This window comes from Streptomyces sp. NPDC001068 (assembly GCF_042897315.1).
GTDB lineage: Bacteria > Actinomycetota > Actinomycetes > Streptomycetales > Streptomycetaceae > Streptomyces.
The window spans coordinates 137,738-195,408 of record NZ_JBIAYD010000005.1; the positions used below are offsets into that span (position 1 = coordinate 137,738).

43 protein-coding genes (2 of these 43 running past the window's edge) are annotated in these 57,671 nt (G+C 72.8%); 22 read left to right on the forward strand and 21 right to left on the reverse strand.

Annotated features, from left to right (window positions below; translation table 11 throughout):
• The 5 genes in view from ACFY3I_RS15745 to ACFY3I_RS15765 are tightly spaced (at most 36 nt apart) and all read left to right on the forward strand, a layout consistent with a single transcriptional unit that may run on beyond the window.
• Positions 1-75, forward strand: partial view of a baseplate J/gp47 family protein gene (locus tag ACFY3I_RS15745; protein WP_390861011.1) — the final stretch only. Its footprint begins 1,488 nt before the window's first position; the window shows 75 of its 1,563 coding nt (coding positions 1,489-1,563); its start codon lies beyond the left edge, outside the window; its stop codon occupies positions 73-75.
• A 2-nt stretch (positions 76-77) separates the two neighbouring features.
• The gene (locus ACFY3I_RS15750; RefSeq protein ID WP_390861012.1) at positions 78-2,156 is read left to right on the forward strand and encodes a hypothetical protein; all 2,079 of its coding nucleotides are present in this window, start codon (positions 78-80) and stop codon (positions 2,154-2,156) included.
• Positions 2,149-4,386 (forward strand): DUF6519 domain-containing protein, encoded by a 2,238-nt coding sequence (locus tag ACFY3I_RS15755; RefSeq protein ID WP_390861013.1) that lies wholly within the window; start codon positions 2,149-2,151, stop codon positions 4,384-4,386. The genes ACFY3I_RS15750 and ACFY3I_RS15755 overlap by 8 nt, the downstream gene beginning before the upstream one ends.
• A 12-nt stretch (positions 4,387-4,398) precedes the next feature.
• Positions 4,399-6,999, forward strand: coding sequence for a VWA domain-containing protein (locus tag ACFY3I_RS15760; protein ID WP_390861014.1), 2,601 nt, complete (start codon positions 4,399-4,401; stop codon positions 6,997-6,999).
• 36 nt (positions 7,000-7,035) lie between these two features.
• The gene (locus ACFY3I_RS15765; RefSeq protein ID WP_390861015.1) at positions 7,036-9,981 is read left to right on the forward strand and encodes a DUF4157 domain-containing protein; all 2,946 of its coding nucleotides are present in this window, start codon (positions 7,036-7,038) and stop codon (positions 9,979-9,981) included.
• 15 nt (positions 9,982-9,996) lie between these two features.
• On the opposite strand, the gene ACFY3I_RS15770 is transcribed toward ACFY3I_RS15765, so the two are convergent.
• Entirely contained in the window at positions 9,997-12,900 is a 2,904-nt protein-coding gene (locus ACFY3I_RS15770) for a BTAD domain-containing putative transcriptional regulator (protein ID WP_390861016.1), read from the reverse strand.
• Between the two features lie 265 nt (positions 12,901-13,165).
• On the opposite strand from ACFY3I_RS15770, the gene ACFY3I_RS15775 reads away from it, so the two are divergent.
• Positions 13,166-13,972, forward strand: coding sequence for an IclR family transcriptional regulator (locus ACFY3I_RS15775; RefSeq protein WP_390861017.1), 807 nt, complete (start codon positions 13,166-13,168; stop codon positions 13,970-13,972).
• Positions 13,973-14,255: 283 nt separating this feature from the next.
• Here ACFY3I_RS15775 and ACFY3I_RS15780 read toward each other — a convergent pair whose 3' ends face one another.
• Positions 14,256-15,224, reverse strand: a complete 969-nt coding sequence (locus ACFY3I_RS15780) for a GlxA family transcriptional regulator (protein ID WP_390861018.1) — start codon at positions 15,222-15,224, stop codon at positions 14,256-14,258.
• 133 nt (positions 15,225-15,357) lie between these two features.
• Here ACFY3I_RS15780 and ACFY3I_RS15785 point away from each other — a divergent pair, with 133 nt between their 5' ends.
• From ACFY3I_RS15785 to ACFY3I_RS15825, 9 genes are all read left to right on the forward strand, one after another.
• Positions 15,358-15,996 carry an HD domain-containing protein gene (locus ACFY3I_RS15785; RefSeq protein WP_390861019.1) on the forward strand — a complete coding sequence of 213 codons (639 nt, stop codon included), beginning with the start codon at positions 15,358-15,360 and terminating at the stop codon, positions 15,994-15,996.
• A gap of 66 nt (positions 15,997-16,062) precedes the next feature.
• Positions 16,063-16,983 (forward strand): NADP-dependent oxidoreductase, encoded by a 921-nt coding sequence (locus tag ACFY3I_RS15790; RefSeq protein WP_390861020.1) that lies wholly within the window; start codon positions 16,063-16,065, stop codon positions 16,981-16,983.
• A 273-nt stretch (positions 16,984-17,256) separates the two neighbouring features.
• Complete coding sequence (locus ACFY3I_RS15795; RefSeq protein WP_390861021.1) at positions 17,257-18,024, forward strand: DUF4142 domain-containing protein; 768 nt, start codon at positions 17,257-17,259, stop codon at positions 18,022-18,024.
• A 171-nt stretch (positions 18,025-18,195) separates the two neighbouring features.
• Positions 18,196-18,600 (forward strand): MarR family winged helix-turn-helix transcriptional regulator, encoded by a 405-nt coding sequence (locus ACFY3I_RS15800; RefSeq protein ID WP_390861358.1) that lies wholly within the window; start codon positions 18,196-18,198, stop codon positions 18,598-18,600.
• Positions 18,601-18,758: 158 nt separating this feature from the next.
• Complete coding sequence (locus ACFY3I_RS15805; protein ID WP_390861022.1) at positions 18,759-20,882, forward strand: MMPL family transporter; 2,124 nt, start codon at positions 18,759-18,761, stop codon at positions 20,880-20,882.
• Between the two features lie 194 nt (positions 20,883-21,076).
• Positions 21,077-21,865: a hypothetical protein gene (locus ACFY3I_RS15810; protein WP_390861023.1), complete on the forward strand. Its 789-nt coding sequence runs from the start codon at positions 21,077-21,079 to the stop codon at positions 21,863-21,865.
• A 285-nt stretch (positions 21,866-22,150) separates the two neighbouring features.
• A complete protein-coding gene (locus tag ACFY3I_RS15815) occupies positions 22,151-24,547 on the forward strand; it encodes a glycoside hydrolase family 65 protein (RefSeq protein ID WP_390861024.1) in 2,397 nt (798 codons plus the stop codon).
• A gap of 155 nt (positions 24,548-24,702) precedes the next feature.
• On the forward strand, positions 24,703-25,650 hold the full coding sequence (locus ACFY3I_RS15820) for an ATP-binding cassette domain-containing protein (protein ID WP_390861359.1): 948 nt from the start codon (positions 24,703-24,705) through the stop codon (positions 25,648-25,650).
• The gene (locus tag ACFY3I_RS15825; RefSeq protein ID WP_390861025.1) at positions 25,647-26,486 is read left to right on the forward strand and encodes an ABC transporter permease; all 840 of its coding nucleotides are present in this window, start codon (positions 25,647-25,649) and stop codon (positions 26,484-26,486) included. The genes ACFY3I_RS15820 and ACFY3I_RS15825 overlap by 4 nt, the downstream gene beginning before the upstream one ends.
• A gap of 64 nt (positions 26,487-26,550) precedes the next feature.
• Here the strand turns inward: ACFY3I_RS15825 and ACFY3I_RS15830 are convergent, their stop codons facing one another.
• On the reverse strand, positions 26,551-27,540 hold the full coding sequence (locus ACFY3I_RS15830; RefSeq protein ID WP_390861026.1) for an alpha/beta fold hydrolase: 990 nt from the start codon (positions 27,538-27,540) through the stop codon (positions 26,551-26,553).
• Between the two features lie 151 nt (positions 27,541-27,691).
• Positions 27,692-28,912, reverse strand: a complete 1,221-nt coding sequence (locus tag ACFY3I_RS15835; RefSeq protein ID WP_390861027.1) for a hypothetical protein — start codon at positions 28,910-28,912, stop codon at positions 27,692-27,694.
• A 460-nt stretch (positions 28,913-29,372) separates the two neighbouring features.
• Here ACFY3I_RS15835 and ACFY3I_RS15840 point away from each other — a divergent pair, with 460 nt between their 5' ends.
• A complete protein-coding gene (locus ACFY3I_RS15840; protein WP_390861028.1) occupies positions 29,373-29,978 on the forward strand; it encodes a CGNR zinc finger domain-containing protein in 606 nt (201 codons plus the stop codon).
• A gap of 79 nt (positions 29,979-30,057) precedes the next feature.
• Here the strand turns inward: ACFY3I_RS15840 and ACFY3I_RS15845 are convergent, their stop codons facing one another.
• The 4 genes from ACFY3I_RS15845 to ACFY3I_RS15860 form a co-directional block, all read right to left on the reverse strand.
• Positions 30,058-30,570, reverse strand: coding sequence for a DUF302 domain-containing protein (locus ACFY3I_RS15845; protein WP_390861029.1), 513 nt, complete (start codon positions 30,568-30,570; stop codon positions 30,058-30,060).
• Positions 30,571-30,670: 100 nt separating this feature from the next.
• Entirely contained in the window at positions 30,671-31,393 is a 723-nt protein-coding gene (locus tag ACFY3I_RS15850) for a hypothetical protein (RefSeq protein ID WP_390861030.1), read from the reverse strand.
• Positions 31,394-31,620: 227 nt separating this feature from the next.
• The gene (locus ACFY3I_RS15855) at positions 31,621-31,947 is read right to left on the reverse strand and encodes a hypothetical protein (protein WP_390861031.1); all 327 of its coding nucleotides are present in this window, start codon (positions 31,945-31,947) and stop codon (positions 31,621-31,623) included.
• A 223-nt stretch (positions 31,948-32,170) separates the two neighbouring features.
• Complete coding sequence (locus ACFY3I_RS15860; RefSeq protein WP_390861032.1) at positions 32,171-32,446, reverse strand: hypothetical protein; 276 nt, start codon at positions 32,444-32,446, stop codon at positions 32,171-32,173.
• 298 nt (positions 32,447-32,744) lie between these two features.
• Here ACFY3I_RS15860 and ACFY3I_RS15865 point away from each other — a divergent pair, with 298 nt between their 5' ends.
• Positions 32,745-32,999: a Smr/MutS family protein gene (locus ACFY3I_RS15865; RefSeq protein ID WP_390861033.1), complete on the forward strand. Its 255-nt coding sequence runs from the start codon at positions 32,745-32,747 to the stop codon at positions 32,997-32,999.
• A gap of 52 nt (positions 33,000-33,051) precedes the next feature.
• Here the strand turns inward: ACFY3I_RS15865 and ACFY3I_RS15870 are convergent, their stop codons facing one another.
• Both ACFY3I_RS15870 and ACFY3I_RS15875 read right to left on the reverse strand, forming a co-directional pair.
• Positions 33,052-34,125, reverse strand: coding sequence for a fatty acid desaturase family protein (locus ACFY3I_RS15870; RefSeq protein WP_390861034.1), 1,074 nt, complete (start codon positions 34,123-34,125; stop codon positions 33,052-33,054).
• A 224-nt stretch (positions 34,126-34,349) separates the two neighbouring features.
• A complete protein-coding gene (locus ACFY3I_RS15875) occupies positions 34,350-34,913 on the reverse strand; it encodes an HD domain-containing protein (RefSeq protein ID WP_390861360.1) in 564 nt (187 codons plus the stop codon).
• Between the two features lie 377 nt (positions 34,914-35,290).
• Between ACFY3I_RS15875 and ACFY3I_RS15880 the strand changes: the two genes are divergently transcribed.
• Both ACFY3I_RS15880 and ACFY3I_RS15885 read left to right on the forward strand, forming a co-directional pair.
• On the forward strand, positions 35,291-36,133 hold the full coding sequence (locus ACFY3I_RS15880; RefSeq protein ID WP_390861035.1) for a hypothetical protein: 843 nt from the start codon (positions 35,291-35,293) through the stop codon (positions 36,131-36,133).
• 103 nt (positions 36,134-36,236) lie between these two features.
• On the forward strand, positions 36,237-37,136 hold the full coding sequence (locus ACFY3I_RS15885) for a phosphotransferase family protein (RefSeq protein WP_390861036.1): 900 nt from the start codon (positions 36,237-36,239) through the stop codon (positions 37,134-37,136).
• 27 nt (positions 37,137-37,163) lie between these two features.
• On the opposite strand, the gene ACFY3I_RS15890 is transcribed toward ACFY3I_RS15885, so the two are convergent.
• The 4 genes from ACFY3I_RS15890 to ACFY3I_RS15905 form a co-directional block, all read right to left on the reverse strand.
• Positions 37,164-39,362 (reverse strand): FUSC family protein, encoded by a 2,199-nt coding sequence (locus ACFY3I_RS15890; RefSeq protein WP_390861037.1) that lies wholly within the window; start codon positions 39,360-39,362, stop codon positions 37,164-37,166.
• 250 nt (positions 39,363-39,612) lie between these two features.
• On the reverse strand, positions 39,613-41,094 hold the full coding sequence (locus ACFY3I_RS15895; protein WP_390861038.1) for a CoA transferase: 1,482 nt from the start codon (positions 41,092-41,094) through the stop codon (positions 39,613-39,615).
• 250 nt (positions 41,095-41,344) lie between these two features.
• Positions 41,345-42,607, reverse strand: coding sequence for an acetamidase/formamidase family protein (locus ACFY3I_RS15900; protein ID WP_390861039.1), 1,263 nt, complete (start codon positions 42,605-42,607; stop codon positions 41,345-41,347).
• Positions 42,608-42,915: 308 nt separating this feature from the next.
• Positions 42,916-45,354 carry an RICIN domain-containing protein gene (locus ACFY3I_RS15905; protein ID WP_390861040.1) on the reverse strand — a complete coding sequence of 813 codons (2,439 nt, stop codon included), beginning with the start codon at positions 45,352-45,354 and terminating at the stop codon, positions 42,916-42,918.
• Between the two features lie 452 nt (positions 45,355-45,806).
• On the opposite strand from ACFY3I_RS15905, the gene ACFY3I_RS15910 reads away from it, so the two are divergent.
• Positions 45,807-46,640 carry an alpha/beta hydrolase gene (locus ACFY3I_RS15910; RefSeq protein WP_390861041.1) on the forward strand — a complete coding sequence of 278 codons (834 nt, stop codon included), beginning with the start codon at positions 45,807-45,809 and terminating at the stop codon, positions 46,638-46,640.
• Between the two features lie 18 nt (positions 46,641-46,658).
• Here ACFY3I_RS15910 and ACFY3I_RS15915 read toward each other — a convergent pair whose 3' ends face one another.
• From ACFY3I_RS15915 to ACFY3I_RS15935, 5 genes are all read right to left on the reverse strand, one after another.
• The gene (locus ACFY3I_RS15915) at positions 46,659-47,672 is read right to left on the reverse strand and encodes a cytochrome d ubiquinol oxidase subunit II (RefSeq protein WP_390861361.1); all 1,014 of its coding nucleotides are present in this window, start codon (positions 47,670-47,672) and stop codon (positions 46,659-46,661) included.
• Positions 47,672-49,090 (reverse strand): cytochrome ubiquinol oxidase subunit I, encoded by a 1,419-nt coding sequence (locus ACFY3I_RS15920; protein WP_390861042.1) that lies wholly within the window; start codon positions 49,088-49,090, stop codon positions 47,672-47,674. The genes ACFY3I_RS15915 and ACFY3I_RS15920 overlap by 1 nt, the downstream gene beginning before the upstream one ends.
• A 259-nt stretch (positions 49,091-49,349) precedes the next feature.
• Entirely contained in the window at positions 49,350-49,928 is a 579-nt protein-coding gene (locus tag ACFY3I_RS15925; RefSeq protein ID WP_390861043.1) for a hypothetical protein, read from the reverse strand.
• A complete protein-coding gene (locus tag ACFY3I_RS15930) occupies positions 49,925-51,469 on the reverse strand; it encodes a sensor histidine kinase (RefSeq protein WP_390861045.1) in 1,545 nt (514 codons plus the stop codon). The genes ACFY3I_RS15925 and ACFY3I_RS15930 overlap by 4 nt, the downstream gene beginning before the upstream one ends.
• Entirely contained in the window at positions 51,466-52,155 is a 690-nt protein-coding gene (locus ACFY3I_RS15935; RefSeq protein WP_390861046.1) for a response regulator, read from the reverse strand. Before ACFY3I_RS15935 ends, ACFY3I_RS15930 begins: the two co-directional genes overlap by 4 nt.
• A gap of 153 nt (positions 52,156-52,308) precedes the next feature.
• Between ACFY3I_RS15935 and ACFY3I_RS15940 the strand changes: the two genes are divergently transcribed.
• A complete protein-coding gene (locus ACFY3I_RS15940) occupies positions 52,309-53,217 on the forward strand; it encodes a DUF3152 domain-containing protein (protein ID WP_390861047.1) in 909 nt (302 codons plus the stop codon).
• Between the two features lie 35 nt (positions 53,218-53,252).
• On the opposite strand, the gene ACFY3I_RS15945 is transcribed toward ACFY3I_RS15940, so the two are convergent.
• Positions 53,253-53,795, reverse strand: coding sequence for a hypothetical protein (locus tag ACFY3I_RS15945; RefSeq protein ID WP_390861048.1), 543 nt, complete (start codon positions 53,793-53,795; stop codon positions 53,253-53,255).
• 233 nt (positions 53,796-54,028) lie between these two features.
• On the opposite strand from ACFY3I_RS15945, the gene ACFY3I_RS15950 reads away from it, so the two are divergent.
• Positions 54,029-55,183 (forward strand): alpha/beta hydrolase, encoded by a 1,155-nt coding sequence (locus ACFY3I_RS15950; RefSeq protein ID WP_390861049.1) that lies wholly within the window; start codon positions 54,029-54,031, stop codon positions 55,181-55,183.
• 137 nt (positions 55,184-55,320) lie between these two features.
• Here the strand turns inward: ACFY3I_RS15950 and ACFY3I_RS15955 are convergent, their stop codons facing one another.
• A protein-coding gene (locus tag ACFY3I_RS15955; RefSeq protein ID WP_390861050.1) for a PA14 domain-containing protein crosses the window boundary here: on the reverse strand, positions 55,321-57,671 show its 3' portion. Its footprint extends 253 nt past the window's final position; the window shows 2,351 of its 2,604 coding nt (coding positions 254-2,604); its start codon lies off the right edge, out of view; its stop codon occupies positions 55,321-55,323.

Sequence of the window (57,671 nt, forward strand, 5' to 3'; positions counted from 1 at the left end):
GTACCGGTGGTGCCGACCGACGCCGACTACGCGAGCGGCCTCAAGGTCGTCCTGATCGAACAGGCGGGTGGCTGACCGTGCGCCTGCTCGACATCTCCGCCACCGGCCACTCCGACGGCAACCGCATCGACCTCACCTGGGCCTACCCGGACGGGGCGGCCCCGGCAGGCGTACGCGTGGTGCGCCGCGAGGGCACCCACCCGGCGGACCCGGACGACGGCACCACCGTCGCCGAGGGCACCGCACTCACCACCGCGACCGACGACGGCCTGCGCGGCGAACACGTCTACTACTACGCGCTGTTCCCCTACACCGGGAACCCGCGGGCGTACGACCCCGACCCGCACAACGTGGCCTCGGCGACGGCCGTGACACCGTACGGATTCGCCGACCGCCTCTACGGCCTGCTGCCCGCGCTGTACCGCCGCTACGACGCCGACCGGCCCCCCGCCCGCAGGGGGCCGGGACCCGCCCTGGACACCGACCCCGGCCAGCTGCGCGGGTTCCTCGACCTGCCCGGCGCCGAACTCGACCGGCTCTACAGCCTGGGCCGGGCCGCCCTCCGCCTCGCCGACCTGGAGCGGGTGGACGGCCGACTGCTGCCGCTGCTCGCCCAGTGGATCGGCTGGCACACCGACCACGGCCTGCCGGTCGCCGCCCAGCGGGGCGAGATCCGCCACGCGCCCCGCCTCTACCGCACCACGGGCAGCGTCCCCGCGCTGGACGCCACCGTCGCCCGGGTCACCGGCTGGACCAACCGCACCAAGGAGTTCGTCCACAACGTCGCCCGCAGCAACCGCCCGGAACGCCTGAACCTCTGGTCGGCCCTGCGCGACTCCACCGGCACCTGGAGCACACCGGCCCTCGCCTCGCTCGACTTCGCCCACGACGGCCGCCCGGCCGCCGTCCAGGAGACCGACGGTTCGACGCTGGTCCTCTACCACACACGCCGTCAGCACGGCTGGGACATCTGGTCCAAGCGGTTCGCCGACGGGGCCTGGCAGCCGAGCCTGCCGGTCACCGACGGACCCACCGCCGACAAGAACCCGGCCGCGGCCCGCCAGGGCGACACGCTGTGGCTGTTCTGGCAGACCTACGACCCGGCGCAACCGCCCGGGGAGCGGCACTGGCGGATCTCCTTCGCCACCCGCACCGGCACCCGGTGGAGCGCGCCGGCCGTGTTCGGCGACCCGGCGGCCGAGCGCCGGCTGCCGGCCGCGGTGGCCGACGGCAGCGGCGGCCTGTGGCTGTTCTGGCTGGAACGGCTCTGCGGGGTCTGGCAGTTGCGCTACAACCGGCACGACGGCACGGCCTGGCAGCTGACCACGCCCGCCGCCTTCCCGCTCGACGGCGGCCAGGACCCGCGGGTCGAGGACGACCTGTGCGTGGTCCTGCACCCCACCGCCGACGCCGGACGGCTCTGGCTGTTCTGGGCCCGGCACGACCCGGCCGGCGCGGACGGCCGGCGCCGGTGGAGCGTCCTGTACCGCGTCAAGCAGGGACTCGACCCGGCCGCGGCCGACTGGTCACCGGTGCGGCCGCTGCCCAGAACCACCGACGACTTCCACGACCGCCAGCCCGCGCCCCTCGTCGCTCCGGACGGCACCGTCGAGGTGTTCTGGTCCTCCACCCGGCAGGGCGGCTGGTCGATCCTGCGGGCGGGCCTGACACCGGCCACCCTCGCCTGGGACACCCCCCGGCAGGTGATCGGCGATCCCTACGCGCGCCGCGGCCCGCTGGCCGTGCACACCGGCACCGCCACCCTGCTGACGTACCGGTCCAACGAGTCCGTCCCGTACGTCAGCGAGGAGTTCGGCGCCACCCGCACCCTCGACCACCGCTACGCGGGGACCACCAGCGTCGACACCAGGGACACCGCGAAACGCGAACGCCGCGGCACCTACGAGGACTTCCAGACCTACACCTACGACACCGGGTCCGGCGGCACCCGTACCGACGCGGACCGGATCGCCCGGGACACGGTCGGGCTCTTCCTCACCCCCGACACCGCCGATCCCGCCCGGATCGCCGCCGCGGCCACCCGGCTCGCCGGCACCCTCGCGGACTTCGTCCCGGTCAGCACCCGACCGGTCCTCATCACACCACCGTCCAGCGGCCCCGGCCGCACAGCCCGGGGAGGGGGTCACCGTGGGTGACTTTTCGCGCAGCACCTTCGACCGCGTCAAGCACTACGTGGGCGTCCGGCTCCAGCAGGGCGTCCCCCTCGTGGACGCCGACTGGAACGAACTGGAGGACATCCGGCGCTTCGAGGTCGAGGCGTTCCTCAAGTGGTTCGTCGGCGACGGCGTACCGGCCGGGAACGACGGGTTCCGCATCCAGGCCGCCGCGGGCGGCGGAGTAGGCACCGTCCGGCTCTCCCCGGCGGCCACCGGCACCCTCGACTCCTCGGTCGCCGTCGACCTGGGCGCCTCCACCGCCGCCGCGGCCCTCGGTTTCACCGCCGTCAACCGGCAGGCGTCCCGGGGCCTGGCCCCCGCGCGCCTGACCGGAGACGCCGCCCAGCCGTTCGCGCTGACGCCCGGCATGACCCTGGTGATCTCGGCGAACGGGGCGGCGCCCCAGACGGTGACGTTCACCGCGAGCGGCTTCGCCAACCTCGCCGCCGCCACCGCCGCCGAGGTGGCCGCGGTCGTCAACGCCGCCGCGAACCGGGTGTCCGCCTCGGCCGGCACCGGCGACGACTTCTTCGTCACCGGCGGCGACGGCACCCCCGAGGGAGCCGGGCGCTGCCTCGCCGACGGGCGGGACGCCGTCCACGAGGGCCGGACCGCCTACAGCTCCCAGCCGCTGTACGCCAACACCGCGCTGGCCGCGGCCTGGGGCGTCCCGGTCGTCCCCGAAATCGCCGCCCCCACCTCGGGCACCCGCTCCGACCTGGTCTACCTGGACCTGTGGGACCGGGAGGTCACGGCCGCCGAGGACGACACCCTCGTAGACCCGCTGGTCGGGGTCGAGACCTGCGTACGGGTGCGGCGGGAATGGACGGTACGGGTCCGGCCCGGCGCCACCCAGGCACCGGCGGCCGGGGACACCGACCACCTCACAGGCCACGCCTACCTGCCCCTGGCGCGCCTCACCCGGCAGGCCGCGACCCCCGCCGTCCGGCCGGCCGCCCTCACCGACCTGCGCCCGCGCAACCTCCAGATGCCACCGTCCACCCTGGTCGACGACGTCCTCGGCACCACCGCCGACGACTACCGCAAGGGCCTCGACCGGCCCCGCGTCAGCCTGCGCGACGCGATCAACGCGCTGCTGGCCGGCCGGCTCCCGCCCAGCCCCGAGATCTCGGTGTCACCGGGGGACAAGTCCGACCTCCTGAACAAGGCCAGCGTGGTCGACGCGGCCGGCGGACTGGTCGCCGTCTGGCAGTCCCCGAGATCCGGCACCAACCAGATCCTCGTCGCCCGCCTCGACCCCTCCCACCCCGAACTCGGCTTCTCCCTCGCCCCGCCCGTCACCACCGACGGCCAGAACATCGAGCCCGCGGCGGTGGCCCTGCCCGGCGGCGACCTCGTCGTCGCCTACCAGAACGGGCTCCTGGACGGACCCGGCACGGACGTGCTCATGAAACGCGGCCCGCTGGCCGGCCTCGGCGCGGCCACCGCCCAGCAGGTGGCCGCCACCGCGAGCCCCGTGTCGGACCAGCGGGTGCGCGCGGCGCTCGCCGGGGACCAGGTCGTGTTCTTCACCCACCAGAGCAGCTCCACCCTCAAGCAGTGGTTCTACCGGCGCTACCGGCACACCGACAACGTCTTCCTCGACGTCGCGCCGGTGGCCCTGTCGGCGACCGGCCTGACCCAGCGCGACCTGCACGCCGCCTCGGCCGACGGCAAGGTGTGGGTGGCCTACGCGGACGGCGCCAATCTCCAGATCCTGCGCTTCAACCCGGTGCCGACGACCACCAACCCGCAGGACCCGCCCGTCATCGACCTCAAGACGACCGTCGCCGCCGCCGGTGAACTCTCCGTCTTCGTCCTGGCGCTGAGCGGCACCGAGGTCCTGGTCCTCTACGACGACGGCACCGGTCTGACCGTCGTCTCGGGCAACAACGGCACCTGGAGCTCGACCAGGGTGCCCGACTCCGACGCCGCCGACGCCACACCCGCCGCCGTACGCGACGCGGACGGCACGGTCTACCTGGTCAGCAACAGGCCGGCCGCCGGCGGCGGCAGCGACCTCGTGCTGCGCCGCCGGACCGTCATCGGCGGCACCTGGACCGCCGCCCAGCGCCTGGTCACGGGCGCACAGGCCAACCTCAGTCCGCATCCCTTCCTCGTGCCCGACCTGGGCCTGTGGCTGCTGTGGGTCAGTACCCGCACCGGGGACGCCGACGTCTACGCCAAACAGATCATCACCGCCATCTAGGGGGAATCCCGTATGTCCGTACCGTCCGTCAGTCCGATCACGGCGAACCAGCCGAACTACACCATCTCCGACTCCTCCGCCTTCGTCGCCGTGTTCGAGGCGGACATCAACGCACTGGACGAGCAGGGCTTCACCCTCACCTACCCGGACGGCCTGCCGGGACTGTCCCTGTCCCTGGTCCACATGACCCAGACGCCCGAGCCCGCGAGCACCTACATCGGACGCACCGCGCCCGTGCCCCTCCCGGCGGGCGGGAACGTCTCCCACTACTCCGTCCCCATCAGCCAGCCCTCCGTCTCGGGCGGCACCGCCACCCTCTCCGTCAACATCGACGAGAGCAGCGGCAACGGCAGCGCCCCGCAGGAGCGCTGGGAACTGCGTGCCTCCGCGGACGTCCCCGCGACCTGGACACTGAGCCTGTCGAGCGGGAACGTCGAGGTGAACTGGCTGGCCGTCGACCCGGTGGCCGCGCTGACCGTGCCGGCCCACGCGCTGGAACTGCAGCCGGTCGACCTCAACGCCGGCGGCGCCGTGTCCACCCACACCGTCGCCGGTGCCCTCCCCTCCGGGATCACCCTGGCCGCCGAATACCAGTGGTCGTACACCGGTGCCGCGCCCGTCCTGGAGATCACCACCGACACGAAGACCACCACCCCGGCGCTGACGATCCACACCCCGGGTGTCTACGAGCCCGTGCCGCTGGACTTCACCGTCGCCACCTCGCTCACCGACTCGGCGGGCTTCTACACCGACCTCCTGCGCAGTACGAGTGCCCCCGCGAGGACGACCGTGGCCCAGCGCGTCCAGGACATCGTCCTCGTCCTCGACCGCTCCGGCAGCATGGCGTCGGAGAACCGCTTCGAGAACGCCAAGACCGCCTGCCGGGTCCTCATCCACCTCTTCGACGGGCTGCGCGAGAACCTGAACACCGACGACCGCGTGGCCGTCATCGCCTTCGAGGACGAGGTCGCCGGATTCCGCGGCGGTGCCCCCTCGAGCCGGATCCAGACCCTGCTCCCGCTGACACCGCTGCCCGCCGCGGTGGCCGCCATCGACGACCCCGCCTTCGACTTCGGCGTCCCCGGCACCAACACGCCGATCGGCGACGGCCTGATCGCCGCCATCGACCTGCTGGCCGCGTCCGGGACCATCACCGACCAGCGGTTCACCATCATCATGTGCACCGACGGCCTGGAGAACAGCGGCACCACCGCCCTGGTGCCGTCCTCGGCGGTCAACGGCGCGATCTCCTTCCAGGACGCCGTCAACTCCCGGCCCGCGCGCCGGGCCGTGCTCGACTCCGGCCGCTGCAAGCTCTCCACCATCGCGCTCGGACCCACCGCCGACCAGAACGTCCTGAACCAGCTCGCGAACTTCGGCGCCGGCCGGTTCGCGCTCGTCTCCAACCCGAGCGAACTGGCCCAGTCCTTCGGGGAGATGCTGGCCAACGCCCAGACCGTCAACCTGCCGGTCAAGCAGACCACCCCGACCACCGGCGTGCCGGACCCCGACGGCGCGGTGCCCGCCGTCTACCTGTCCACCGAGCCGGACGCCGACCGCCTGGTGCTGGCGGTGACCCCGCCGGACGGCGAGACCCTCTTCACCGGCACGATCCAACTCGCCCGCTGGGACGGCTCGTCCTACCTCCCCGAGCCCATCACGATCCTTTCCACCGCCTCGGACCGCGCGACGTCCGTGGCCAAACTCCCCGCCCTCGCGCAGGGCGAGCCCATCCACTGGCGGGTCATCCACGGCTCCGGCCCCTCCACCGCCGAACCGCTCACCCCCGGCCAGGTCCTCGCCTACGTCGACCTGCACCTGCTGGCCGACATACAGCTCGACCGGTCCGCGTACCTCACCGGTGACCGGATGAACCTGACCGTGCGGATCCGGCAGGACGACAAGCCGATCACCGGCGCGACCGTCAAGGCCGTGCTCGACGCGCCCGCCGTCGGTCTCGGCGAACAGCTCACCGCCCTCGGCGCCGTGCCGACGGACGCCGCGCACGACGACCGGGACGAGCCGACCTGGATGGAGGCACGCATCGGCACCCTGCTGGCCCACAGGAAGTGGCACCAGCTGCCGCGCAACTGCCCCACCGGCGGCCTGTTCGTCGACGGCACCGACGAACTCTCCGACCCGGACGGCAACGGCAACTACACCAACACCTTCGCCCAGGTCCTCAAGGAGGGCACCTACACCTGGCACCTGTCCGTGACCGGGCAGGACACCAACGGCAACACGTTCACCCGGCAGTTGAGCACCTCGACGTTCGCCGGGGTGAAGGTCGACCGCAAGGCCACCAAGATCAAGGTGACCCGGCTGCACAACGACCCGAGCGGACTGCTCGCCGCCCTCGTCGTCATCACCCCGCAGGACGCCCGCGGCGAGGACCTCGGCCCCGGCAAGGACGACTCCGTCATCTGGTCGCTGAGCGACGGCACCTTCCAGCACGTCCTCCAGCACCAGCCCGCGCCGGTCCAGACCGACGGCACCTACCAGCGGGTCGTCCTCTACACGAACCGCCAGTCGCCGGCGCTCGTGGTCCGCGCCGCCAAGGTGGTGCTGCCGACGATCGACGTCCGCAAGCGCCTCCAGGGCTTCACGGACTGACCGACCACAGGGCACGACCAGGGACGGAGGCCGACCGTGTTCGAGCAGCAGAACGCACCCAAGCCCGCGCACGCCAGGGCGGGCGATCCCGCCCACCGGCCTCCGGCCCCGGCCCCGGCCCCACCCGGCCTACGGCGCGCCGTGGGCAACGGCGCGCTGGCGGCCGCCGCGGAGGCCGTCCGCGCGCTGGACGGCCCGGGGACCCCGCTCGGCGCCGGCCCCCGGGCCGCCGCCGAGCGGGCCGTCGGCCCCGTCCCCATCGACATCCGGGTGCACACCGGGCCCGGGGTCCGGGTCGCGGCCCGGGCGGCGGGCGCCGCCGGCTTCACCTTCGGCCGCGACATCGGCATCGCCACCGGGCCCGGCCAGGACATCCCCCAGGAGCTGCTGGTCCACGAGGCGGTGCACGCCGCCCAGCAGAGCGCGGGCGGCACCGCCGACCCCGGCGAAGCCGAACGGCAGGCCGCCGCGGCCGGCCGCGGCGCCCCTGCGACGGCCCTGGCAGGCACGGGGGCGTCCTACGTCGCCTGGGCCCCCGAGGACTGGCTGACCACCACCCCGGACGTCCGCCGTTACGGGCTGTCCGACCTCGTCGACGAGGCACGCGCCGTCGATGAATGGCTGAGCCGGCAGATCGCCTCGACCCCCGACGTCGACCGGATACTGGAAGCCAGAGCCGCCATCCAGGCCGAACTCGCCGCCCGGGCATCCGCCCTGACCCCGGCCGGCCCACGGGCCCGCCCCGCGCCGGCACGCCGCGGCCGCCGCGGCACCCCGGCTCCCGCCCCCGAACCGGCACTCCCCGAGACCGAGATCCCGCACGCGCTGCGGGACCGGGCCAGCACCCCGCTCACCGATCCCGCGGAGATCCGCGCCGAGGCCGACCGCATCGCGGCCTGGCTGCGCGGACCCGACGTCAGCCGCGCCGACCGCGCCACCCTCCTGCGGGAACTCGCGCTCCTCGCCCCCGCCGTCGCCGCCGACCTGGACCGTGCCGGCGCACAGCGCCAACAGGCCCGCCTCGCCCGGGCCCTGGCACCCGCCGGCACCCAGGACCGGGCCGGTGTCCTCGCCAACCTGCGCATCGTCGAGTCGATCAGGCCCTACGACGCCGTCCCCGGTTCCGCCTACGTCGCCCACGAGGGCGAGCTGCTCGTCTTCCCCCTGGAGACCGCCCAGCGGGTACGCGCGGAGGTGCTGGCCTCGCTCGCGGAGGCCGCCCGCCGCGCCCGGGGCATCAACGACTCCACCGAGTTCCGCATGAACGAGCACCTGCGCCTCAACTACGAGGAACAACCGGTGGTCGGCTTCCTGGTCAGCGTCGTCAGCCGCGAGGAGCCGGTGCAGCTCCAGGCGCGCGTACTGGGCCCGCTGGCCGCGTCCAACGCGGCGCTCGGCCGCTTCCGGGCGGCGGCGCGCGGCGGATCCCTCGTGGACATGGCGGACGCCGTCCTCACCGCCGTGGAACAGGCCGACCAGGCCCAGCAGACCGTGCTCGACGGCATCGACCGCGCCGTGTCGGCGGCGGGCTCGATCGTGCGCGGTCTGGAGATCACCCGCAATCTGGCCTTCACCGTCGCCCTGTCCGTGGGCGCGATCCTGGCGGCCCCGGTGGTCGCCGCCGGGGCCGCGGGCCTCGGCGCCACCGGCCTCACCGCGACCGTCCTCACGGCCGCCGGCACCGGCACCGTCGTGGGCGGCGAGGGACTGGTCCTCGGCTTCACCGCGGGCGCCGGCGGTGAACTGGCCGCCGGACACGGAGCCCGCGCCGCGCTCTCGGCCGGCCTGGACGAGGGAGCGCGGGTCGGACTGCAGGGCGTCTCCATCGGCGTCGGCGGCGGCGCCAGCCTCGGTCTGGCCCGCACCCTCGGCGTCGGCGCCACAGGCCTGACCAGGCTCCAGTCGATCGGCCGCGGCGCGCTGGCCCAGGGCGGCGGCAACGCCCTCGGCGGGGTCACCGGCGCCCTGCTCACCCCGCCCGAGGGCACCGGCCGCGCGGACGCGGCACTGCGGGCCGGTCTCACCGGCTTCGGCCTCGGCGCGCTCGGCGGCGTCGCGGGCAGCTACGCGCAGGGCCTGTCCTCACCGACCGCCCGCCTGGCCGTCGGCGTCGGCCTGCCCGGCCTGGCCGGCGGCGGCGCCACCTACCTGGAGACCGGCGACCTGGAACAGTCCGTGCTGGCGGGCGGCACCGCGCTCGCGGTCGGCGCCCTGACGACCGGGCGGCCCACCGGAATCCGGGAAGGCGCCCAGCAACGTGCCTTCCGCGCCGGGCAGTCCGTGCGCCGTGGCATCGACTTCGCGGGCCGGCAGACCCGTTCGGCCGTGGCCGGTGCCCTGATCGGCTTCGCCGACCCGGTGCCCGCCCTGCGCCTGGAGGACACCCCGACGGCGGTCGCGCCGTCGGGCGGCCGGCGGTCCGGCGCCGCGCAGGCGCCCCCGCCCCCCGCTCCCACCCGGCGGGCGCCCGCGACCTCCGCCCGGCTGATCTCGCGCGGCGCGTTCATCGTCAACCCGGCCCGGCAGGTGACCGACCCGTTCTCCGGCGAGGTGCTCGGCCAGCGGTCGGCGTCGGCGCAGACCGCCGCCTCGGTGATCACAGGACCCCGCGCCGACGTGGCCGAGGCGGCCACCTGGCGGGCGGCCCTGGACCGCGGCGAGATCGGCATCCAGGCCCCGCTGGGCGCCAACGTGTCGGGCCCCGACTTCATCACCGCCTCGGTCGACCCGTCGGGCGACATCACGATCTACGTCAACGACACCAAGCTCTCCACGACGGGCCGCTTCCCCACCCCCGCGACCGCGATCCCCGTCACCTGGGGAGCGGAGGTCGCCGCCGCCATCGCCCCCGGCCGCCTCGGCCTCGGGGATCCCGTCCTGGAGGCGGCCGTACGGCAGGCCTTCGCGGCCGGCCGGGTCCAGATCCGCCAGATCAACGCCGACTACAGCCCGAACGGAGGCGGCCGTGTCACCGGCTTCTGAGCCTGCGGTCCGGCCTCAGCCCGGTGCCGGGCCCCGCCGCGCGGTCTCGGCGCCGGTCCGCGTGGGACCGAGCCGCTCCAGGAGCCGGGCGCGCAGCGGATCCGTGTCCGGCAGGCCGAGTTCGGCGGTGATGGCCAGGGCCTGGGTCCACGCGGCACGGGCCGGGTACGGACGGCCGATGGTGTCGTGGATGTCACCGAGACAGAGCAGTCCGCCGGCCTCGCCGTGCCGGTCGCCCGTCCGCTGGAACAGGTCCAGGGCCTGCTGGTAGCGGTCGACGGCCTCGGCGTGCTCGCCGAGCCGGTGGTGGATGTAGCCGAGGCTGTCCTGGATGTGGGCCTGCCCGTTGAGGTCACCGGTCTCCAGCGCCAGCTCGAGGGCCTGCCGGCAGTGTGTCAGGGCCTGCGGGTGGTCGCCGCGCTGGGCGAGGATCCAGCCGATGTGGTTCAGGGCGGCGGACTGCCCGGCGCGGTCACCGGCGGCCCGGTGGTGGGCGAGGCTGTCGTGCGCGTGGCCGAGCGCCTCGTGGTGCCGGCCCTGCGCCTGCGACATGCGGGACAAATGCTGGTGGATGCGGGCCCGCCCGGCATGGCTGCCGGCCTTCCCGAACAGCTCCAGAGCGCGCAGATAGTGACGGCGGGCCTCGTCGGGACGGTCCAGCCGGTCCTCGGCGAGCCCGGCGCCCCGGTGGGCCTCGGCCTGCCCGGCCTCGTCGCCCGCGCGCCGGGCGGCGGACAGCGCCGTGGAGTGCGCGGCGATCAGCGCCCGCCAGTAGCCGTGCCGGTCCAGATACGTGGTGAGTGCTGAGGCCAGCCGCCAGGTGTGGCCGGGGAAGCCGTCGGCGGACGCCCGCTCCACGGCGGCGAGGAGCACCGGGTGCTCGGTCGCGAACCAGGCCTGTGCCTGCCGGTGGTCGGTCAACTCCTCGGCCGGGCTGCCCGGTTGGGCGGGAGGCAGGGGGGTCGGGCTCGGCCGGGGGGTCAACAGGGCGTCCGCCCGGTGGGCGGTGTGCAGATAATGGTCGAGCAGGCGGTGCGCCGCCGCGCGGCGGTCGTCGTGACCGTCGTGGGCGCGGACCAGTTCGGCGGCGTAGGCGCGCAGCAGGTCGTGGAAGGTGAAGCGGCCGGGGGGCTCCTCGGCCAGCAGGTGTCCGCGGACCAGTTCGGCCAGCAGCACCCGGGTGCGGGCGGCCGGCAGACCGGCCAGCGCGGCCACGGCCGGCAGCGCGACGTCGGGGCCGGCGTGCAGCCCCAGTAATCGGAAGAGCCGGGCCGAGTCGGCGCCGAGCGCCTGGTACGACCACGAGAACACCGCCCGTACCTCGCTGCTGGCCTCCCCGCCGTCCAGGGCGTCCAGGCGCCCGTCGGCCCGGCGCAACTCCTCGGCGAGCGCGGCGAGCGGCAGACCGGGCTGGGCGGCGGCCCGGGCGGCGACGATCGCCAGCGCGAGCGGCAGGCCCGCGCACCGGCCGACGATCTCGCGGACGGCGCGCGGATCCGCGTCCACCCGGGCCGCGCCCAGCCGGCGGATCAGCAACTCCCGCGCCTCACCGCGGGTGAGCATGCCGACGGTCAGCAACTGCGCCCCCTCGGTGGCGGCGAGGCCGGTCAGGGACCGTCGGCTGGTGATGAGCGCCAGGCAACCGGGCGCCCCGGGCAGCAGGGGACGTACCTGTTCGGCGTCACGGGCGTTGTCCAGCACCACCAGCACGCGGCGTCCCGCCAGCAGGCTGCGGTACAGGCCGACCTGTGCCTCGAGTCCGGCCGGGATACGGGCCGGCGGCACGTCCAGGGCGTCCAGGAATCCCCGTACCGCCTCCGCCGGGCTCATCACCGATCCGCCGGGCGCGAACCCGCGCAGGTTCACGTACAACTGGCCGTCGGGGAAAGCCTGCTGGGAGCGGCGCGCCCAGTGCACGGCGAGCGCGGTCTTGCCCACCCCGGCCGTGCCCGACACCGCTGTGATCACCACGGCGGACGGCTGGTCCGCCGCCGACCGGAGGATGTCCTCCAGCCGGGCGAGTTCCTCACCCCGTCCGGTGAACCCGCTCACCCCCATGGGGAGTTGGCCGGGCACCGCGCCGGGCCAGGGCGCCGGCCCCGACCGGTGTGTCGGCCGGGCCTCGGCGGCGGTGCCGACCCGGGTCCGCACCGCCGGTGCCGCGGCGGACCCGGCCCGGCCGCCCCGCAGGACCGCCTGGTGGACCTCGCGCAGCTCGGCACCCGGATCGGTGCCCAGTTCCTCTGCCAGCCGCTTGCGGAGTGCGGCGTAGCAGTCCAGCGCCTCCGCGCTGCGGCCGACGGCGTGCAGTGCCCGCATGAGCGCCCCGGTCAGCGGCTCCACCAGCGGGTAGGCGTCGAGGAGTTCGGTCAGCGGGCCGATCACGACGAGCGGGTCGCCGACACGTGATTCCACCCGGGCCCAGGCGACCGCGGCGTCCACGTGCTGCCGCCGCCAGGCCTCCCGCACCTGTGCCGCCCACTGCCCGCCGAGTCCGGCCAGCGGTTCACCGTGCCACAGGCCGAGCGCCTCGCGCAGCAGCGCCGCCCGCGAATCGTCGGGCAGTCCCGCATCGCGGGCCCGGCCCGACAGGTGCCGGAACCGGTGGATGTCGACCTGGTCCGGGCGGGCCTCCAGGAGGTAGCCGGCCGAGCGGCGCACCAGCCGCAGCCGGGACTCCTCGGTCTCCCCGGTCTGTTCGCACAGCCGGCGGAGCCTGGCGACATGGGCGTGCAGCGCGCGCCGCGCCCCGTCCGGCGGGTCGGCGTCCCAGACCCGCCGGATCAGCACGTCGGCCGGAACCGGCCGTCCGGCGTCAACCGCCAGCGCGGCCAGTACCGTTCGGCGCTGCGGCGGGCCGGCCTCGACGGTCCGGCCCCGCGCCGAGAGCTCCACGGGACCGAGAAGGTGCAGTTCCACCACGGCATCCACACTCCCCGCACGGGCGTTCTTCACTCGGAGCACACAATCTCGTGCCGCACGACAACCTATCGACAACGTTCTCAGCCACACTCGAACTTCAGTCTGATGGCGCGGAGTTCAGTCTGCTGGGGCGGAGAGTGTCCGCGCACGGCGGCACACCGCACGCGGGGAGCGGTGGTACGGGGAGCCGGTCCGGCGGTAGCCGGGGGAGAGGAACGTGGACGGAGAACGGGGAGCGACAGCGACGAGACCGGCGGAACCGGTGGCGCGACGGGCGGACCACCCGGCGGAACCGGCGGCGCGACGGGCGGACCACTCGTACGAGCCGCAGGCCCGGGACCGGCCGCCGCAGCCGCCGCCCCGGCCGCAGCTGCCGGACGGCGCCGGGCGGAGTGTGCTGGAGGGCGCCTTCGCCCTGCTGGGAGCGGTGGAGCGGATCGAGGAGGCGGGACTGACCCGGCTCGCGGCGGAATGCGGGCTGCCCAAGACGACCGCGCACCGGCTCCTGGAGCAGCTGGTCGAACTGGGCGCGGTCGAGAGAAGCCGCGGGGGCTACCGCATGGGACCGCGGATCTTCCGGCTGGGACATGGCTGGCAGCCTTACCCGGGTCTGCGCGCGGCCGCCCGCGCGCCGGCCCGTCGCCTCGCGCACCTGACGGGCGCGTCGGTGGGGCTCGGCGTGCTGCGGGAGGGACAGACGCTCGTCCTGGACTGGACGCCCGGCCCCAACGCCGGAGCGCTCGGCCGGACCCTCGACGGCGGGGTCTGGCCGTGGTTCACCGCGGCGGGCAAGGTGCTGGTGGCCGGGGCGTATCCGCGGCTCCCGCTGGGCCCGATGCCCGGTTCCTGGCACCGGGAGGCCGAGGCGATCCGGCAGCGGGGCGCCGCCTTCGACCGGGAGGACGTGGCGGCCGGGATCTGCTGTGTGGCCGTGCCGGTCCACGGCCCGCACGGCGCGCCGGCGGCGGCCCTGAGCGTCGTGACCGGTCCCGCGCAGAACCTGGAGCGGCTCGTCGGCGTCGCGCAGCAGGCGGGAAGGACCATCAGCGCGGCCCTGCGGGGGCGCTGAGCGGCCGTCACGACCGCGTCCCCGGCCCGGTCGGCGGCCCGACCCGCTCCGGGAGCAGCACCCCGACGGGCCCGCGACGGGGCGATGAGCGCGCCGGCTCCGTTCCGGTCGCCGCTGCCGCTGCCGCTGCTGGTGCCGCCGGTGCCGGTGCCTTCCGCCACGACGGCCGGCTCCGGCGAAACGGCACACGGCGACGAGGCCACGACGTCGAAGTCACGGGGACGAGGTCGCGGCGTAGAGGTCCGAGGTCACGGCGTCGAGGCCACGGCGTCGAGGGCCGAGGTCACGGCGTGCGGCCGGCGGTGCCCGAGCGGCGCCGGTACGCGGCCGGAGTGGTCGACAACTCCCGTGCGAAGACCCGCCGGAGACTCTCGTAGCCGGGAAAGCCGGCCAGTGCCGCGGCCTGCGTCGCGGTGTGCCCCTGGTCGAGCAGGGCCTTGGCGAGATCGAACCGGATCGACTCGACGTAACGCGCCGGAGTGGTGGCCAGCTCCTCCCGGAACAGCCGCGTCAGATGACGGGGGCTGAGGGACAGACGTCCGGCGAGCGCCCCGAGGGAGTGGTCGCCGTCGGGGTCCGCGGTCACCATGTCCACGACCCTGCGCAGGGCCGGGGAGCGCGGCGGCGGCGTCCGCAGGGGCACGGAGAACTGCGACTGTCCGCCCGCGCGCTGCAGGTGGACGACCAGGGCCCGGGCGACGTCACGGCTCAGGTCGGGACCGTGGTCCTCCTCGACGAGAGCCAGTGCCAGATCGATCCCGGCGGTGACGCCCGCAGAGGTGTACGTGGTGCCGTCCCGTACGTGGAGGGCATCGGGCTCCACACGGACGGCCGGATGACGGTCGGCGAGTTCACGGGCGATCTTCCAGTGGGTGGTCGCGCGCTTCCCGTCCAGCAGGCCCGCGGCGGCCAGGACGAACGCCCCCGAGCAGACGGACGCCACTCGGCCGGACCGGCCAGCCAGCCCACTCGCCGCCTCGATCAGGTCCCGTGCGACGGGGGTCCGGGGATACACGGCTCCGCCCGGCACCACCAGCGTGTCGGGGTCCGGCTCACGGGCGGGACCGCCGTCGACGGCTGTCCGGATCCCGTTCGACGAGACGACGTCGGCACCGGTCGTGGAGAGCAGGGCGATCCGGTAGTCCGTGCCCAGCCGGTTCGCCTCGCCGAACACCTCGGCCGGTCCGGCGACGTCCAGCAGTGCCACCCCGTCGTAGACGAGGATCGCGACGCGATGGGTCTTGGAGCTCACAGTCCCGTTCCTCAGGTGTCTCGATTCGAGGGGTTCCTGGCCGGACGAAGGCGGCGGCGGGGCGGCCCGTTCGCCATCGTGGTCAACGAGGGAATCGCCTGCTCCTTGCGGGCGCGTCGAAAGGAAGAACATCATGTCCGACACCATCGCGGGTGTGGAAATTCCCGGGACGGCGGCAGTGACCGAGGCCACGGATTTCCTCCGGGAAACGGCCGGCCCGCTCATCTTCGACCACTCCCGGCGGGTTTTCCTCCTCGGTTCCCTGCAGGCCCGCGCACTCGGACTGCGGCCCGATCCCGAGCTGCTCTACATTTCAGCGATGTTCCACGACACCGGGCTCGCGACGCCGTTCTCCGGCACGGAGCAGCGTTTCGAGCTCGACGGCGCCGACCACGCGCGCGCATTCCTGCTCGACCGCGGATTCTCGTCGAGCGCGGCCGACGTCGTATGGACCGCGATCGCCCTGCACACGACACCCGGGATCCCCGGCCGGATGGGGCCCGAGGTGGCCGCCACGAACTACGGTGTGCTCACCGACGCGCTCGGCTGGGGACTGGAACGGCTGAGCCCCGACCGGGTGGACGAGATCGTCACCGCGCATCCTCGCGGGGAATTCAAGAAAGGATTCCTGAAGGCATTCGTCGACGGCCTGAAGAACCGGCCCGACACCACCTACGGAACCATCAACGCGGACGTCCTGGAACACTTCGTTCCCGGATTCCGCCGCTCGACCATGGTGGAGCGCGTCATGGACGCGCCCTGGCCGAGCTGACACCGGGAGCACTCCTTCCACGACTCCCGCCGTCCCCCTTTCGCCGAGCAGACAGGAAGAACGCGCATGCGAGCCGTCACCGCCCGGGACCGCGACGCCGGAATCAGCGGGCTGACCCTGACCGATCAGCCGTATCCGCATGCCGCGGAGAACGACGTCGTCGTGCGGGTGCACGCCGCGGGATTCACCCGGGGTGAGCTCACCTGGCCCGCGACCTGGACCGACCGCTCCGGCCGCGACCGCACGCCGAGCGTGCCCGGGCACGAGGTCTCGGGTGTCGTCGCGGAACTCGGCTACGGCACCACCGGACTCACGGTCGGCCAGCGTGTCTTCGGCCTGACCGACTGGGCCCGCGACGGCTCGCTGGCCGAATACGTGGCCGTGGAGGCCCGCAACCTCGCCCCGCTGCCCGCGGACGTCGACCACACGGTGGCGGCCGTGCTGCCGGTCGCCGGTCTGACCGCCTGGCAGGGCCTGTTCGACCACGCGCGGATCGTGGCCGGCCAGACCGTCCTGGTCCACGGCGCCGCGGGGAGCGTGGGCTCGCTCGCGGTGCAGCTCGCGCGGGAGGCGGGGACCCGCGTGGTCGGCACCGGCCGCACCGCGGACCGGGACACCGTGCTCGCGCTCGGCGCGCACGCCTTCGTGGATCTCGACACCGGCCGCCCGGCCGACGCGGGCGAGGTCGACGTGGTCTTCGACGTGATCGGCGGCGAGGTGCTCGACCGTTCGGCAGCACTCGTACGGGCCGGCGGCACCCTGGTCTCCATCGCCCGGCCGCCCACGGTCCGCCCGGTGGACGGGCGGGCGGTGTTCTTCGTGGTGGAACCCGACCGCGCACGCCTGGCGGACCTGGCGCAGCGCGTCCGGGACGGACGGCTCGAGGTCCGGGTCGGCGCGGTCCGCCCGCTGACCGAAGCGGTCGCGGCCTTCGCCGAAGGACGGCGCGTCCCCGGCAGGACCGTCATCCGGGTCGCCGGGGACTGACGGCGACGAGGCCGCCCGCGCGGCTCCCCCGACCGCGGTCGCGGAGCAACTTCCGTTTCCTGCAAGGGCGTTGAGTGCCACCACGGGGGCGAGCGCCCGGCGCCCCGCGACCGCTTCACCGCCGGGCGCGGTGAGGTCGTACCCGATCCCGCCGACCCCCTCCCGCGCACGGGAGCTCAAATCTTTCCGCGAGCTGTGAGTCACGTGTGACCCGCGTCCGTACTGCTGGGCAGCCCCGTCCCCCCCGACGGATCTACGACTGCAGGAGGTCCAGTGCGCTTCTCGTGGCATGTGACGGGAGCCTTCGTCATCGGCGGCGCCGTGAGCCTCGCGCTCGCGGCGCTTCTCGGCCCGGGTGTGTGGGGAGCAGGCGCGGCCCCCGCCGCGTCCAACCCCGTCATCGCCCAGACCCCATGGGGTCCGCTGACCGAGTCGGACCGGGACTTCGTCGTGAAGGTGCGCGCCGCCGGGCTGTGGGAGTACCCGGTCGGCCAGCTCGGGTTGCAGAAGGGCACGTCCAAGGCCGTCGTCACCGCGAGCCGGCACCTGGTCGACGGGCACTCCGCGCTGGACGTCACCTGCCGCAAGATCGCGCCGATGCTGAACATCACACTGCCCAACAAGGCGAGCCCGCAGCAGCAGGGCTTCGTGTTCACCCTGACGGCCGACAACGGCGAGCAGTTCGACACGGACTTCGCCAACATCCTGCGGATGACCCACGGGTCGATCTTCAACACGGTGGCGAAGATCCGCTCCACCACCAAGAACACCCTCGTACGCGCCCTCGCCGACCAGGCCAACGACACCGTGCTCGATCACATCACGGTCATGGAGAGGACCGGTCTGGTCGACTTCGAACAGACCCTCGCGAAGCAGACCGCCGCGCCGACGCTGCCCTCGTCCGACCTGACCCCGCCCCCGCCGCCGTTCGGCGAGCCGGTGATCGTCCTCACCCCGCCGCCGGACGCCACGTCCACCCCGGTGGACGTCGACGGGATCGGCGCGCCGGCGGGCGGCGCGGTACCCGGAACCGGCAGGTGACCCGGCGGGCGGACACCCGCCGCCCCTGACCGTCGGGCCGCGGGCGTGGCCCCGGCCCGCCGGCCGGCGGGCCGGAGCGGATCGCGGCTCCGGCGGCTTCTATAGGCTGGCCCGGTGAGCACAGCAGACGACCGGGCGGACCTTCGGACGCTGGCCGTCCTGTTGCGCCGGATGAACGGCGAGATCAACCGTCTGGTCCACGGGTTCGCGGGCGACCAGGGCCTGCATGCCACGGACGTCCAGGCGCTCGCCGCGATCCTGGACGCCGACGAGCCGATGACCCCGGGGCGGCTGCGCGAGCATCTCGGGCTGACCTCGGGCGCCGTCACCGCCTGCGTGGACCGTCTCGAACGCGCCGGGCACATCCGCCGGGTGCGGGAGAGCGCCGACCGCCGGGTGGTGCACCTCCACTACGTGGCCGACGCCAGGGTCGCGGCGCGCACGTACTTCCGGCCGCTGGCCCGGGCGGCTCAGGCGGCGCGGGCCGGCTTCACCGACGACGAACTGGCCGTCGTCGAGCGCTTCCTGGCCGCCATAAACGAGGAACTCGCCGCCGTCAGGGCCCCCGAGGTCTGACCGCCGGGAGAAAGGACGTCCCCGTCCGGTGCATCCGGCGGGGGCTTCCGCGCGGAAGAGACGGCGCCACCCGCGATCCATCGGCCTCGATATATCTCAATCATCAAGATTGTTTATCATCGAGATTCAATGCCCGCCTTCGTGCTGTCAGGAGTCCCATGCCCCGCACCCCGCGCCGAGCCCGCCTGCTCGCGCCCCTCCTGCTCCTGGTCGTCTGGCTCGGCGTCGGCGGGACCCTCGGCCCGTACGCCGGACGGCTCGGCGAAGTGGCCACCAACGACCAGGCCGCGTTCCTGCCGCGCAGCGCCGAGTCCACCGAGGTCGCGGGCGCCCAGCGGAACTTCAGGCAGGAGGAGACCCTGCCCGCGATCGTCCTCTGGACCGCCGAGGGCGGCGGACCGGTACGGGACCGGCAGGCGGCCGCCACCCGCGCGCTCGCCTCCCTCAGCGGCGCGCCCGGCCTCGTCGGGCGGGCGTCGCCCGCCCTGCTCTCCAGGGACGGCGCGGCCCTCGAAGGGGTGGTGCAACTCCGGCCGGACCTCGGCGACCGGCTGCCGGACGCCCTCGACAGGGTCCGCGCGGCGGCGCAGCGCGTCCCCGGCGCCACGGTCCGGCTGGCCGGGCCCGCCGCCTCCCAGGAAGACCTGGCCGACGCCTTCGCCGGCATCGACGGACTGCTGCTCGCCGTCGCCCTCGCGACGGTCCTGGTGATCCTGCTTCTCGTCTACCGCAGCGTCCTGCTGCCGTTCGTCATCATCCTCGGCGCCGTGTTCGCCCTGGGGCTGGCCTCCGCGATCGTGTACGTGCTCGCGGACCACGGCCTGGTCCGGGTGGACGGACAGGTCCAGGGCATCCTCTCGATCCTCGTCATCGGCGCGGCCACCGACTACGCCCTGCTGATCACGGCCCGGTTCCGGGAGGAACTCGGCGGCCACGGCGACCGGTTCGCCGCCGCCCGGGCCGCACTGCGCCGCTCCTGGGCGGCGGTCGTCGCCAGCGCGGCGACGGTCGCGCTCGGTCTCCTGGCCCTGCTCCTCAGCGACCTCACCAACAACCGGGCGCTCGGACCCGTCGCCGCCATCGGCATCGTCTGCGCCGCCGTCTCCGCGCTCACCTTCCTGCCCGCCGTACTCGTCCTGCTGGGCCGGGCCGCCTACTGGCCGGCCGCGCCGCGCCCCACCACCACCGACAAGCCGGGCGGCCACGGCGTGTGGCCGCGCGTCGCCGCGCTCGTGGACCGGGCTCCCCGCAAGGTGTGGGCGGTCTCGCTGGCCGGACTGCTGCTGTGTGCCGCGTTCGCCCCGACCCTGGCCTCCAAGGGGGTCGCCCTGGACGAGACCTTCGTCGACGACGCGCCGTCGGTCGCCGCCCAGCGGACCCTGACCCGGCACTTCCCGGGCGGCTCCGGCAACCCGACCGTCGTGATCGCCGCGGCCGACCGGCTCGACCGGGTACTGGCCACCGTCCGCGCCACGGACGGTGTGGCCTCGGCGGCCGCGGTCGGCGAGGGCGGACGCCCCGGCGGCGAGCCGCTGGTCGTCGGCGGCCGGGCCCGCATCGACGTCACCCTCGACGCCGCCGCCGACAGCGACGCCGCCGAGAACGGCGTCGCCCGGTTGCGTACCGCCCTGCACGCGCTGCCCGGCGCGGACGCGCGGGTCGGCGGCTACACCGCACAGCGCTACGACACCGAGCGCACCGCCGTGCACGACCGCGCGGTGATCGTGCCGGTCGTACTGGCGATCATCTTCGTGATCCTGACCGTGCTGCTGCGCTCGCTGCTGACCCCCGCGCTGCTGGTGGCCAGCGTGGGCCTCAACTTCCTGGCCACACTGGGGGTCTCGTCGCTCGTCTTCCGGCACGTCCTCGGCTTCACCGGCACCGATCCCTCGGTGCCGCTGTACGGCTTCGTGTTCCTGGTGGCGCTCGGCGTCGACTACAACATCTTCCTCATGTCGCGCGTCCGGGAGGAGTCCCTGCGGCACGGCGTGCGCGCGGGCGTGCTGCGCGGGTTGGTCGGCACCGGCGGTGTGATCACGTCGGCCGGCGTGGTGCTGGCGGCGACCTTCGCCGCGCTCGCGGTGATTCCGCTGACCTTCCTGGTGCAGATCGCGTTCATCGTCGCCTTCGGAGTCCTCCTGGACACCCTGGTGGTGCGGTCGCTGCTGGTGCCCGCGCTCGTCCGGGACCTCGGGGAGGTGGCCTGGTGGCCGGGCCGGCTCGGGGCCGGCCGCGCGACGGCGCCCGGCGCACCGGAACGGAGCGCGTCCCGCGTGGCCTGACGGCCACCGGCCACCGTTCGCCGGCTGCCCGGGGCACGAAGAGACCAATGCTGCTCCACCATAGGGATTAAGCGTCCAATAACACAGTTGCGTCGCGGGCGATTCCGCCCGGGTGAATCCTTAGCGTGGCGGCGTTGTGCACGGGGCGGCTCCCTGGCCGTCCCGCGCTCGTACCGACCACGAGAGGAGCGAGCGTGAACGCTCGTTTCGGCATGAAGCGGAAAGTGGCGCTCGGAGTGACGGCACTGGTGGCGGTGGCCGCCTCCGCCGTCCCCGGATCGGCGTCCACCCCTTCTGCTGAGAAGCCGGGGTTCTCCGACCACTGGGGCGTCATCACCCGCAACACCATCGGCTCCCCCGTCATCGCCCTGCGGAGCGGTCCGTTCGCCTCCTTCGGAGTCCAGGGCTCGGAAGCGAACCCGCCCTTCGGAGCGGGAAGCCTCGGGATCGAGGTGGCGGACAACTCCACCTCCCTCACGCCACCCGCCGAGAGAGCGGCCTTCGGGAACGAGCTCGACTTCTACGGGGAGCCGGTACTGGGGCTGGACCGGGTCGGGTTCCACGTCTTCCAGACCGGCGAGAACGTCTCGTACGGCGGTCCGGAGAACCTGCCGAACATCACGTTCGAGATCAACCCCAACCTCGCCGCCGCTCCCGCCACCACCTACTCGTCCCTGGTGTGGGCGCCGGACGCCGCCCCCGCCGTGAACCAGTGGAGCCCCTACCTGGACGCCACCGCGACCGGCAGGTGGTACCTCACCGGGAGCGCGGGCGGCGTGACGGGGTGCAACCTGGCCACCCGGTGCACCTTCGAGCACCTGAAGAGGGTCCTGGACGACGGCGGTGCCCGGCCGACCGTGTACACCGCCGCGGTGACCAAGGGCCGCGACCACATGTGGGTCGGCGCCGTCGACGGCCTGCGGATCAACCGCGCCGTCTACGACTTCGAGGCCGACGGGGTCAGGATCCGCCGGGCCGGCTGAGCGGGGCACCCGCCGGGGCGGCCGGACGCCGTGCCGCCCGCCTCCACCGAGCGGGTGCCTTCTGGCGTGCCGGGCCGTGCGTGCGGGCCGCCGACGGGGGGCACCGCCTAGCCTCGACGCCGTACTCACCCGGAGCGGGAGTGCCACGCATGTCTCCGCGGACACGTGACAGGCGAGGCGACTGACGTTGTGCCCTTCGAGGTGGTGGACGACCACGACGCCTGCATGCCTGAGCGGACCGGGTGCGCGCAGGAGCCGCGGTCCGACCGAGATTGCGGAGTCGCGGTGATCACTCATCCCAGTTTCACGGTGGAACCCTGGTGCCTGCGGGAGAGCGAGCTCGACCTGGACCTGCTGGCCCAGAGCGAGTCGGTGTTCGCGCTGTCCAACGGACACATCGGATGGCGCGGAAACCTGGACGAGGGCGAACCCCACGGACTGCCCGGCGCCTACCTCAACGGCGTGTTCGAGCGGCATCCGCTGCCCTACGCGGAGGCCGGCTACGGGTATCCCGAGTCCGGCCAGACGATGATCAACGTCACCGACGGCAAGATCGTCCGGCTGCTGGTCGACGATCACCCGTACGACCTGCGCTACGGCCGGCTGGTGGAGCACGAGCGGGTGCTGGACTTCCGCACCGGTGTGCTCAGCCGTACGGCGAAGTGGACCTCGCCCGGCGGCCGCACGGTCCGGATCACCTCCCGGCGGCTGGTCTCCTTCACCCAGCGGGCGGTCGCCGCCATCGTGTACGAGGTCGAACCCGTCGACGGACCCGCCACCGTGGCCGTGCAGTCCGAGCTGGTCGCGAACGAGCAACTGCCCAGTCTGGTGGGCGATCCGCGCGTCGCGGCGGCCATCGAGTCCCCGCTCACGTCGGAGGACAGCTTCGCGGAGGGCACCCGGCTGAGACTGGTGCACTGCACCGACCGCAGCGCGCTGCGGGTGGGAGCGGCCGCCGACCATCTGGTCGAGGGGCCGGAGAGCACCTGCTGGACGGCGCAGAGCGAGCCCGACGTCAGCCGTCTGACGGTGACGGCGGACCTGGTGCCCGGGCAGCCGCTGCGGCTGTTCAAGTTCGTGGCCTACGGCTGGTCCGCGGAGCGTTCGCTGTCGGCCGTGCACGACCAGGTGGACGGAGCGGTGGCGGCCGCCGTCAGCGCCGGCTGGGACGGGCTGGTGGCGGGACAGCGGGCGTATCTCGACGAGTTCTGGGCCGGCGCGGACGTGGAGGTGGAGGGCGACGCGCAGATCCAGCAGGCGGTGCGGTTCGCGCTGTTCCACGTGCTCCAGGCGGCCGCCCGCGGCGAGAACCGGGCGATTCCCGCCAAGGGGCTGACCGGGACCGGGTACGACGGGCACTCCTTCTGGGACACCGAGTCCTACGTGCTTCCGCTCCTGACGTTCACCGCTCCGGAAGCCGTCGCCTCGGCACTGCGCTGGCGGCACAAGATGCTGCCCGCCGCCCGCGAGCGGGCCCGTGAGCTGAACCTCGCCGGGGCGATGTTCCCGTGGCGGACGATCGACGGCTCCGAGTCGTCGGCCTACTGGCCGGCCGGGACGGCGGCCTTCCACATCAACGCCGACATCGCCATGGCCGCCGCCCGCTACGTCCTGGTGACCGGGGACGAGGACTTCGAGCGGGAGGAGTGCCTCGACCTCCTGGTCGACACCGCCCGGCTGTGGCGTCGCCTCGGCCATCACGACGCCGACGGCGTCTTCCACATCGACGGGGTCACCGGACCCGACGAGTACAGCGCGATCGCGCGCGACAACCTCTACACCAACCTGATGGCCCGCCAGAACCTGGTGGCCGCCGCGGACGTGGCGGGGCGTTACCCGGAGCGGGCCGAGGAACTCGGTGTCGACGACGAGGAGACCGCCGGCTGGCGCGAGGCCGCGGCCCGCATGGCGATGCCCTACAACGCGACCCTCGGCGTCCACGAGCAGTCGGCCGGATTCACCGGCTTCCAGCGCTGGGACTTCGACGCCACCCCGCCCGAGAACTACCCGCTCCTCCTGCACTACCCGTACTTCGACCTGTACCGCAAGCAGGTGGTCAAGCAGGCGGACGTGGTACTGGCGATGATCGAGTGCCCGTACGCCTTCAGCGACGAGGACAAGGTACGCAACTTCGCCTACTACGAGGCGCTGACCGTCCGGGACTCCTCCCTGTCGGCCTGTTGCCAGGCCGTGCTCGCGGCCGAGACGGGGCACCTGCGGCTGGCCTACGCCTACCTCACCGAAGCCGCGCTGATGGACCTCGACGACCTGGAGCACAACACCCGGGACGGGCTGCACATCGCCTCCCTCGCGGGAACCTGGCTCGCCCTGGTCTGCGGCTTCGGCGGCATGCGGCGCCACCTCGACAAGCACGGGCGGCAGGGCCTGCTCGGGTTCGCCCCGCGCCTGCCCGAAGCACTGTCCCGGGTGGCCTTCACCGTGCAGACGCGCGGGCAGCGCCTGAAGGTCGACGTCGGGCGGACCCATGTGCGCTACCGACTGGCCGAAGGCGATCCGCTCACCGTGCTCCACTTCGGGGAGCCGTTGACCGTGACCCTCGACGAGCCGGTGGACCTGCCCGTGCCGCCCGCGCCCGTCCACCCCGAGCCCCAGCAGCCGCGGGGCCGCCGCCCGGAGGGCATGCGGAACGACGAGGACCCCCGGGAGGAGACACCGGACTGACCTCGGCATCCGCACCCGCCCCGGCCGTGCGGACGACCCCGACACGCGCGGGTCAGCCGGCATTACCGCCGGTTTGTGGTGCTTTGGACCCTAGCGTGGTGGGTGAGGCGCCGGAGGTGACGGGCGGGCGCCGGTTCCGGCAGGAAGAGGCGCGCGTGATCGAGGCACAGCAGCTGACGAAGAGGTACGGCGAGAAGACGGCGGTGGACGGGCTGGACTTCACCGTGAAGCCGGGTACGGTGACGGGCTTCCTGGGACCCAACGGCGCGGGGAAGTCGACGACGATGCGGATGATCGTCGGACTGGACGCCCCCTCCCGCGGCTCCGTCATGGTGAACGGGCACCGCTACGCCCGGCATCGGGCGCCGTTGCAGGAGGTGGGGGCGCTCCTGGAGGCCAGGTCGATCCATCCCGGCCGGTCCGCCCACAACCACCTGCGGGCGCTCGCGTTGACGCACGGGATTCCCGCCCGGCGGGTCGGCGAGGTGATCGAGATGGCGGGGCTGGGGAGCGTGGCGAGGAAGCGGGCCGGGGCCTTCTCGCTCGGCATGGGCCAGCGGCTGGGCATCGCGGCGGCCCTGCTGGGCGATCCGCGGACGGTGATGCTGGACGAGCCGGTCAACGGGCTCGATCCGGAGGGCGTGCTCTGGATCCGCAACCTGCTCAAGACGCTCGCCGGGGAGGGGCGGACCGTGTTCGTGTCCTCTCATCTGATGAGTGAGATGGCACTGGTCGCGGACCACCTCGTCATCGTGGGCCGCGGCCGGCTGCTGGCCGACACCACGGTGGCGGATCTGGTGCGTGCCTCGGGCGGGGACACGGTGAAGGTGGCCACCGAGGACCCGGCGCGGCTGCGGGAGGTGCTGGCCGGCCCGGGGGTCGACATCGCGGGCCGGGCAGGTTCGGAAGAGCTTCAGGTGACCGGGCTCAGCGCCCGGGAGGTCGGTCTCGCGGCGGCGGAACACGGGATCGCGCTGTACGAACTGTCCGCGCGGGCGGTGTCGTTGGAGGAGGCGTTCATGAACCTGACCAGGGACGCCGTGGAGTACCAGGGGACCACGGCGGGCGTCGAGGCCGCGGCAGCCGGCGGGAGGGTGGCATGAGCGCCCTGACCGCGCCCGTCGAGACGGCTCCGGCCGCTTCCACGCGTCCCGCCTACCGGGTGACCGGACGGCGCGTGCTGGCCTCGGAGTGGGCCAAGCTCTGGTCGTTGCGGTCCACGTGGATCACGCTGGGCCTGGGCCTGCTCTTCCTGGTCGCCTTCGGGCTGATCGCCTGCGGCCGTTACAGGTCCGGGTACGGCTCCGGCCATCTGGGCGGGGACTTCGCGCGGTCCACGGACGTGCGCCTGTGCCTGTTCGGCACCAACTTCGCGCAGCTCGCCCTCGGCGTGCTCGGGGTGCTGGTGACGGCGGGGGAGTACTCCACCGGCATGATCCGTTCCACCATGGCGGCCGTACCGCGCCGGCTGCCCGTGCTCTGGTCCAAGGCGGCCGTGTTCGGACTGGTGGCGCTGGTCGTCGGCACCCTCGGGGCGTTCGCCGCCTTCGGGGCCGGCAGTGGCATCGTCGCCGGCACCCCCGCGGCGACGGGTTTCGGGCACGCGGGAGTCGTCCGCAGTCTGCTGGGCGCGGGGCTCTACCTCGGGCTGGTCGGGGTGATCGGCACCGCCCTGGGCGCACTGCTGCGGTCGGTGGCGGGCGGCATCGCGGTGCTGGTGGCCGCTCTGATGCTGGTCCCGGGGCTGATCTCGCTGCTGCCCGGCTCCTGGCAGGACGGCATCAGCCCCTACCTGCCGAGCAACGCGGGCGAATCGATGTTCGCCCTCACCCACGACGGCACCACGCTGTCTCCCGGCGCGGGCCTGCTGGTCTTCCTCGGCTGGACGGCGCTGGTCCTGACGGCGGCGGCGTACCGCCTCGCCCGCAGCGACGTGTGACGGACCGCGCGGGCGGCGCCAGGGGCGGGCGACCTCCCCGGACGCGGCGACGGAGGTCCGGGCCTCAGTGCGTACCGGACAGCCCGGCCAGGAAGTCCAGGAGCTCCCGGCCGACCTCGTCAGGCCGTTCCTGCTGGGTCCAGTGCCCGCAGCCGGGAAGGATCACCCCGCGTCGCAGCAGCGGTGCCGCCTGTTCCACGAGGGCCAGGGTGGCCTCGGCGCCGCGCAGGCCGAGGACCATGTCGCGGTCCCCGCCGATGTACAGGGCCGGAACCGTGATCCGCCGGCCGCGGAAGGCGGCGAGCAGCTCCCAGTCGCGTTCGATGTTGCGGTACCAGTCGAGCCCGCCGGTGAAGGCCCGCGCGCCGTGTCCGGCGTAGTCGGTCACGAAGGCGTCGATGTCGTCCGCGGTGAGCCAGTCGGGCAACCGTTCGGGCTCCGGCATCAGGTCCAGCAGGGTGCCGCCGTCGGGGACGATCCACGGGCCCGGCCGGACCGTGGTGGGGCTGTCGCCCGAGGCGCCGAAGAGCAGCCGGCGGAACGTGGCCGCCGGATCGCGTGCCAGCGCCGCGTCGGCGATCCCGGGCTCCTGGAATCCGACCTGGTAGAAGCCGTCGCCGTACCTCTCCCGCGTGACCGACGGCGGAGTCATCCCGCCGGGCAGCACCGGTGGGACGCTCAGTCCGGCCACGGCCCGCACCATGTCGGGGCGCAGCATGGCCGTCACCCAGGCGACCGGCGCGCCCCAGTCGTGGCCGACGAGCACCGCGTCCTCCTCGTCGAGCGCCGTGATCAGTGCGATCACATCGCCGGCCAGATGGAGCAGCGTGTACGACTCGACGGCGGCCGGCTGCTCACTGCGCGCGTAACCCCGCTGGTCGGGGGCGACGACCCGGTAGCCGGCCGCGGACAGGGCGCCGATCTGGTGCCGCCAGGAGTACCAGCTCTCCGGGAACCCGTGCAGGAGCAGGACCAGCGGCCCCCGCCCCTGCTCGGCCACGTGCAGCCGGACGCCGTTCACGGTGACGTACCGGTGCCGGATCGTGTCGGACATACGACCTCCCTACGACCCCTACGACCTCACTCCCTACGACCTTCCGCGTTCCGGCGACTGTCCGCCTCCCCACCAGCTTCCGCGCTCCCTCGGGGCGGGCGGGCCGAGGAGCGCGTCGATGCTGTGCCACAGGGCCTTCGGGTCGACGGGTTCAGGCCGTGCTCTCGGCGATGGCCTGGGGCGCCTCCTGCGGCACGGGGAACGCCGGGTGCCGGGTGGTCCCGTCGGCCGGCGCGAAGAGGTCCGCGTCGCTCTGCGGCCACCGGGCCGTGGGCGCGGCTTCGGTGCCGGCCTGGTGTGCCGCGGGCAGGTCGTCATTGGATCCGTGCGGAGCCGGGGTCGGGGCCGGGGTCGGGGCCGGCTCCGGAACGGTGCGGGGCTCGGAAGGGGCGGAGGCCGGCCGGCCCGGTCCGGAGGCGCGGAAGGTCAGCAGCACGGCGGAACCCGCCGCCCACAGGACGAGAGTCGCCAGCGGAGCGAGGACGTGGGAGCCCTGGAAGTAGCTGAGGTCGGCGACGGCGCGCACCGCGGCACCGGGTGGCAGCAGCTCCGAGAGCACCCGGGCCCCGCTGGGCATGAGGTTGATGCCGATCGTCGCGCCGCTGGTGGAGTTGCCCACCGTCAGCAGCAGCAGGGTGGCGACCGGGATGCCCAGCGGGCCGATGTAGGTGGCCAGCATCTTCGTGGTGAAGGCCGCGGCGGCGGCCAGCAGCGCCAGCACGAACGCCAGTGGGAGATACGGTGCCGGCACGGCACCGAGGATGGGGCCCGCGATGGCGGCGGCGACGAGGCCCGACGCGGCGGCGAAGGCGGTCATCAGGGTGAACCGGTGCCGCAGGTGCAGCAGGTTGCTGAGGCCCACGACGTTCTGGGCGAGGGCGAAACCGGAGAGCGTCACTCCGAAGGAGACGTAGAAACCGGCCAGACCGCGGGCGTCGTACTGTTCGAGCGGCACGACGTCGGAGACGGTGATGTGCCGGCCGGCGCCGTGCGCGTAGGCCGTGGCGAGCTTGGTGACCGCACTGGTCGTGGAGAGGCCGTTGGCACTCGCGATGTCGAGCTTGAGGTCCTTGTGGTGGGCACCGGTGCCGAGCACGGCCACCACGTCGCGGTGCAGCAGCGCGTCGCGCGCCTCGGCGGCTGTGTCGCCCCGCCGCACGTCGATCGAGTCGCCCAGGGCCTGCTGGACCCTGTCCGCCAGCTTCTCACCCGTGACCGCCACCGGGATCCGGTGCGGCTGGGGATCGCGTGTGAGCCCTATGTAGCAGGTGACGAACGCCGAGACGATGACCAGGCCGATCAGGAACGGCTGTAGCCACACGCGCACGGGATAGCGGCGCTTGTGCTGCGGGGGGCGGGGCTGGGGATGCACTCCGGGGTTCTCCATGACTGGTGGTGACCGCTGGCGGGTCCGAGGGGAAAAGGAAAAGAGAAGGGGACGACCGGTCGGCGCGGATCGCGCCTGGCGGACCCGGGCGGGTCCGGGCCGGTCAGCGGCCCTCGAGCGGTTTGTACGCGTGTGCGGCATCGAGCTCGGCAGCATCGATGATCATCGTCGGACCTCCGTCGGGCAGTGCGGTGCGCCTTTCCTCAGGTGCAATGCTTGAGCGACAGAGGTGTATTCCTTATGACTGTGTCATTTTAGTGTCTTGTTCGTGGCGGCCCCGGGTGCGGCCGCTCCTGGCGTCCGAGTTCTTCGCCACCTCGTGGGTGAGGTCGGGGCGGAGATGGCGGGGTTGGGGCGCGGGAGGTACACTTCGTGATGTAATAAGTGAATACTCTATGGGTATGTCTACATGGCTGTAGTCATCGTGATCGATGGAGGTCTCGGAATGTCCTGGACCGCGACAGCCCGATACGGCGTCGAGCCGGCCCCGGGCGGGCTGGCCTTCGTACAGGACCTGCTCAACACCCTGTCCGCCGGGAAGCCGCGCGAGCCCGACCTGCTCCAGTCGGCCGAGGACGCCCGCGCCTGGCTCGACCAGGCGTTGCGGAGCTGGAGCGAGGCGACCGGGCGCCCCGCGCCGGCCGTCGAACTGACCGCCGAGGACGTGCGGGGACTCCACGACTTCCGGCACGACCTGGCCGAGAGCCTCCACGTCCGGCAGGGCGGCCCGGCACCGGAGCCCGGCCCGGCGGCCTCACTGATGACACTGCCGGCGGCACTGCGGCTCGACGGGCACGGGAACGTCCACGCCGAGCCCCGCGGCACGGGATGGCGGCAGGCCGCGTCGCTCGCCCTCATGGAGATCTACCAGGCCCAGTGCACCGACACGCTGCGCCGTCTGAAGACCTGCCGGAACACCCGCTGCCTGACCGCCTTCTACGACCGCTCGCGGAACAACAGCGGTGTCTGGCACGACGTCCACGTCTGCGGCAACGCGGCCAACCTGCGCAACTACCGGGCACGCAAGCGGGCGGGCGCCGACCAGGTCTGACGGCTCCGTGCGCCTACCCGGCGTTCGTACGGGAGGTGCCGGACGGCGTCGTCGCCGGCTGCCGCCGCGGCCCGTCCGCTCACGGTGTCAGCTGCGGGGGCACGCCACCGTCGAGCAGTTCGAGCAACCGGGCCAGGAGCGAGTCGAGTTCACGGCCGACCTCGGCGATGTCCGGGTTGCCGTAGCTGGCGAACAGCAGGCTCGGCTGGTCCACGGCCAGCTTGGTCACCCCGTCCTGGTCCTGGTAGAGCAGGGTGCGCAGCGGGGCGTGGAGCATGGCCGACGGATCGTGTCGGTACATGCGCTGGGCGATGGTGTGGTTGCCCATCAGGTACTGGGTGGCCGCCCAGTACGTCCCCGACCCGGCCATGATGTCCGGGACGTCGCTGCGGTAGTAGCGCATGAAGCCGTGCGGGGCGTTGACCGCGGCCACTTCGAGTGCCTGCGGCCAGGAGGCCGCTTGCCGGAAGCGGGCGATGTCGACCTCCGGGACGAGGGACTCGTACTGCTCCCGGGCCTCCTCGTAGGGGCGGGGAAGGGCCGCGACGATCCGCCGGGAGGGGTGGTCGACGACATCGGTGTGCAGGGTCATGGCGATGCCTGTCCGTCTCGGGGCCGGCGCTCCGGCCGGCCGGCCTTGGTGTCGTCGGTCCGGCCGCGGGCGCCCCGGCCCGAGCGTTCGCGGCCGGACGTCAGAAGTAGTGAACGTCGCTCAGGTCGATGCCGACCATGACACGGTCACGGTCGGGGTGTCCGTCGGGCCGGCGCAGGTACGCCCGCCGCCTGGTGGGGAACTTGATGCCGTCCGCTTCGTCGATGTCGTGGACGTACTGGGCGGCCGCGAAGCCCCCGGCGATGTCCACGTGGTAGTCGTGGCGCCTGAGCAGGTTGTCGTCGCCGAAGTAGAAGTCCTGGACGGTGCTGTGGCTCGCGATGTCGTCCGGGAAGGTGACCCGCAGCCGGCGCCACCGCTCGGTCGGCGACTCGTTCCAGGGTTCCGCCTCCTCCACGGTCATGCCTTTCATGATCGCGAAGAAGGGCGTGGTCAGGTACGTCCACAGGGCGTAGCCGTTGAAGTAGGCGCGGTCCAGCGGATCCCAGGGGGTCTCCAGCACGTGTCCCGTGAAAGCCCGCCGCGGGTCGAGGCGTTCGGCCACGACGGTGCCGTCGGAGCGCTCGATCGCGACGCGGCCGGCGGTGAAGTCGGAGTGCTGGTCAGGGGCTCCGAAGGGCTCCACCGAGGCGTGCTCCCGGTGCGTGGCGACCGTCATCCGGCGCGGCTGCGGGTCCTGTGGCAGGCCCTTCGCCACGAAGAGCTCCCCGCCGCTGACGATGGTGGCCGTGACGGTCGTGAACCGGTTCCACCGCTCTGTTCCGCCATGGGCCTCGAGAACCTCTGAGAGCAGATCGGTCATGGTCCCTCCAAGGTGAGCCCGAAAGAGCTTGGAAAGCGGGGTTTACGCGGATGGCCGCACACGAATAGGCCACCCAATTTTATGATAAGCGTTGTTTTTCGCGCGGGTTTTATGGGCTTTCCGATTGCCGCTTTCCGTCCGGGCCGATCACCACTGCCGAAAAGGACGACACCGGCAGCCCGCGGGGCGGTGCCGGCGTCGTGTGCCAGGGTGCCGTCCGCCCGGGGTCACCTGAGATAGATGACCACGCCGTTGCGGCCGTGCCTGCCTCTCCTGCCGTCGTGTCCCCGACGGCCGTAATCTCCGTCCTCCCCGTGGCGTCCCGGCACACCCGTAGGGCCGGTGGGGCCGGGCGGACCGGAGGGGCCGGACGGACCGGGAGGGCCCGGAGGGCCCTCGTGGACGGCGTTCCCCTGGAGGGCGACGCGCCGCGCCTGAAGTTCGTCGAGCTGCTGCTGGTGCGCGACGAGTGCGGTCGACTCCGCGACGAGTACGAAGGTCAGCACGGCGCCGACTACGAGGCGGCGCTGCGGGCCGTCCCACGCCTCTTTCATGCGTCCCACGTTTTTCCTCATGTCGTTTCGCGAGATGGGGCCGGGTCAGGACGCCGCGGGACGGACCTCACCGGGGAGCGTCCTTTTCCCATGACGTCGTCGGAGAAGCGCAGGCGCCACCTGATCTCGTGGAAAGCCCGGAGGCGTGCCCTGCGCCACGGCCTCTTCGCCGGACCCGCGCGGGCCCGGCGAAGAGGCACGGGATGTCGGCGCGGTCCAAGGTCTAGCTCGCCGGCGGGGCGACGGCGTCCTTCCCGTCCTTTCCGTCCCTCCCGTCCCGTCCGTTCGCGCCGTCCTGTCCGTCCTGCCCGTCCGTGCCGTCCTTGCCGGGCGGCCCGATGGGGCCGCCGGGACCGGTCGGGCCGGGGGGACCGGACGGCCCGGGAGGGCCGGGTTCGAGGCTCGCGTCCACGCTGACGGGTTGCAGTTGGAGGTCGTCGATCTGCATTTGCTGGGCGATGAGCAGAGCTGACTGTGCGACGAGCGCGACGGTCAACACGGAGCCGAGCACGAGGGGGCGCCGCGGTCTACGCAGCGCGTCAATCACGCTTCTCACATCATTCCTCACGTTATGTGACGGGGGAAGCGTAAAGGACGTAAAGGCGGAAAAGGTGGAATTGCGTCTCGAGTGTCTTTGCCGGGTCGAGGCCGAATGCCGTGTTTCTCGCGATCACCGCGCGAAAGGGCCGGGGACACCCTCCGGCGAATCGCGGCGAGTACCGCGACCCGGCCGGCCGGGCGCCCCATGACACACTTGAACCGGGTCGTCACTGGCGTGGACAGCGGGAGGCAGCACCGTGCTGACATTGGATCTGCATCCGGTGTTCCGGAACAACCGCGACATCGAACTCTCGCTGCGGCAGATCGTCTTCCAGGCGAAGCACACGGGGGAGCCCGTCGTGCAGATCATTCACGGCAAGGGCACGGGGCAGCTCAGGAGCCGTGTGCTCGCCTTCCTCGACCAGAGACACATCAGGCGGCTGTACGACCACCTGGAGATCGACTCGTCCAACACGGGCCGCATCCTGGTGCACTTCGCGCCACGCCCCTGAGCCCCGCCCTGCCCCCGCCGCCTCGGTCCGTGGCGCCGCGGGATGCCGTCCCTCAGGTCGCCCTCCGCAGCTGCCTGATGGGTGCCCCCACCCGGTGCAGGTGCGTGAGAGCCTCGCGGTAGGACCGCAGCAGCCCCGTCTCGTGATAGGGCACGCCGATCTCCTCGCAGTACGCGCGCACGACGGTCCTGGCCCGCCGGAGATGGGGAGAGGGCATGCTCGGGAACAGGTGGTGCTCGATCTGGTAGTTGAGCCCGCCGAGCAGCACGTCGGTGACCGCGCCACCCCGCACGTTGCGGGAGGTCAGTACCTGGCGGCGCAGGAAGTCGGGCCGGTCGTCACCGCTGAAGGTCGGCATGCCCTTGTGGTTCGGGGCGAAGATGCTGCCGAGATACACGCCGAAGAGGCACTGGTGCACGGCGAGGAAGGCGATCGCCCTGCCGGGGGAGAGCACCAGGAACAGGGTGCTGAGGTAGGCCGTCATGTGCAGCAGGAACAGGCCGCCCTCCAGCCGGCGGCTCTTCATGGACGGCGAGAGCAGCGCCCGCGCGCTCGACACATGCAGGTTGAAGCCCTCCAGGGTCAGCAGTGGGAAGAACAGGAACGCCTGGTGGCCGCCGATGAACCGGGCCAGGCCGCTGCTGTCGCGGGCCTGGTCCGTGGACCACACCAGGATGTCCGGGGCGACATCGGGGTCGAGTTCCTCGTGGTTGGGGTTGGCGTGGTGGCGGGTGTGCTTGTTCATCCACCAGCCGTAGCTCATGCCGATGCCGAGGTTGCCGAAGAGCCGGCCCCAGATCGCGCTCGTGCTCTGCTGCCGGAACACCTGCCGGTGCGCGAGGTCGTGGGCCACCAGCGCGATCTGACCGAAGACCAGGGCCATCACGGCGGCGACCGCCAGCTGCCACCAGGAGTCGCCGATCGCGACGAAGGCCGCCCAACCCCCCGCCAGCAGCCCGGTCACCACGGTGAGCCGCGCGGCGTAGTAGCGCGGCCGGCGCCGCAGCAGACCCGCCGCGGTGATGCGCTGGGACAGCCGGGCGAAGTCGCTGCCGCCGTCGGGGCGGTGTCCGCGGTCGGGCACGGCGGCCGAGGCCGCCGCCGGGGCGTCGGAGAAAGTTGTCATGCAGCCGAGTCTCGCTACGGCCGCCACACCGGGAACAGCCTGTCAGCCCCAGACCCGTCAGGGGGCCCTGCCCCCGCCGGTCCATGGGGCTGTCCCCACCGTCGTACCTCCTGAACTGGCCTTTTCCCGCAGGCACACCAGGTACAGCAGGCCCTCCGGGCCGCCGCACGCGCGGGCAGCGGCTGGCGAACCGGTGGGTGCCGGCGGGGCGTCAGGAGGATCCGTCACCCGTGGACCGGGAACGACGCCTGGAACGCCAGACGCTGATCGGCCAAGGCGCCGATGCCGGCCAGGACCTCGTCGAGCGCCATGAACTCCTCCCACGGCGCCCGGCCGCTCGCGGCCAGCCGGGCCACGACCAGGTCCTCCAGGTCGGTGACGCGCTTGTTCTTCCAGATCTTGTCGGCGAGACTGACCAGCAGGTCGTCGAAGCCCGCCGGCGCATCCGGCCAGGACGCGTGGGTCGCGGCGAAGCGCGCCAGCGCCGGACTGATCCCGTGATCGAGCAGCAGAGCCCGGCCGGTCTCCTCGTGCGCGGAGCCGGGGCCGGACAGCTCGCCGAGGTGCACGGTCTTCCCCACGTCGTGCGTGGCCGCCCCGAAGAGCACCGCCTCGCGGTCGACGGCCGCCGTCGGACAGTGCTGCTCCAGCCAGTCGACCAGCTGGTGCGCGACGTCGTGGACGGCGCGCAGGTGGGCCGCCAGCCGTGGTGGGCACCCCAGTTCCGACAGGAGCCGCGCGACGCGGTCCGGCAACGGCCGCAGCGGAGGGTCGGCGGTGCCGCTCATGGCTGTCGGCAGAAGGGTCCCGGCTGTCACCGTGGCAGGGTACCCACCAGGACCCCGTCGTGTGTCCGCTCCGACGGAGGCCAACCCGGCATCGCAGAACGGGCACTTGGCGCCGCGCCGCCCGAACGGGCTTCCCTCCGCCGGGCTTCCGCCAGGCGGGCGAGGGCCGCGGCTCGCACGGCCGGGTCCTCGGCGACGAGCCCGAACGCCCAACCCAGCCGCTCGGCCCGCGCGTCGGCGTCGTCCGCGTCCGTACCCGTTCCGCCAGTCACACACGGGATCATCGCCCAGTCGGGTCGACTTGATCCACCGGATTCCCCGCGGACGGCCGGGAGTCCGGTCCGACCGCCATCGGTCGCCCGCTAAGATTTCTTGGCATGACGACACGGGGGTGGCGGCCGGTGGCCGTGGCGGGCGTGGCGATCGTGGCGGCTGTCTGCGCCTCCGGTCCCGAACGTCTGCTGTCGGTGCGTACGGCGTCCGATCTCGGCCCCCTCCCGGCCGACCGCTACTCCTACACGGCACAGGACTACCGAAGCTCGGAGCGGGCATCGGCGTTGCTGACCCGGCAGTGCATGGCGGACCACGGCCACCCCGGCTTCCCGCTCGACCCCCGGTATCCCACCGCCACCGCCACCGCCACCGCGGTCACCACCGACTACGGGGTCCTGGATCTCGACACCGCCGGGCGCTGGGGATACGGCTGGGATCCCGCGAAGTCCCTGATCCCCCGGCCGAAGGGCCGTCGGATGACCTACGCCGAATTCGCGGACCTGCCTGCCTGCAACGCCGAGGCCGACCGACGGCTTCTGCGTGGTGTCGACCGCAAGCGGGACTGGCTGTACGGCAGTTCGCGGTCGGTCGTGGTCGACCGGGCGGTCGAGCGCGACCCGCGCCTGCGGGCGGCCTGGGCCGTGTGGTCGCGCTGCGTGGCGGATCAGGGTTTCGCCCGCTACCCCGACCCGGTCGCGGCGTACACGGACAGCGCCTGGGGCCGTGGCAGCGACGGCAACACCCGGCACACCCGGCGCGAGCGGGCCACCGCCGTCGCGGACGTCGCCTGCAAGCGCCGATACGACACGGTCGAACTCTGGCACTCCGTACAGGCGCGGCAGCAGGCACTGGACATCGCGCGGCACCGCGACCGTTACGCCGCCGCGCTGAAGGCGCTGCGGACGTACCGGGCCAACATCTCCGCGGTGCTGCGCAACCTCGGCTAGCGTCCGCCCCCGAAGCCCCCCGAAGCCCCCGGGAGGTTCCTGGAGGTTCCGGACCCGGCGGCTTCCCCGTGGGTCCGGCCGACTTCCCGTATATGGTCGGCACATGGCGAGTCGCAGCCGGGATCGCGTCGCGGACGTCCGCACCGTCGTGGGCGCGCACATGCCCGGCCGCCGGATCGAGTCCGTCTCGCCGCTCGGCGAGGGCCAGGACAATGTGGCCTACGAGGTCGACGGCGAACTGGTCGTCCGTTTCAGCAAGGAACCCGATCCGGCCCGGCGGACCACTCTGGTCGAGCACGAGGCCCGCGTGCTGGCGGCCGTAGCCGCCGTCTCGCCGCTGCCCGTCCCCGAACCGGAGTTCACGGTCGCGGAGCGGGGATGTCTGGCCTACCGCAAGCTCCCCGGCGTCCCACTGCTGGAGATGCCGCACCACCTGCGCGCGGCCCACGGCACGTCGATCGCCGCCGGGCTCGGCGAGATGCTCACCGCGCTGCACGCGGTGCCGGTCGACCGGTTCGCCGGACTGGTGGAAGTGGACCGCCAACCGTTGGCCAAGTGGCTGCGGGAGGCCTCGGAGAACTACCTGACGGTGGCCGGACAGGTGCCGGCGGCACACCGCGGTCCCGTCGAGGCGTTCCTGCGCGCCACGCCTCCGCACGACGGCTTCACCCCGGTGTTCTCCCACAACGATCTGGGGATCGAACACGTTCTCGTCGACCCGCTCACCTGGGCCGTGACCGGCGTCATCGACTGGAGCGACGCGGCGATCGTCGATCCGGCGTACGACTTCGGGCTGCTCCACCGCGACCTCGGCCCGGCCGCGGCCCGGGCCGCCCTGAGCGGATCCCGGTTCGACGCCGCCGAGCGGGCCCTTCTCGGCGAGCGGGCCGCGTTCTACGCACGGTGCGGTGCCCTTGAGGACCTGGCGTACGGCATCGGGGCGGCCCGGGGAGAGTACGTCGACAACAGCCTCGCCGCGATGGCATGGCTCTTTCCGCCCTAGACCGCCGTGGCCCTCGCGGTCGGCCCGCTACCTTCGCCGATGCCGATGCCGATGCCGATGCTCTGTGCGGCGTGGGGCCGCGTGCCGGTGGTGGTGATGCCGTGCGGCGATCGTGACGGTGAGAGCCTCCACGGCGTCCACGGTCGCGGCGCACAGCGCGACCGCGCGTCCGGCCGGCGGTCCGTCAGGACCGTCTGCCGACACGTCCGGTGACCCTTCCCGTGGCCCGTCCCCCCGGTAGGCGGCCGGCAGGCCCGTGCGGGTCACGCAGGAGTCGAACACGGACCGCAGCGCCCCCGGGACGACGGTCTCGGCCCCCGCGGCGGCCCGGGCGAGAGCGGAGAGGTGCTCGTGCACCGGATCGGCCAGCTCGGTCAACTCCGGCACGACGTCGTCCGCGGTGCGCGGCAGGTGTTCGCGCAGCAGGGTGACGCATCCGGCGAGCCGGTTCACCTGAGTGCTGATCTGCTCCAACTGTTCGTCCGACCAGGGCCTGTGGTGTTCGGCCGGCTCGTCGGGCGCCTGGCGCGCCGCCGCCGTCAACCGCTCCCGCAGGTCCCGGGAACGGCTGCGCAGAGCGTCGAGGACGGTGAGATCGGCCGCGTCGGCGTCGGCGTAGCCGGTGAGCAGCAGGGGGAGCAGCCGGTCCTGCACCCGTAGCCACTCCGCGAGCAGTCCCGGCACCCGATGGGTCGACCAGGTCGGCCAGAGCAGGAAGATGAACACGGCGAGGGCGGCGCCGACCACCGTGTCGGCCGAACGCGACCACGCCGTCGGCCCCGGCAGCCCGCCGATGTGGTGGATCAGGAAGACGATCCAGGTGGTCAGCCAGAGGTTGAGCATCAGCTGCCCGGTGCGCAGCGTCACGAAGGACGCCGCCGCGAGGATCACGGTGAGGGCCGCGAGACCGCCGGGCGACCAGTGCGGCATGGACAGCAACCAGGCGAGGACACCGCCCAGTACGGCGCCGATCGCGCGTCCGCTGGCACGGGCGAGGGTGTGACCGTACTCGGGGAAGAGCACCAGCATGGTGGTCAGGGCAACCCAGAAGCCGTGCGCCGCGATGCCGAGCCCACCCCACCCGCCGATGGTGCGCCCGACGACCTCGCCGATCACCACGCCGAACGCCAGCCGCACCGCGTGCCGGAAGATCGGTGAGCGGGGATGGAGTTGAGCCCGGACGCGGCGGACGGTGCGGGTGACCGAGAGTGTGTCGGAGTACAGTCCCGGCACCTCGTTGTGGGGTTCCAGGGCGTCGCCGAGGTGGTCGTCGGTCGCGCGGCCGGCGAGCTGCGCGGCGAGCTCCAGCCGTGTGGTCAGGTCCCGTGGGCCACGGCCCGGTGCGGACGCCGCCCATGACGCGAGCAGGCTGTGGACGTGACCGGGTGCGCGGTGCTCGCGCCCCGAGGCCACGGTGCGGGAGATCTCCCGCAGCACCTGCGCGGCGGCGTTCAGCGCCTGCCGGTCGCCGGCCGCGACCGGCGCCGTCAGCCGTACGGTGTGCAGGGCGCGGCGCAGCCGTTCGGCTTCGCCGAGCAGCCCGAACAGGGCCGCGGCCGCCGGCCGGCTGAACTGTGGCAGCAGATCCAGGGCTTGCCGTGCCGCGGTGAACGGCGCTGTGCCGCCCGGTGCGGCGGACGCCCCCGAGGCCGCGGCCGCCTCGTCGGCCAGCGCCTGGTACAGGGTTCCCAGCGCGCGGCGCTGTGCGGCCAGCCGTGCCCCGTACGGCGGAAGGAACTGCGTCAGCGCGGTGAGACCGGAACCGACCGCGATCCACCCGGCCATCTCCAGGCCCGTGTGCGTGTCGGGCGCCAGATCGGCGGTGATCATCAGGCCGATGACCGTGAGGCAGGCCCGGATACCGGGCGCGACGCCCAGCGCCCGCCACATCCCGGCGGTGAAGGCGGCCACCGCGAGCACCAGCAGGAACAGCCAGGTGGTGCCGTGCACCAGGGCGCCCAGTACCGCCATCGCGCTGAAGGCCACCGCCATCCCGGTCCCGTTGACCGCGCGGTGCCGCAGAGGACTGAGCAGCGTGCCGATGCCGCAGATGAACGCGCCGACACCGGCCATCGCGCCGGCCACCGGGTCGTCCAGGAGCAGTCCGAGGACGGTGGCCAGCAGCACGGCCAGCACCGCCCGTACGATCGCGGACGGGGCGGCGAACGCCCGCTGGACACTGAGCCCCTCACGGGCGGTTGCGGCGAGTGACGACCACCAGCGCATGTCCGGGCACTCCTTGCGGTTCCGTGTCACGCCCGCGCGGGCGCCCTGATGCCGGAGGCGGACTCTCACGACGGTGCGCGGCGGCGGGAGGTAGGGGTTCGGGACCTCGTGTCCGCCCGGGAGGCACACCCGGACGGGAACACGGTTAATCGTCGGTCCACGGCGGCCCGCGGCGGTGAAAGGCACAGCGGCCGGGCCCGCGCTCACCCGAAAGGCACAGCGGGGTCGTGCGGCCGGCGCGGAAGCCGGCTCACCGCCAGGCGGGGCGGTGCGAGCCGCGCGGAACGAGCGGGCTGGTGTAGTACCCGGGTGTCTGGGACATCCGGACCTGCTCGGTGACGCCGCGGTAGCGGCCCAGCGGGGTGTCGGCGGTGAAGGTCTCGGGGTCGAGGTACTCGTGACCGGTGGCCTTTCCGGCGACCTCCGCGGAGTACGTCCGGTCGAAGGTGCCGAGCTGCAGCATCCACAGCGCGGTGCGGGTGAGGGAGACCGTGACCTTGTACGAACCGCCCTCGGTGGCACGTCGCACGAGGGCGTGGAGGATGCCGAGCTGAAGGAACCAGGCGGTGATGTAGTCGTTGACGACGGGTACCGCGGGCAGCCGCGGGATGCCCTGGTCCCCCTCGTTGAGCATGACACCGGTCAGGCTCCCGGCGGTCTGGTCGAAACCGACCCGGCCGGCCCAGGGACCGGTCTCGCCGTTGAGGTTGACGGTCGCGTGGATGATGCCCGGCCTGATCCGGGCCGCGGCGTCGGCGTCGAGGCCGTGCCGGCCGAGGTAGCCGGGCCGGCGGTTGGCGTAGAACACGTCGGCCTCGCCGAGCAGCGAGTGCATGGTCGCGAGATCCTCGGGACGGTGCAGGTCGAGCATGGTCGAACGGACACCGACGTTCGAGGTGCAGTACAGGCGCGGGATCTCGTACTCGTCGGGATCCCAGACGTTGAGGACGTCCGCGCCGTGCAGGGCCATGGCACGGCCCGCGCCCGCACCCGCGATGATGTGCGCCCGGCCCAGCGCCCGGATGCCGTCCAGTGGGGTGACCGCGCCCGGCGCGAACGGCTCGGGGGCCGAGTCGCCGATCTTCTCCACCACGACCGGAGGCATGGGGGCGAGGACGTCGCGGTACTGGTCGGTGGCGATCAGTTCCTCCGTCGTCCGCAGCACGGGCATGATCACACCGGCTTCCTCACCGGCCTGCTCCAGGTCCGAGGCCTTCCACGTCGAGACGGCCCGGGAGACGTCGTCGATCCGTTCGGGAACGCCGAGGAGGGCCGCGGTGTCGTTGCGGAGTCCGGGATACGGACCCATCGGGTGCACCCACCGCTTGTCGGCGGTCCGGTAGAACGTGTGGGTGGCGAAGGCGTCGTCGACCCGCGCAGGGTCGTTCATGGGGTAGCCGTTGAGCAGCTCCCACTTGTTGTCGTAGAAGGGGCACAGCCGGTGCGGGGCGACCCGCAGGTCGATGGCTATGTCCTGGCCCCGGCCGCCGCGCATCCGCCAGATCCTGGCGATGGCCACGGACTTGGCCGCCAGCGCGATCGCGGTTCCGCCGGCGAGGCGGAGTGTGCCGGGCAGCACCGGATCGGCGCCGATGAAGTCGACCGAGCCGCCGGCGTCGGCCTCGGCGAGACCGACACCGGCCAGGAGTTCGCCCAGGTGCAGATGAGGGTCGAAGTGGTCGTCGGCGGCGGGCGGGGCCAGCAGCCGTCCGGTCAGTGTTTCCGCGTCCATGCTTTCGTCCTGCCTTTCCGGGGCGCTCGGTCCTCTGCGAACTCCGTGCGTCCACCGTGCGCGACAGGGACGAGAAAAGGAATCATCAATGGGCGGGCGCCGGTGTGACCGCCGCGGTCACACCGTTCGTTTCCCGGAACGGGCGAAGGGTTTCCGTTCTGGAATTCCGGAAGGCGTCCGGGCGCTTTCCGGAATTCGTGGAAGACAGGCTCCCGGAGATCCCAGGTTCCAGGTCGCGGGTCACGGGTGGTCAGTCGAAGATGCCTCGGGGGAGAGTCATCGACACGAGCCACTTCGGAAGGTCGACCGTCTCGTTGATCTTCAGGTCGCCGGCCACGCTGCACAGCACGTAGGCCTCGTGCAGGCTCACCTGCTCCTCGCTCACGAGCCAGTCGACCATCTCCCGGACCGCCGTCTTCACGTTCTCCATGAGATCGGTTCCGGTGCCCACGGTCTGGTAGTAGCCCCGCGCGAGTCTCTCGGCGGGCATGACCAGCTGCGTGGGATCGGCGGAGGGGACGACGGCCCGCGGGGAGGCGATCACGGTGTTCTTCAGCAGACCGAACCGGAGCGTGACCGCCATCAGCGTCTCCACGGCCGTTCCGCTCACCTCGCCGTCGCCCTGGGCCATGTGCCCGTCCCCGGCGGAGAACATGGCTCCCGGCACGAGGACGGGGAGCTGGAGCCGCGCCCCCCTGACGAGCTGCCTGATGTCCGTGTTGCCGCCCATGGCGCCACTGACGTCGGGTGAGAAGGCGCGGTACATGCCCCTGTGGAGCGGGGCCACACCCATGATCCCCATGAAGGGGGCGACGGGTATCCGCGCCCGCCGCCCGGTGTCACCGCCGACGAAATCGGCGTACCCGTCGCTCTGCCCCCGTTCGAAGGTGAACGTCTGGAGGAACGGGGCACCGCTGTTGTACGGCTGGTCCACCGGGATCGCGCCGGACGCCGGACCGGCGGTGGGGTCGCTGAGCTGGGAGGCCTCGCTCCAGGAGGCGAACGGCGCGAGGAGCTCGGGGCGGAGGGAACCGAAGAGGCCGAGCGCCGGACTGACCACGACATAGCCGAAGCCGGCCAGCGGACCGACGTCGAGGATCTCGACCTCCAGGACGTCGCCGGGCTCGGCGCCCACGACCTCGACCGGGCCGGTCAGCGGGTGCACCAGGCCGAGGTCGATGGTGAGGGTTCCCTCCGGCGTCATCGTCCGGGCCGACTCGCCGATGTCCAGGGCGTCCCGGCACAGCAGCTGCACGACCTCGCCGGGCCGCACCGTGGCCACCGGCGGCAGGTCCCGGTTCCAGCGGTTGTGGAGCACCCTGCCGTATCCGTCGACGACGACGTCCCCGCCCGGCCCGGCCAGCACGTCGGGGCTGCCGGACCCGGCGACGTCCAGCCCTCCGACCTGTCCCCGGCCGGCGCCCAGAGCGGACAGCGCGTCCGCTCCCGGACCGGCCGAGGCCCGCTGCACCAGGCCGGCGTTCCCCGCGGTCCCGCTGTGGACGAAGCACATGGCGGCCTCCGTGATCCCGCCGCTCCGGATGCCGCCCGCGACAGCGCCGAAGGGCTCCCGTGAGCCGCTCGCCGGACGAGGCGGGCGCGGAGTGCGGTCGATGCGGACGCGCGTCCTGTCGCGTCGCGCCGGAGGCGGCGGGACCGCGTCCGTGCGGGTCGTCCGCGTCTGGCGAGGAGGGCCCGTCGGTTCGGCGGGCCCCGCCTTTTCCCCTCTCAGGATCGCCCGGTGGCCGGGCCCCGGCAAACCTGGCGCAGGACCGCCGGGGGCCGGCAGCCGTGCGGACCCGGCCGGGCCTCGTGGCGGCCCTAGCCGAACTGCCAGAGGTGGTCGGCGGTGCCGTTGTCGTCGTACTGGACGACGTGGGCGCTGTTGGCGGTGGACATGAGGTCGACGCCGAGGACCTTGCCGGAGTTCTGGTTGCGGATGCGGTACCAGCCGTCGCCGTTGTCGATCAGCTGCCAGAGGTGGTCGGCGGTGCCGTTGTCGTCGTACTGGACGACGTGGGCGCTGTTGGCGGTGGACATGAGGTCGACGCCGAGGACCTTGCCGGAGTTCTGGTTGCGGATGCGGTACCAGCCGTCGCCGTTGTCGATCAGCTGCCAGAGGTGGTCGGCGGTGCCGTTGTCGTCGTACTGGACGACGTGGGCGCTGTTGGCGGTCGACATCAGGTCGACGCCCATGACCTTGCCGGAGTTCTTGTTCCGGATCAGCCGGTAGGCGGCGGCCGGCTGCCACGGCCGGCCGGTCGGCGAGGCGGTGGGGAACGCGGAGATCCGCAGCCTGGCGGCGCCCATCGGGATCAGCGTCACGGTCTCCACGGCCGCTGTGCTGCGTGCCGGTGAGTCCTGCACCGGGGAGACCACGTGCTGGTCGTCCGCCCGCCATTCGGCGATCCTCCGTGCCGGCGCGGTGATCCGTACCGGAGTCGTGTCGCGGTCGAACGGGTCGGCGGGGAGCGTGCCGCCGCCCCGACTGAACGTCCAGGGACCGTCGTTCGGCGCGAGGCCGTAGTTCCACGCCGTCGTGGCATGCACCTCGTACTGGGGGAACTGGGACGTGCCGCCAGTCTGCACGTAGTTCTCGCCGATGCTGAGCGAGTACGTGAGGGGTCCCCGGTCGACCGCGGTGACTCCGTGGTTTCCGGTCCAGGTGCGCAGCACGGTCGACTGCGGGAAGCGCAGGGTCACGGTGTCGCCGTCGTGCCAGGCGCGCCGTACCACGCTCCAGGACGGTCCGGCCGACGCGGCGACCGCCGCGCCCGCGACGGTGACCTGCGGGGATCCGCACCAGCCGGGGATGCGCAGGTACAGCGGGAAGTCCAGCGTTCTCGGCGTGGAGACGGTCAGGGTGACCGTGTCGCCGAACGGGTAGTCGGTGGTCTCGGTGACGGTCACCGCGGTGCCGTCGGCGACCTTCGCGGTGACCTGGCTGGGCGCGTACATCGCGGTCGCCAGCCCCTTGTCGGGGGTGGCGAGCCACAGCTCCTCGGTGAAGTAGGGCCAGCCCATGCCGTAGTTGTGCGGGCAGCAGCGGTACTGGTCGACGCCCGGCATGAACGCCTGCATGGCGAAGTTGTTCTGGAACTGCCCCTGGGTCTTGGCGGTGTCGTCGAGGTCCACGCTGTTGGCGCTGGTGATGTAGTGGACACCCTTGCCGGACGGGTCGAGCGCCGCGGGCAGCGAGTTGAAGGCGAGGTCCTCGCAGCGGTCGGCCCACACCGCGTCGCCGGTGATCCGGGTCAGCAACTGGTGGCTGGCCATGAACTCCACGATGCCGCAGGTCTCGAAGCCCTGCCGGGGGTCGCCGAAACCGGGCCGCGCGTTCTCGTCGCCGGCGAATCCGCCGCCCGGGAACTGGCCGTACGACGTCATCACCGACGTGTAGTTCCGGTACGCGGCCTGGGTGAGCGCGGTGGACGGGGAGCGCAGCGCGTACTGGGCGGGCTCGCGGAACCCCTGCGCGATGTTGACGTTGTGCAGCGACGGCAGGTTGTCGACCCAGTTGGCGCCGTTGGCATGGATCTTGTCGGCGAGGGTGAGCAGGAACGAGTCGCCGGTGCGGTTGTAGAGCCAGTAGACGCTGTCCAGTCCGTCGCCCCAGCGCACCGACACCCAGCTCTGGTTGAACGCCGAGGGACCCTGCGCGTTCATGAACCGGAAGAAGCCGGTCAGCAGGGGGACGATCCGGGTGTCGCCGCTGTACTCCTGCCAGTTGCGCAATGCCCAGGTCAGCGGCAGGAAGGGCCAGAAGTCCGGGCCGCCGCCCAGTGAGGTGCGCAGGGCGGTGGGCCCGAACCAGCCGTCGGACTGCCGGGTGGCCACGATGGCGTCGATCCACTGCCGGACGGCGGCCAGCGCGGTGGCGTCCCTGGTGAGGACCGCCAGGTCCACGTAACCGCGCAGCCAGTACGGAACCTCCTCCCAGCCGGTGCGCTCGGGGTGCGCCCAGCCGGACTCGGACATCTTCAGGAAGTGTGAGACCGCGGCGTACTGGCCGCACAGGCCGGCGAGTTGACGGCGCAGCTGGGTGTCCAGCCAGCCGCGCGCGGTGACCGCGCCGGGCGGCAGCCGGAGGAAGGCGGTGGGGGAGAGCGGCGCGGCGTTCGGTGAGTAGAGCCCGCCGGGGGCGGGGGCCACCCGCGACGCCGCCGCGGCGTGTGCGGTGCCGGCCATGGCGAGCGGGAGACCGCTCGCCCCGGCCGCGACGAGGGCGCTGGTGACGAAGTGTCTGCGGTTCAGGGGCATGGGGGAGCCTCCTGGCACGATCCGGGACGTGAGGAACCAGGGCCCGTGAGCTGGTCTCAGGGCGCCGGGGTATTTCAACGTTGGAAAGCAGAGAACCAACCGGCATGACAGCACGGACCGGGAGGCGTGTCCAGGGGGTGCGCAGCAGCCGTTCCGCCCGGGGCCGCCGGACCCGGCACGACACCGGGCGGTCGTCCTCCGGCCCCTGGGGGCCCGGTCGCGCCGGGCGCCGTCACCCTCGCGTTCGGTGACCGAGGTGATCGGGTGGCGTCCGCGTCGGCGTCCGGGGCGTCGCGGCCCCGGGTGCTGAGACGGCCGTCCGGCGCTAGCGTCGTCAAAAGGGGCTGCGGGGGCGTCGCCGATCCGGGCGCGGTCCGCTCCTGTCCACGCGCCTGCCGCTCTCCCTCCAAAGGACGCGCTTCCCAGGTGAGGCTGGAGCAAGGAGGCTTCTGATGACGGCGTTCACTCGGCGGCGGTGGTTCGTCCCGACGGCTCTGGCGGTGGCCGCGGTCGGTGTCACGACCCTGGCCGCGGCGTCACCTCTCGACGCCGCGACGCCGGCGCAGGGAGCGAAGCCCACGGTGGTCCTGGTGCACGGGGCCTGGGCGGACACGGCGAGCTGGAACGGCGAGATCGCCATCCTGCGCCGCGCGGGATACCCGGTGCGTGCCATCGGGAACCCGCTGCAGAACCTGACGACCGACTCGCAGACGGTCAAGGACTTCCTCAAGAGCATCCGGGGGCCGATCGTGCTGGTGGGGCACTCCTACGGCGGGTCGGTGATCACCAACGCGGCGGCGGGGGTGCGCAACGTCAAGGCACTCGTGTACGTCGATGCCGCCGCGCCGGCGGTCGGCGAGACGACGGGACAGCTCAGCGGCGCCACGTCGGCGCTGTCCGGGGCGCCGTCCAAGCTGTACGACGTGGTTTCCTACGCGAACGCCCCCGCCAAGGCGTCGAACCTCTACCTCAAGAAGGACGTGTTCCTGACGAAGTTCGCGAACAGCGTGCCCCGCGACCAGGCGACCGACCTGTGGGCGACCCAACGGGCCGCCAGCACCGCCGCGTTCACCACCCCGTCGAAGGCCGCGGCCTGGAAGACGATCCCGTCCTGGTACTTCATCAGCAGCGGGGACCAGATCATCACACCGCAGTCGGAGAAGAAGATGGCGAGCCGCGCGCGGTCGAAGGTGACCGTCTACCAGGGCGGTTCGCACCTCACCCTGGTGTCCGATCCGGCCGCCGTGAGCAAGGTCATCGAGGCGGCGGGCGCGTCGGTGAAATGACCCGCGGCCCGCGCGCACTCAGTGCGTCGCGTTGTCGGCCTCCGCCTGGAGGTGGTCCCGGCCCGCCAGCCGGAAGAGGACGACGAGGGACGGCAGGATCAGCACGCCGGCCGCGATGACCACACCGATCTGCACCCACAGGGTCGCGGTCGGCGCGGCGGCGGCGTCGATCGTCAGGTGGGTGCCCAGCAGGTAGGGGTACTGCGCCACACCCCAGCCCAGCAGCACCAGGGCCACGGCGGCCCCCGCGCCCGCCCGGACCCCCGCGGTGCGACGCGCGCGCACCAGGACCAGGCTGGTGACGCCCGCGACGGCCGCGAGGACGACCAGCGGCAGGGCGCGGTGGCTCAGTTCGTGGAAGAGGCGCCCGGCGTCCTGCCGGAGGACGAAGATGCCCGCGATGCTGACGGCTCCGGTCACCGCGCCGGACAGCAGAGCACGGTCGCGGAAGTAGTGTTCGAGCCGTTCGTCGCCCGCGCGCGCCGCCACCACGAACAGGTAGACGGCGGCCAGGTAGGCGCAGACCAGGACGGCGAGGACACCGCCGAGCACCGACGTGGGGTTGAGCCAGCTGCCGACGGGAGCGCCGCCGCCGTCGGCCGGCACCCGTCCGGAGGCGATGCCGCCGGCGATGGCACCGAAGCAGAAGGGCGTCAGCACGGAGGCCAGGGCGAATGCGGCGCCGAACGCCCGCTGCTCGGGTGTGCGCATGGAGGCGTGCCGGAAGGCGAAGCCCGCCCCGCGGAGCACGACACCCAGGGCGGCGGCGCCCAGCGGGATGTACAGCGTGGTGGTGATCGCCGTGAACGCGGCGGGGAAACCCGACCACAGCATGACGAGGCAGTAGATGAGCCAGGTGTGGTTCGCCTCCCACACGGGGCTGAGCGAGGCGTCGATCAGATGGCGCGGTGCCCGGCCGCGGACGGCTCCGCCTCCGGTCAGGTCCCAGAAGCCGGCGCCGAAGTCGGCCCCGCCGAGCAGGCCGTAGGCGACGACTCCGACGAAGAGGAGCACGGCCACCAGGTCGGGGATCATGCTTCGGCCTCCTCGGGCAGCCGGGAGGACGTGCCGAACGGCGGGCCGTAGGGCACGTCCACGATGTCGTCGCCCTCTCGCCGCCAGCGGCGCTTCATCGACACGAGAACCGCGACGGCGGTGGCGCCGACGGCGATGTAGACCGCGAGCACCGTCGAGAAGAAGATCCAGAGATTGCCGTGCGTGGTGACCGCGTCGCGGGTCAGCAGGTGGCCGACGACGATCCAGGGCTGCCGGCCCAACTCCGTGACCATCCAGCCGGTCTCGAGGCAGACGAGGGCCGCGGGGCCGCCGAGAACCGCGGCGCGCAGGAACCAGCGCTGCTCGGCGAGGGGGCGGCGGCGCCACAGGATCCAGCCGTACCAGGCGGCGAGCCCGAGCAGGGCGAAGGACAGACCCACCATCGCGTCGAAGGCCAGATGCGTGACGCTGACGAGCTGATCGGAGGGACGGACGTCGGCGGGGATGGCGTCGAGTCCCTTGATCCGGGTGTCCGGGCTGAACGCGGCCAGCAGGGAGGCGGCGTCCGGCACCGGGAGACCGAAGCGGACCCGGCCGCCCACGAGCACGCCACCGAGTGTCTCGGGCACATGCGTCGCCGTGTCGGGGAGCATCTCGATGGCGGCGAACTTCGCGGGCTCGGCCTGGAAGACATAGCGGGCGATGGTGTCGCCCACCACGATCTGCACCGGCACGGCGATCGCCGCCAGGGCGAACCCGATGAGGAAACCGGTGCGGTGGTATCGGGAGGTCCGCCCCCGCAGCATGCCGGCCGCGTAGACGCTCGCGACGACGAAGCCGGCCACGATGTAGGCGGCGAGAAGCATGTGGAGGAACTCGTACCAGAAAGCGCCGTTGAAGAAGACCCGCATCGGGCGGACCTCGCTCACCCGGCCGTCGGTGACGGTGAAGCCCGCGGGGCTGTTCATCCAGCTGTTGGCCGCGATGACCGCGGCCGCCCCGCCGATGCTGGACAGCGACGCGACCGCGCCCGCGGCGAAGTGGGGCCAGGGGCGCAGGTGCTTCCAGCCGTAGATGTAGATCGAGACGAAGATCGCCTCGAGGAAGAAGAACAGCCCCTCGATGGCGAACGGGAAGCCGAAGGCGGCTCCGTACCGGCCCATGAGTCCCGGCCAGAGGATGCCGAGTTCGAAGGAGAGGACGGTGCCCGTGATCGCTCCCACCGCGAAGAGCACGGCCGCGATCTTGGACCAGCGCCGGGCCAGCCGCATGGCGTCGGCGTCGCCGTGTTTCAGGCCGCGGTAGTTCGCCACGAGCATCATCGTGGTCAGGGCGACGCCGAAGGGCACCAGGATGATGTGGAAGCCCAGGGTGAAGGCCATCTGCTGGCGGGCGGGGAGCAGTTGGGCCGGTCCGTCGGCCGATGCGAGGGTCTGGTGAAGCGCGCCCAGCACGGGTGTCACCGGGGGCCTCGCCGGTGGGCGGTGCGGCACGGACCCGGCCGCCGGGAGGACGGTCTGCGGAAGTTGCCCATGGGCGCCACCCTTGCTGTCGCTACCCGGAGTGATGACACTGTCACCCTAGGTCGTGCCTGGTGGCGTGGGCGGCATTGACGGCTCGCGGCTGTGGCGGGTCCCGGCGGTCAACGCGCCGTGACCGGGCACTCCCCGAGCGGGCACAGCCCTTCGTGTCCCTCCGGTTCCGCTACGACCGTTACGACGGGATCGGGTCCGGGCACGGGCCCGCGGAGAGCGTCCTCGTCCATCCGTCCCCGCTCACCTTGACCTCCGGGCGGGCGAGGGAGCCGGGCGCGGTCGCGGAGGCGCCGCCGCCGGGACCGTCCGTCGGCTTCGCGGCCGACGCCCCGGCGACCCCGGCCACGGTGCACGTCAGCTGCATCAGGGCCCGGTATCCCGGTCGGCCCGCGCCCGTGGGCAGCCGGACGGTGAGGGCATGCTCGCCGTCCGCCACCACCTCCGGCGGGGCCGGCAGGCGGGGCAGCTCCGTGGCGGCGGACGTGGACTCCGCCGCGTCCGGCCCGGCGAACAGCATGTCCAGGACGGACCGGAAGTCGGCGGGGTGGCCGGCCTTGCGCGGATAGGGCGTCAGGTCACCGTCGTGGAGGAAGTAGAGCGCGACGACCGTCGGGGGCACGGGGGTCGCACCCGGGGAGTGGATGCCGCTCGCCGCCGGCCCTGCCTGGATGACACCGGACTCGGGGACTCCGCATCCTGCCAGCGTCAGACCGGCCGCCAGTCCGGCGGGCAGCGCCCACACGCGAGAGCGTCTCACCGGGCACCTGCCAGGGCGTCCGGGTCGGGGGCCCGGGACTCACGGTGCAGGGGGAGTTCGACCGTGAACACCGCTCCGCCGCCGGGCAGGTTCGCCGCGCTGATACGACCGCCGTGCAGGTGCACGTTCTCCGCCGTGATGGCGAGCCCGAGCCCGCTGCTCTCACTCCTGGTACGCGAGGCACCGGCCTTGTAGAAGCGCTCGAAGATGTGCGGCATCGCCTCCTCGCCGATGCCGGGACCCCCGTCGGTCACCTCGATCACGGCCCACGCCACGCCCGCCTCCTCCTCGCGGGCGCCCATGGTCAGCCGCACCGGCGGAGCCCCGTGCCGCAACGCGTTGCCGACCAGGTTGGCCATGACGACATCGAGGCGACGCGGATCCACGCGCGTCCTGAGCAGGCCGGGCCCGGGCAGGCTGGTCGCCACCCGGTCCTGCCAGCCCCGGGAGACGAGTGTGCGCCGTAGGGACTCGGCCAGGTCGACCTCGTCCAGGTTGAGCCTGATCGCACCGGCGTCGAAGCGGGAGATCTCCATCAGGTCTTCCACCAGCGCGCTCAGCCGGCCGGTTCCCTCGCTGATGAGCCGCAACGCGTCGCCGGTCTCCCGGTCGTGGCGCAGCGCGTTCTCGTCGAGTACGTCGGTGAGCGCGGCCATCGCCGTGAGCGGCGTCCGCAGTTCGTGGGAGACGTCGGCGGCGAAGCGGCGCGCCCGGGCCTCCATGCGGCGCAGCTCCGCGACCGACCGCTCCAGCGCGGCCGCCGTGTCGTTGAAGGACTGCGAGAGTTCGGCCAGTTCGTCGGAACCGTTGACGGTCAGCCGGACGTCGAGACGTCCCTCGGCCATGCGGCGCGTCGCCCGGCGCAGTGCTCGTACGGGACGCAGCACACCACTCGCGGCCAGCAGCGCCAGGACGACGGCGAGTGCCAGTGCCACCACGGTGGCGCGCTCGATGCCGCTGACCATCGCCTTGACGTAGCCCTCTTCGGCGCCCTGCGACACCATCAGGTACATCGCCGTCCCCGACAGCCCCGACCCGGAGCCCCCGTCCGTGTCGTAGGCGACCGGCGTGCCGACGGTCAGCCAGGGGTGCCCGTCCACGTCGACCCGCTGGAACACCGTGGCACTCGTGGTGGCCACGGTCCTGCGCAGTTCGGGGCTCAGCTCGCCGAAGTGGGCGCCCGGCGTGCCGACGCGGAGGTCCTTGTAGGTCGCCATCACCCGCCAGCCCTGCGACGGGTTGTCGTAGAGCACGTGGTTCACCGCCGTCTGCAGGTCGGCCCGGCTCGGCGCCGCGGGGGTGTACGGGGCGACGGTGTCGACACTCTTGCGGAACTGCTGGATCACCGAGTCCTGGCTCTGCTGGAGCACCCCCGTGCGCGCCTCCCGGAAGGCGAGTGCCCCGGTGCTCAGGGCGCTGACGACGGCCACCACGACGAAGGCCGCCACCAGGCGTGCGCGCAGTCCGCGCAGCGGAAGCGGGACGTGTGCCAGGAGCGCGCGGAAGGACCGCGCCCGCCCGGCGGCTCTGCCGCCGTTCACGGGGAGACGAACCGGTAGCCGAAGCCGCGCACGGTCTGGATGTACCGGGGGTCTCCGCTCAGCTCGCCGAGCTTGCCGCGGAGTCGCTTCACACAGGCGTCCACGAGTCGGATGTCACCGTGGTAGCTGTGCTCCCAGACCGCTTCGAGCAGTTGCTGGCGGCTGAACGTCCGGCCGGGCGCGGCCGACAGGGTCAGCAGCAGCCGCAGCTCCGAGGGGGCGAGCGCGACGGGCGAGCCGTGGTGGGTCACCACGAGCCCGGCCCGGTCGACGGCCAGCGCGCCGTACGTCTCCGCCCGGGGCCGCAGGCCGTCGCCGGGCGGCGGCGCCTGCCTGCGCAGTACGGCGCGTATGCGCGCGTCCAGGACCCGGGCCCGCACGGGCTTGACCACGTAGTCGTCCGCGCCCGCCTCAAGTCCCACGACCACGTCGATGTCGTCGCCCTTGGCGGTCACCATGATGATCGGCACCTGGTCGCGGTCCCTGATCCGCCGGCAGACGTCCAGTCCCGACATGCCGGGCAGCATGAGGTCGAGCACCACCACGTCCGGACGGAAGGGGTGGAGCTGTTCCAGACCCGCTTCGCCGGTCCCGGCGGCCATGACGGTGTGACCCTGATGCCGCAGCGCCAGTTCGACGGCGTTACGGACATCCTGGTCGTCTTCGACAATAAGGACTCGCGACACCTCGACAGTGTAGGTGGGCCGCGTGCGGTGACCGCCGCGGAGAGAGCTCCTCCCCGGGCTTGTGGCAGAACGGTCATACGACGGGCCGGTCGTTGCCGTTTCGTGATCGTCCGAACCTGGGGCGATCATCTGGCCCGACCAGTTTGAGCTGCCATGTACTCGGCACGAGAGCGGAAACCCGCACCGCCCGCCCATGGCGCCGCCGCCCCCCGTCCCGGTCGGCGGCGGGCCGACCCGGGGCGCGGCGGGCACCACCACCGGACCTCCCGCCGCCGGGGCGGCCCGTGCCGCCCCGGCGGCCGCCCGCTGTTCCTGGCGCTGGCGGCCGCCGGCCTGTTCGGCTCCGTGGCGCTCCTCCTGAACGGCGGACGAAGCGACGCGTCGAGCGGTGCGGCCTCCCCGCGGAGCGCCGCGCACCCCACCCACTCGTCAAGACCCTCGCCCTCGCACTCGCCGACGCCCACCCCCGCCCGGACCGGGACCGCCGTCCCCTCGACGGGCACCGGCACGTTCCTCACCGCGCGCGCCGGCGGCGCGAAGGTCGGCCGTGGCGCGCATCTGATCCGCTACGCCGTGCAGGTCGAGAGCGGGCTCGGCATCTCGCCGGACCGGGCGGCCGGGGAGATCACCGAAATCCTCGCCGCCCCCCGGGGCTGGACCCACAGCGGGAACAACTCGTTCCGGTCGGTGGGCGCGGGGGAGCCGTACGACCTCCTGATAAAGATCGCGACGCCCGGCATGGCCGACGCCCTGTGCTGGGCGGGAATCCGCCAGAGCACCCACGGCGAGTACAACTGCGAGGTCCCCGGCGGCGTGGTGGTCAACCTCAAGCGCTGGGTCAAGGGCTCACCCACGTTTCCCGGACCGATACACGAGTACCGCGCGCTGATCATCAACCACGAGATGGGGCACGCCCTCGGCCTCACCCACCTCACCTGCGCGGGTCCGGGACGACCGGCCCCCGTCATGATGCAGCAGATCAAGGGCCTGCACGGCTGCGTCGCCAACGCCTGGCCGTACGACGAGCAGGGCCGCTACGTCTCCGGGCCGGGCGTGTCCTGAACCCGCGCCGAACCCGCGGCGGCCGGACCCCCGCCTCAGCGGAGTGTGCTGGTGAGCCAGAAGCAGGTGCCGACTCCCAGCCCGAACACGAGATGCGCGCCCAGGTCGTCCGCCAGCGTCCGCGGGCTGTACTTCCAGAACTGCTGGTAGAGCCCGGACGGCGGGAGGACCAGATAGGCGCCGGCACACACCGTCGCCCCCAGGGGAAGCCCGTACAACGGGTTCGGCCGCCGGGCCGAACCCGCGACGATCCCGTACGCCGCTCCCCAGGCGGACCCGTAGAGCCAGTGCATCGCGGTGCTCGCGAGCCAGGCCCACCGGTCGGGGATCTCGCGCTGGGTGAACCCCTCCAGGAGCCGCTTCGCCACCTTGCCCGGATCCGGCGCCTCGTCCCACCCGTCGACCGGTGCGAACTCCCAGGCCCGAGGCGTGTCGGTGCCTCCGGCGCGCCGGTACCGCAGATAGCGCGTGGCATCCATGCAGACCGTGCCCCCGACGCCGGCGACGACGCCGTTGAGCACGGCGGCCAGCGGCGTGAGGGGCCCGCGCAGTGAACGTCCGGTTTTCGTGATGCCCATCGCTCCACCCACCTCGGTCGACCGCCGGTGCCTGGGAACACGCCCTGGCCGTCCGGGTTCCGGGAAGTTCAGAATCGCACCGCTCACCGCCGCCCGCACCGCAGCACCGGCTCGTCCCGGAACCGCACCGCACCGCCGTGGCCCCCGTCCGGCCCAGCCCTGATGGTGTACGCCACATGGACCAGCCACGATTACGGAGGGGGTCGACTCCTTCACGTAGGGATTCCGCAGACATGAGAGCAATACGCAGCGTTCCCGGGACCCGCCGGATGCGCCACCTGGCCCTGGCGGCCCTGCTGACCGCGACAGCCACCGCCATGAGCGCCTGCGGCACCGTCCGCGAGGGCGCGTCCCCGGAGTCCGTCCAGGGAATCGCGGCGGCCGGTGACGCCAAGTACGTGCCGTGCGGCAACCCGCCGCAGAAGCTGGAGAAGACCGACCAGGACTTCCTGAACCAGCTCGCGGCCGCCGGCGGCAAGCCGCTGTACGACCTGTCCTACCCGGCCGCCCGTGACGTGCTGAACAAGCTCCAGGCGGGCCCCGTCCCGATGCTCCCCGCGGAGATCACCGAACGCAGCGTGCCGGGCGGACCGACGGGCCCGGTCAACGTGCACATCGTGCGCCCCGCCGGCGTCAAGGGGACGCTGCCCGGCGTCGTCTACATCCACGGCGGCGGCTGGGTGCTCGGCAACTTCAAGACCCACGAGCGCCTGGTGCGCCAACTGGCCGCCGGCGCCCGGGCCGAGGTCGTGTTCGTCGACTACACGCCCTCTCCCGAGGCCCAGTTCCCGGTCCCGATCGAGCAGGCGTACACCGTCGCCAAGTGGGTCGCCGCGCACGGCGGCGAGATCAGCCTCGACTCCACCCGGCTGGCCGTCGCCGGTGACTCCGTCGGCGGCGACATGACCGCCGCGGTGACGATGATGGCCAAGCAGCGCGGAGGCCCGCACTTCCGTCAGCAGGTCATGCTCTACCCGGTCACCGACGCCGACTTCGACACGGCGTCCTACACCCGCTTCGCCGAGAACTGCTGGCTGACCCGGCCCGCGATGAAGTGGTTCTGGGACGCCTACGCGCCCAAGGCCGCCGACCGCGCCAACCCGCTGGCCTCGCCGCTGAAGGCGACCGTCGAGCAGCTGCGCGGCCTGCCGCCGGCCCTGCTGATCACCGACTCCGACGTGCTGCTGGACGCCGCCAACTCCTACGCGGCGAAACTCAGGTCGGCGGGGGTGCAGGTGACCTCGTCGCACTACGGCGGCGTCACCCACGACTTCATGATGCTGAACGCGCTGCGTGACACCCAGGCCGACAAGGTCGCCGTCGCCCAGACGACGGCGACCCTGCACGAGGCGCTCTACGCCTCGACGGCCCCCGCCGCAGGCAAGTAGAGGACAGGCCCCGCACGCAGCGGGGTGAGGAGTGCGGACCGCCGCCGTTCGGGCGACGGCGGTCCGCACTCCTTCTCATGGGTGGCGCGGGACACCCGGCGCGGCGCGGGGAGGCGTTCGCCGGCTCCTGGCGGGTGTCAGGCGCACCCGGCCGGGGTGGCCCGTGAGGCGTCGGAGATCAGCGCCTGCTGGGCCGTCCTGAGCCGTCGGACGTCGGGCTTGACGACCTTCCGGTCGTACGTCAGCAGGCCGTTGAGCTCGCCCTCGACGTCCGAGATCTGGGTGTACACCGCGCCGTTGCCGCCCTGGCAGGCCAGCGCGTGGACCTCGGCGAGCTTGGCCAGGTAGTCGTCGGTGTAGGTGGCCGGATCGACGTCGACGTACGACTGCTGCACGGACCAGGCGTGGCCCGGCACGGCCAGGCCGAGCCCGCCGTACTCGCCGCTGACCAGGGCGCGCCGGCCGTCCGGGTGGGGTGGCAGGGCCGGACTGGGATAGCCGTGTTCGTCCATGATGTCGCCGGTGCCGCCGTCGTCGCCGAGGTTGAGCCCGGACATGGAGTTCACCAGCCGGGTCGGGTCCCAGGACTTGGCCTGGTCGGCGATGCGGGCCATGTCGTACTGGCCCCAGCCCTCGTTGAAGGTGACCCACATGACGACCGACGGGCTGCTGTAGTGCTCGTCGATCATCTGCTTCATCTCGCGCTCGTACTCGGCGCGGGCCTGGGTGGACGGGTTCACTCCGGCCGTCATCGCCGGCATGTCCTGCCAGACCATCAGGCCGAGCCGGTCGGCCCAGTAGAACCAGCGGTCGGGTTCGACCTTGATGTGTTTGCGCACCGCGTTGAAGCCCATGCTCTTGTGCATCTTCAGGTCGTAGGCGAGCGCCTCGTCCGTCGGCGCGGTGTACAGGCCGTCCGGCCAGAACCCCTGGTCGAGGGTGGCCATCATGAAGACCGGCTTGCCGTTGAGCAGGGTGCGCGGAACGCCGTTCACCTTCTCGACCCTCACCGACCGCATCCCGAAGTAGCTGCCGACACGGTCGGCCCCGACGCTCACCTTCAGGTCGTAGAGGTACGGGTCGTCGGGTGACCACAGGCGCGGGTCGCGGATGCGCAGGGTCAGGGGCCCGCCGCTGCGGCCGGTGACGGTGGCCACCTTCCGCTTGCCCGCGTAGGCCGTCGCCGTGACCGGCAGGCCGGCGCGGACGCCCTGCGGTTCGACGGTGAGGGTGCCGGCCCCGGCGTCCGGGGTGAGCTTGAGCTGGTCGACGTGGTCGGTGGCGACCGGCTCCATCCACACCGTCTGCCAGATGCCGGAGGTCGGCGTGTACCAGATGCCGCTGGGGTCCAGGCGCTGCTTGCCGACCGGCGGGTTCTCGCCGTCGGCCGCGTCGGTGGGGTCGTAGACCCCGACGATCAGCTCCTGGGTGCGGCCGGGCTTGAGGGCGTCGGTGACGTCGGCGCTGAACTTGTCGTACCCGCCCTGGTGTTCGGTGACCTTCCTGCCGTTCACGTACACCTCGGCCCGCCAGTCGACCGCGCCGAAGTTCAGTTGCAGCCTCCTGCCCGAGCCGATCTTCCAGTCGGCCGGGACGGTGAAGGTGCGCCGGTACCACATGCGGTCCTCGTGCCGCTCCAGTCCGGACAGCTGTGACTCGACGGGGTAGGGGACGAGGATCTTCTCGGCGAGCTTCCTGCCCACCGGCGGCTGTTCACCCGCCGTGGCGGCCGCGAACTGCCAGGTCCCGTTGAGGTTCTGCCAGGCGCTCCGGGTGAGCTGGGGCCTCGGGTACTCCGGGTGGGCGTTGTCCGGCCCGACCTTGTCGGCCCACTTGGTGCGCAACTCGTACGTCGACCTGTTGGCACCGCTGCTCCAGAAGGAGTTGACAACGTTGCCGTCGGTTCCTGCCAGACCGCCCTGGCCGTCGTAGCGCACGTCGGCGAGGCCGGACGCGGTGCCGGTGCTGTTCCCGACGACGGGCTCCTTCAGCGCGATCAGCAGCCGGTGGGGGTCGGCGGGGTCACGGCGGGCGTTCCCCAGGGGCCAGGTGGCGCCCCCGATGACCGCGTCGAGGTGTTCGGCGAGACCGGCGGGCGGTGCGCCGAGCGGCTGGGCGAACTCGAGGGCGAGCGTACGGCCGCTCGCCAGGACGGTGGTGGAGACGGCTCCGTCGTAGTCGAAACCGTCGGGCAGCCGGAACGCCGACTGCGGTACGGCGGTCTTGGAGCCGCCGGGCGGGGTCCAGCGCAGGTGGAGGTTGGAGCCGCCGTAGTGCTCGAAGTACTCGACCTTGATGTCGTAGGCCTTGCCGGCCGTCAACTCGACCGGCTGGCCCGTCTGTTCGCGGTCCCAGTCGTCGACCCAGTGGTCGATGACGGTCTTCCCGTCGACCCACAGCCGGAAGCCGTTGTCGCCGATGATCGAGAAGGTGTAGGGGCCGGTCCTGTCCGGGACGACCTTGCCGGTCCAGCGGACGCTGACGTCGT

What these genes read in the sequence shown, in the direction of transcription:
- ACFY3I_RS15910 (WP_390861041.1), top strand. Translation starts at nt 45,807, where the DNA reads ATGACGGCGTTCACTCGGCGGCGGTGGTTCGTCCCGACGGCTCTGGCG.
- ACFY3I_RS15805 (WP_390861022.1), top strand. Translation starts at nt 18,759, where the DNA reads ATGCCCCGCACCCCGCGCCGAGCCCGCCTGCTCGCGCCCCTCCTGCTC.
- ACFY3I_RS15830 (WP_390861026.1), bottom strand. Translation starts at nt 27,540, where the DNA reads ATGTCCGACACGATCCGGCACCGGTACGTCACCGTGAACGGCGTCCGG.
- ACFY3I_RS15875 (WP_390861360.1), bottom strand. Translation starts at nt 34,913, where the DNA reads ATGAGCGGCACCGCCGACCCTCCGCTGCGGCCGTTGCCGGACCGCGTC.
- ACFY3I_RS15880 (WP_390861035.1), top strand. Translation starts at nt 35,291, where the DNA reads ATGACGACACGGGGGTGGCGGCCGGTGGCCGTGGCGGGCGTGGCGATC.
- ACFY3I_RS15890 (WP_390861037.1), bottom strand. Translation starts at nt 39,362, where the DNA reads ATGCGCTGGTGGTCGTCACTCGCCGCAACCGCCCGTGAGGGGCTCAGT.
- ACFY3I_RS15800 (WP_390861358.1), top strand. Translation starts at nt 18,196, where the DNA reads ATGAACGGCGAGATCAACCGTCTGGTCCACGGGTTCGCGGGCGACCAG.
- ACFY3I_RS15790 (WP_390861020.1), top strand. Translation starts at nt 16,063, where the DNA reads ATGCGAGCCGTCACCGCCCGGGACCGCGACGCCGGAATCAGCGGGCTG.
- ACFY3I_RS15785 (WP_390861019.1), top strand. Translation starts at nt 15,358, where the DNA reads ATGTCCGACACCATCGCGGGTGTGGAAATTCCCGGGACGGCGGCAGTG.
- ACFY3I_RS15905 (WP_390861040.1), bottom strand. Translation starts at nt 45,354, where the DNA reads ATGCCCCTGAACCGCAGACACTTCGTCACCAGCGCCCTCGTCGCGGCC.
- ACFY3I_RS15845 (WP_390861029.1), bottom strand. Translation starts at nt 30,570, where the DNA reads ATGACCCTGCACACCGATGTCGTCGACCACCCCTCCCGGCGGATCGTC.
- ACFY3I_RS15870 (WP_390861034.1), bottom strand. Translation starts at nt 34,125, where the DNA reads ATGACAACTTTCTCCGACGCCCCGGCGGCGGCCTCGGCCGCCGTGCCC.
- ACFY3I_RS15895 (WP_390861038.1), bottom strand. Translation starts at nt 41,094, where the DNA reads ATGGACGCGGAAACACTGACCGGACGGCTGCTGGCCCCGCCCGCCGCC.
- ACFY3I_RS15940 (WP_390861047.1), top strand. Translation starts at nt 52,309, where the DNA reads ATGTACTCGGCACGAGAGCGGAAACCCGCACCGCCCGCCCATGGCGCC.
- ACFY3I_RS15885 (WP_390861036.1), top strand. Translation starts at nt 36,237, where the DNA reads ATGGCGAGTCGCAGCCGGGATCGCGTCGCGGACGTCCGCACCGTCGTG.
- ACFY3I_RS15825 (WP_390861025.1), top strand. Translation starts at nt 25,647, where the DNA reads ATGAGCGCCCTGACCGCGCCCGTCGAGACGGCTCCGGCCGCTTCCACG.
- ACFY3I_RS15900 (WP_390861039.1), bottom strand. Translation starts at nt 42,607, where the DNA reads ATGTGCTTCGTCCACAGCGGGACCGCGGGGAACGCCGGCCTGGTGCAG.
- ACFY3I_RS15850 (WP_390861030.1), bottom strand. Translation starts at nt 31,393, where the DNA reads ATGACCGATCTGCTCTCAGAGGTTCTCGAGGCCCATGGCGGAACAGAG.
- ACFY3I_RS15840 (WP_390861028.1), top strand. Translation starts at nt 29,373, where the DNA reads ATGTCCTGGACCGCGACAGCCCGATACGGCGTCGAGCCGGCCCCGGGC.
- ACFY3I_RS15945 (WP_390861048.1), bottom strand. Translation starts at nt 53,795, where the DNA reads ATGGGCATCACGAAAACCGGACGTTCACTGCGCGGGCCCCTCACGCCG.
- ACFY3I_RS15760 (WP_390861014.1), top strand. Translation starts at nt 4,399, where the DNA reads ATGTCCGTACCGTCCGTCAGTCCGATCACGGCGAACCAGCCGAACTAC.
- ACFY3I_RS15855 (WP_390861031.1), bottom strand. Translation starts at nt 31,947, where the DNA reads ATGAAAGAGGCGTGGGACGGCCCGCAGCGCCGCCTCGTAGTCGGCGCC.
- ACFY3I_RS15950 (WP_390861049.1), top strand. Translation starts at nt 54,029, where the DNA reads ATGAGAGCAATACGCAGCGTTCCCGGGACCCGCCGGATGCGCCACCTG.